The following is a 57,671-nucleotide window of genomic DNA, read 5'->3' as shown; positions in this document are numbered from 1 at the left end:
ACAAAAAGAATAATCAGTGAAAATCACATTTGATTTTTAATGTCATTTATAGTTCATATTCTTTTCATAATTTTTATTTGGACTTCGGTTACTTTATTTATCGTAGCTGCCAAGGAAATGGCCAGTTTTAATATTACAGGTTTTTACTTATGAGTGCCCGCAACAGCAACATTGGGATTTGGAATACTATTTTGAATAGCAGCAATTGCACAATATATATATTTAGCTGTTATTATCAAAGAAAAAAATTCAAAACTTGGACAATCAATATTTGTCTTATTAGTGATTTCATTAGTTTGCAGTTTAATAGTTATTTTCCCAATCTGGCTTCAAGTTAGAGTAAGACTAATAATTAGATCAAATAAATCCATTATTAGCTAATTTAGTGCAATTTTTTGATTTATTTATTTTTTAAAAGCAAATTTGTTTAGTTAATTACCATTAACCCATTTACATTTAAGATTTTTTGTATTTTTTAGCATTTTTAGGTGCTATTTATATCATTAAAAATAACTTTTGACTCATATTTATTACCTAATTTACCAATATTTTTTAATTTATAAAATCAAATAGAAAAAAACTATTTTTTTTATACCCTTTACTAATACTACCCCTATAATGAAAGAGAACTAAACAGGGAAATGCGGTGTGAACCCGCGACTACACCGGCATCAGTGATGCGCATTTGCGACAAGTCTGACTACCTTAATAATGCTGGCTACTGAAATGGTTCAAGAAAGCAAAAACATTGATTTTTGTCAATAAAAAAGCAAAATATAAGCGTTTAGATATTACTGACGCATTTTATTAACCACTTTTTTATATTTTCTTGTGCCGAAAATGTTTTTATTCTGGCATTTGTAGCGCATTCTGGTTCGATAAAAATTGATTGCGAGGAATAAAATGAAGAATGAATATTACCACCGTTCGGTGTCTCCTATTGAATATGCAAAAAATAAGATGAAAGGTAACCTTAGATCGGTAAATTGAAACGTACTAAATGATGAAAAAGATTTAGAAGTTTGAAACAGAGCTACCCAAAACTTTTGACTACCAGAAAAAGTACCAGTTTCTAACGATATTCCATCTTGAAAGTCATTGGCTCCTGAAAAAAGTACTGATCCAAACTGACAACGTTTAATTATCAGAACTTTTACTGGTCTAACCCTTTTAGACACAATTCAAGCAACTTTAGGCGATGTAGCACAAGTTAATTGGGCATTAACTGATCATGAGCAAGTTATATATGCAAATTTTGCATTTATGGTTGGTGTTCATGCAAGAAGTTATGGGACAATATTTTCTACATTTTGTTCTAGTGAAGAAATTGAAGAAGCTCACGAGTGAGTTGTAAATAATGATGCTTTACAAGCAAGAGCTAAAATTTTAATTCCATATTACACATCACAAGACCCTTTGATGTCTAAAATTGCAGCTGCAATGATGCCAGGTTTTTTATTGTATGGTGGATTCTACTTACCGTTTTATTTATCTGCAAGACAAAAATTACCTAACACAAGTGATATCATAAGACTAATTCTTAGAGATAAAGTTATTCACAATTATTACAGCGGGTACAAATATCAAAGAAAAATTGAAAAGCTTCCTAAATCAGAACAAGAAAGATATAAAAAACTTGTTTTTGATTTAATGTATGAAGTTATTGAATTAGAAAAGAAATTTTTAATCGAACTATATGAAGGATTTGATTTAGCTGAAGATGCAATTAAATTTTCATTATATAATGCAGGAAAATTCTTGCAAAACTTAGGTTACGATTCACCATTTACAGCTGAAGAAACAAGAGTAAAACCAGAAGTGTTTGCTCAACTTTCTGCTCGTGCTGATGAAAATCATGACTTCTTTTCTGGAAGTGGTAGTTCCTATGTAATGGGACAAACCGAAGAAACAGAAGATGATGATTGAGAATTTTAATATTAAGGAATAAATATGCATAAAGATATTATCGAAATGAGTGATGTTTTACGTCCAACAGGAGAACCTGAAATAGTTTATTTTTCTTCTAAATCTAATAACACTCATCGATTTATTCAAAAATTGGAAATCGAAAATAAGAGAATTCCGGTTGATGAATCAATGGCCGAACCAGTAATTGACAAAGATTTTGTACTCATTTGTCCAACATACTCTGGCGGAGATGACTCAACAAAAGGCGCAGTTCCTTCACAAGTTATTAAATTTTTAAATGACGAACAAAGACGCAAATATTGCCGAGGAGTTGTAGCAACTGGAAATACAAATTTTGGTTCTTCTTTTGCACTAGCTGGTCCAATTTTAAGTAAAAGATTGAAAGTACCATTACTATATCAACTTGAATTACTTGGGACTCAAGAAGATGTCACAAATTTGAGGCAAATATTATTTTCGTTTTGAAATAAATCAGAATAATAACTTTTCATAAAACCAAACCAAAAAAATAAAACACAAATTAAATTAGGAATTAACATGTCAAAAATTTTAAACGATGAATATATCTATCTGAATGCGCTTACTAAATTAACGCCCTTAAAAGATATCCCAGAATATTCTTATGAACAACAAGCGATAGATAAATATTTCGAATTGGAAATCAACCCTAAAACTAAAGTTTTTAAAGATGAAATGGATAGATTAAAATATCTTGTAGATAATGATTATTATGAAGCTGAATTAATTAAAAAATATAGTGATAAATTTTTAATTGAATTATTCGAAAGAGCAAAATCATATAACCACAAATTTCCAACATTTATGGGAGTATTAAAGTTTTATAATGCATATGCTTTAAAATCATTTGATGGAAAACAATATTTAGAAAACTTTACTCAGCGTGTAATAATGAATGCTTTATTTTTAGCTAATGGTAATGAAGAACAAGCTAGAAAAACACTTGACATTATTATCAGTGGTAAATTTCAGCCAGCAACTCCAACTTTTTTAAATGCTGGTAAAAAACAACGTGGTGAATTTGTTTCTTGTTATTTAATTAGAACTGAAGATAATATGGAAAGCATCATCCGTGGTGTTGGAACTTCATTACAATTATCTAAACGTGGTGGTGGAGTAGCTATATCATTAACTAACTTACGTGAATCTGGTGCTCCAATTAAACAAGTAGCTAATCAATCATCTGGTGTTATTCCAGTTATGAAATTGTTAGAAGATAGTTTTAGTTATGCTAATCAATTAGGACAAAGACAAGGTGCTGGTGCTGTTTATTTAAATATTCATCACCCTGATATTATGACTTTCTTAGATTCTAAAAGAGAAAACGCTGATGAAAAAATTAGAATTAAATCACTATCACTAGGTGTTGTTGTTCCTGATGTAACTTTTGAATTAGCTAAGAAAAATGAAGACATGGCTTTATTTTCTCCGTACGATGTTGAAAAAGTTTATGGTAAACCAATGAGTGATATATCAATTACAGATGAGTATCAAAATTTACTTAAGAATCCAAAAATTAAAAAAACAATGATTTCAGCTCGTAAAGTATTTCAAACAATAGCAGAAGTACAATTTGAATCAGGTTATCCATATTTACTTTTTGATGATACAGTTAATAGACGTAATCCTAATCAAGGAAGAATAGTTATGTCAAATTTATGTACTGAAATTGCTCAAGTAAATACTCCTTCTACATACAATAGTGATTTGTCATATGCACAAAAAGGAAATGATGTTAGTTGTAATCTAGGTTCATTAAATATTGCTGAAACAATGTATGGAGCCGAAAATATTGAAACAACTGTTGAGTATTCAATTAGATCATTAGACACTGTTAGTCACCTAGCTGACATATCAAGTGCTCCTTCTATTGAAGAAGGAAATAATCAAAATCATGCTCTTGGTTTAGGAGCTATGAATTTGCATGGATTTTTAGCAACAAATCAAATTTATTATGCTTCTGAAGAAGCGGTTGATTTTACTAATATGTTTTTTTACACAGTTGCTTATTATGCTTTTAAAGCATCAAATAAATTAGCAATTGAAAGAAAAAAAACTTATGCAAACTTCAAAACTTCTAAATATGCTGATGGCTCATATTTTGAAAAATATACAAAAGCAGATGAAAATTATTGAACTCCTAAAACAGATAAAATAATTCAATTATTTAAAAAATATAAAATGACTATTCCTACTAAAAAGGATTGAATTAATTTGGTAGAAAGTATTAAAAAACATGGTTTAGCAAATGCTCATTTAATGGCAGTTGCACCAACTGGATCAATATCTTATTTATCAAGTTGTACACCTTCGTTACAACCTGTTGTTGATTTAATTGAAACTAGAAAAGAAGGTAAATTAGGTAGAGTTTATGTACCGCCATTTAAATATTCATTAGAAAATCAAGAGTATTATAAAACTGATGCATACGAAATGGGACCTTACCCAATTATTGACATTGTGGCCGCAGCTCAGCAACACGTTGACCAAGCAATCTCATTAACATTTTTTATGAAAGATAGCGCTACAACTAGAGATTTAAATAAAGCCCAAATATATGCATATAAAAAAGATGTTTCATCAATTTATTATGTAAGAATTCGTCAAGAAGTAATTGAAGGATCTGAAAATTACGACGATTTCCAATGTGAAACCTGTGTAATTTAAAATCAAAAAACCACCTTCATTAAAACAAGGTGGTTTTTTGATTTCGTTGTTTAAAAATGCAACTATCCTTTTATATTTTCAATTGTTTCTACCGAAAGATTATTCATTAAAAAAGTTCCACTAACAGCTGCATCAACTCCTGCTTTAAATGCATGTGGTCCAGTTGTGATGTCTATTCCGCCATCGATTTGAATCACTATTGGAATGTATTTTTCCTCATTGGCAAACTTCATATTTATTTCATCAACTAATGATCTAATTTTTTCTACTTTTACTAAAGATGTTGGAATAAATTTTTGTCCGCCTTTTCCAGGTTCAACTGACATAACAAGAACCAATTTAGTCAGCGGAATTAAACCCTTAATTTTTTCAACATCTGTATCAGGTTTTATTGCAATTCCCATTTTTGTTCTGTGACGATATTTTTGTAAAATTTTTAAAATATCATCATGTGAAGAAGCTTCATAATGAATTGTGATGTAATCTGATCAGTTAATTAATTCTTCAATTCACGTTTCAACATCTTGCACCATTAAATGAGCATCTGCAATATGTTTTGCACTATGCTTTCTAAGCTTAATAAATTCATCAATTTCAATAGCTTTATTAGGTACAAAAATTCCATCCATAAAATCATAATGAATTCATTCAATACCCATTGCAACTAATTTATTTATGTAATTTCTTCTATCTAAAACTGGCACATTTAATATTGATGGTGTTACGTATTTTTTAGTTTTATTCATTTTTTATAAAAAAATAGGCAATACCTATTTTTATTTATCTCCCTTATTTTCTTCTAGTTTTTGAAGTTCTTGTTCACATTTTGATATGTCTATATTATTAGTAATTTCAGGATCGTAAATACCTTTAAGTAAATCTAAATAAGTAGTAGTTGAATCATTTAAATAAAATTTAGCAGCTACTGAAATTCAATCTTTATCTTTACCACGCTGTTTTCAAAATTCTTTTTCTACTTCATTAAATTTTAAAACTTCTTCTTTTACTTGATAAAAATCATAGCCTTCAAAATAAACTCTATTTACTTGAGGTCTAGACACAGTTTCGGTTCCTACTTTACCAATTGCTACTGCTAAAACGGGAAATAAATTATTTGGTAATTTGTAATGTTCTCTTAAATATAAAGGTATATTGTAATGTCTTACTCCACTTAAAAAAGCAGTTGCATAACCTAAATCTTCAGCAACTAATACTGCACTTTGTGCCATTAGAAATGCATCACCTCAAGCACTTAATAAATTGTCAAAAGAGTGCAAATTAATTTCACTTTGTGTCATTGTAGCAGCAATTTTTCCGCGATTCATATCAGCAAAACAGACTATTAATAAACCACAATTAGCATATTGTGCTTGTCCAGTATTATTAGTCAGGTTATACATTCTTTTTTTGACTTCCTGATTGGTAATTATTATTGCAGTTGCGTCAAACTTGTTGCCATTAGTTGGGCTTGCATTTAAGGCTTCAACAATTTTATTTAGATCTTCCTTTGGAAGCTCTGTATATTGCATTTGCCTTTGCGAATGACGGTTTTTAATTACATCTAATACTGACATTTTATCTTCCTTACATAAAAGTATTTTATTGTTTTTTAGATGAAATATCTTTATTTATTTTTAAATAGTTTTCATATCTTCATATTGGTATTAATTGTTTTTCAATATCTTGCTTAATACTGCAGTCATTTAGTGATTCATTTTTATGCAAACAAGAACGATATTTACAATTCAAATTTTGGTTTTTATGGAATAAAAAACTCTTTGCTAAATCAAGTTCATTTAAACCTAAATCAATCAAACTAAAACCAGGAGAATCAATAATTTGCCCCCCTAAAAAATCATGCATTGATACAACTCTGGTGGTGTGTTTTCCTCTTCCTAATGCTTTTGAAATTGCTTGAGTTTCTTCATCAGAATCAGTTAAATTATTAAATAAAGTAGTTTTACCTACACCTGTTTGACCCATTAAAACGCTCGTTTTATTTTTAAATATCAATTTAACCGGATTGATTGTGTTCATGTCATTAAATTTAGTTTTGAAAATTGTAAAATTAGCCTCATAAAAGCTAACTTTTTCATCTATCTTTTCAACTAAATCTTGTTTAGTAAAAATAATAATCGGTTCAATATTTTCGTAATTTGCAATTGATAAAAATTTATCTAAAAGTAAAGAACTAAAACTGGGTTCAGATAAAGAAACAACAATTATTAATTGATCTACATTAGCAACTTTAGGTCTTACCAAAATATTTTTTCTGTCTTTAATATTTTCCAAGGAATTGGAAAAAGTAACAAAATCACCAACTACCGGTGTTTGTTCACTAAATCTAAGTTTACCGCTTCCGCGAATTCTAATAAATTCATTTTGGCTTTTTACATCATAAAAGCCTGCAATGATTTTGTAAATTCTACCTTCCACTAGTTAAGAAACACTCCTAAGATTGCTCCAAGACCAATTACTATAACTATAACTAATAATAAAAATGGTCAAAATCATTTACTTTTTAAAAAGTCTGCCAAAAAATGACGCTTTCTTTTTGCCGTCAAGCGACTCAACTCGGGCTCCGCTAGAACTTTCGGATCGAAGATAGTTGTCTAGACTACGTGCAAATTCTTCCATAGATGAAAATCTATCTTTAGGATCTTTTGCCATAGCTTTGACAACAATATTCTGTAAGGATTGTGTTATTTGGTTATTTATTGCTATTAAAGAAGGTATTCTTTTATTTTGATGTTCATTAACAATTTCTAATGCATTAGCACCATTAAATGGTGGTTTACCAGCAAGCATTTCAAATAAAATTACACCTAAAGCATATATATCGCTTTTAACTGTAGGCGGTTCTTTTCTTAATAACTCAGGAGCTAAATAGTGAGCTGAACCGATAATTTTACCTTCGGTAGTTAATCTTTCGGCTTGTGGATCTAAAGCAATCCCAAAATCAATGATTTTGATATCACCTTCTTTGTTAATCATAATATTTGAGCTTTTAATATCACGGTGAATTACGTGAACAGCATGAATAGCTGAAAAACCACGAGCTAATCTACTTGCTAAATTAGCAGCATGTGAAGGAGAAAGTGATCCACCATTCATGCTTATGTAATCTTTTAACATAGTTCCATCAACATATTCCATTACCATATATGGTTTTGGCACGTTGATAAATTTTGCACCTTTAAAAACTGCTACTGCAGGATTACTAATTTTTGAATAAATTTTTACTTCTTGTTCAAATCTTTTTAATCTTTGTGGTTCATTCGATTGAGGAATTAATTCTTTAAGTGCATAGTGTAAACCTGTTTTCATATCTTCGACTAAATACACATTAGCCATTCCACCATGACCAATTTTTTTTATCGCACGAAAGTTACCTCATTGTTGCATTAATAAACCTCCGTAATTAAAATTGTTAAGTTGTCAGTTGATTTACCATCAATTGCATCTTTTATTAAAGTTGTAGCTTTATATTCTAAATCAGTTTTAGCTGCAATAACCGCTTCAAAATGTTGTTTTGTAATATAATCGTGAACACCATCACTTGTCAAAATTAGGTATTTTGCTTTACTATCTTCACTTATTTCAAAAACTTCTAAATTAGTTTTTTTTCTTGGCCCTAAAGCAGATGTTAAAGCTGTAGCTGAATTAATAATACGTGCATCTTTTGGATCCATTTTTTCGTTTCGAATGTAATAATTCATTAAGTTATGATCAATCGAAACTTGATGTAGCAATCCATTGTAAACATACGCTCTAGAATCACCTACATTAAAAACAAATATTTTATTAGCTTTTCTAAAAAATAAAGCAGCTACTACAGTTGTTCCCATATCGATTTTTTCAACAGAATTACCTGCTTCAGTAATCATTGCTTCACGAGAAATTCTTAAGCCTTTTTCAAATCACTCATATAAATTATCGCTAATTTTCAATTGCGAATTATTGAAATGTTTTTTAAATGAATCAATTGTAATTGATGAAGCTAAAGAACCTCCAAAATGACCACCCATTCCATCACATAAAATTGCTAATGCAATATCATCTTTTTCAAAAAATGCTGCTCTGTCTTGGTTTTCATTTCTAAAAACTCCTGTATCTGTTTTAATAATATGTTTCATCATTATTTACCTATTTCTTCTTTTATAATTTTTGCTACTTCTAATGCTGCTTTGTGTGCGTCAAGATTTACAATTCTATTTTTATAATTAAATCTTTCTTGCATTTCAATTTCAGCTTTTTGCATTCTAGTTTCAATTGAATTTTCTGATTCTGTATTTCGTTCGTAAATTCTTTTTCTTAATTCATCCATTGATGGAGGTTCAATGAAAAATTTAATATAGTGATAATCTCATTTTGGATCAGTTAAAATTTTATTGTCAATAAATTTAACACCTTCACAATCGATTTCAAGAAACGGAATTTTACCGGCATCATGAATTCTATGAATTTCTTCTCATAAAGTCCCATAATAGTTATTAAAGTGATTGTCATATTCCATAAACTTTTGTTCTTTTATACCAGATTCAAATTCTTCTTTGGTAATAAAGTAATAGTGAACACCATTTTTTTCGTTATCTCTTTTTTTTCTAGTTGTTGCAGATATTGAAAATTCCAAATTTAGACTTTGATCTTCAAAAAGAATTTCTTCAATTGTCCCTTTGCCCACTCCGCTAGGTCCTACAAATATAACTATTTTTTTGTTTTTCATTGTAAAGAACATTATAAATTAGATTTTCCTTTTATCACAAAATTAATTAATAAGTCAAATATTTTGCGATAAATTGTTCATAAAAAAATTATGAAGTAATTTAAATTACATGTTGAACAAAAAGCATAATTTTTTTACCGTATGATTTATCTTTTACAATAATCATTTTCTCAGGAATTTCAACTGTGGCATCTTTATGAGTTTCAATTAATATTTTTCCAGTTTTATTTAAAAAATTATTTTCTGAAATTAATTTTAAACATTGATTTAATAACATTACATCTTTAAATGGAGGATCTAGATAAATTACATCAACTTGCATACCTTTTTTTGATTTTAAAAAAATTAGTGCATCCATTAAATACGTATCAATATTTTCAGCTTTAACTTTAGCAATATTATTTAATAAAACTTTATATGCAAAATTATCTTTTTCAACAGCAATAGCTTTCATTGCTCCTCGCGAAACAGCTTCAATTGGATTAGAACCTGAACCGGAAAATAAATCTAAAAAAATTTTGCCTTCAATAAAAAATTGAAGACTAGAAAAATTTGCTTCTTTCATTCTATCGGTAGTGGGACGAGTTGTATTTTTATTAGGAAGTTCCAATTTCATTCCACGATATTTGCCAGCAATCACTCTCAACATGATTTAATAATAACATTTAAAATCTAAGATAATAAATTCAAATTAACTACAATAACGTACTAATAAGTTAAAATTTTAGAATTATGGTTGAATTAGTACAATTACCGCGTAAAGTTTTACGCCAAATTTCAAAAGAGGTAACATGACCTCTAAATAAAGTCAATGTTGAATTAGCTGAACAAATGATTGAACATATAGATGATAGTCAAAAACCAGGAAGTAAATATCGTCCAGGTGTAGGAGTTGCTGCAGTCCAATATGGTATTTTAAAAAGAATGTTTTATGTTTTTGTTCCAAATGAAGAAGACCCTGATAATCCAATTTTTAAAGATGTTATGATTAATCCTGAATTACTTTGACAAAGTGACGAAAAAATTGCTCTTCATACAGGTGAAGGTTGCTTAAGTGTTTCTGAATCATGACCTAATCAAGAAGGATATGTTAAAAGAAGTATTAAAATAAAGGTTAGAGCCTATTCATATAATGAAAAACAGTTAATGGAATATGATCTTGAAGGATATGTTGCAATTGTTTTCCAACATGAATTAGATCATTTAAATGGAAAATTGTTCATAGATCATTTGGACAGAAAAAATCCTTGAAAAAAAGAAAAGGATTTAGTTTTAATATAAATTTAATCTCGCTTAATGAGATTTTTTATTTTTTGCAAAAAATAAGAGAATTTAGCAGATATTAATAACTTTAAATTTTTAATTTCAGCCGTTAAATTTTATTTATTTTTTGGATGCTATTGTTATCTTTTTCCCTTAAAATTTACATGATAGCTTCATAAAGCTAATTACTATATATTAATCAAAAAAATAACGGAGAAACTATGTCCAAAACAAAAATTATTGGATTAGGTGGTTTTAAAGAAATTGGTAAATCTACGTTGATTATTGAACACGAAAATTCGATTGTTATAATCGATAGTGGAATCAAATTTGCTGATAGCGCAACCACCGGATTAAACGGAATGATACCTAATTACCAGTATCTAAAAGAAAATGAAAGTAAAATTGAAGCATTACTTATAACACATGGTCACGAAGACCATTTAGGTGGAGTAACTTTTTTAGTAAGACAAGTAAATATTAAAAAAATATTTGCTCCTAAAATTGCAATTGAGTATTTAAAATACAAATTTAAAGACCAAAATGTAAATGTTAAAGTCGAATTTATTGAAATTAAAGCTGAAGATAAATATAAATTAGGAACTTTGACAGTTGATTTTTGAACTGCTCAACACTCAATACCAGATGCATTCGGAATTAGAGTTTCATCACCAGAAGGTAAATTGCTAATGACAGGGGATTATCGATTTGACTATACTCCAATAACTAACATGACTGATTTTGATAAATTAAAACAAATCGGTGATGAAGGTTTGACAGTGCTTTTGTCTGATTCTACAAATGCAATGCGCTCTGGCCATTCACCTAGTGAAAAAGACATTCTTAAAGACATTGAAAAAATAATTGTAGAAGCTAAACGTAAAATTATAGTTACTGGTTTTGCTTCGAATTTAACTAGAATGAAAGAAATTCTTTTGCTTGGTGTTAAACACAATAAGAAGATAGCTATATTTGGTCGTTCAATGGTAAATGGAATTGAAATTGGTAGAAAATTAGGTTATTTAAATGTTGATGATTCAGTGTTCATTAATAAAAAAGAAATGAACCAATATGAAGATAATGAAATCATGGTTTTAACTACCGGAAGTCAAGGTGAAGAACTTGCTGCTTTATCAAGAATGTCTTATGGTAAACATCATCAAATTAAAATCATGCATAATGATGTAATTATATTTTCATCAAGTCCAATTCCTGGAAATAGAATGAAAATTGAATTACTAATTAATAGGCTATATAAGTTAGGTGCAATTATAAAGGAAAACGGTGTAGATGGTTATTTACATACTTCTGGTCACGCTTATATTGATGAACATATTAAAACTTTTAAACTATCTAGACCAAAATATTTCATGCCATACCACGGTGATTATAGAATGGAAGTTTTCCATGGTCAAACGGCGATCGAATGTGGTGTTAAAGAAGAAAACATTATAATTCCTGATGCAGGACAAATCGTTTACATGGAAAAAGGCGAATTAACAATTAGCGATGAAAGAATTGATGTAAGACCAATATACATTGATGGTGGAACTGTTTTAACCGAATCACAAACAATAGTTTCAGAAAGAAACACATTGGGACAAAATGGTTTTGTGACAGCTGTAATTTGTATAAATAAAAAATTAAATCGAATTATCAACAGACCAAAACTAATTTCTAAAGGTTCACTTTTTATTAGAAAATCACAAGAATTTATTGAAACAGCTAATAAATTAGTTCACTCTTCGGTTCTTTATACTATCAAAAATAAATTTGACAAAAAAACTAAAAAACCAACTTGAACAGTCGAAGAATTAGAAAAATTAATAATAGATAGGTTGAGAGTATTTTTCCACAAAGAAAAGCGCAGAAGACCAATTATAATACCTGTTATTTTAATAAAAGAAGATGAAGATGATCCAATTATCGCATTAATTAAAAACGAATTATCTAAAGATTCTAGTTATGAAAATAACCAAACTAATTCAAAAAATGATAAAAAAGATAAAACTAAAAAACCTAATTTATCACAGGCTAAAGAAACAATAAGTAAATTGAGAAAATCGTTAAACTTATTTGATAATGTCGATGACAATGAAGAAGAAGATGATTAATGTAAATAAGAATTATTGCTTATAAAATCTTTAAAAATTTGATAGATATCATTAACAGTTTTTCTAGTTGTTTTATTTAAAAAATCACTATAACTTTTAGTTAAATAATTTAGTGATTTTAGTATCTCAATTGGTGCTTTATTCATGCTGTGATAAATGCATAAAAAACCGCCGCTTGATAAATCAAAATTAGAAATTTGAGTCCTTCTTTTATCGATAACGCAGCTATTAAAATTTTGTTTGTAACCTAATAGTTCTAGTGATAAATAATATAAATATGTTGTTAAATAAATATTATTTTCATAATTAAAATTCCTTAACGCATATTGGTAAAAATTAAAAAATTCTTCACTAGTTGTATCAATTGCTTGCAACAATTTAAGTCAATTCGGAATTCAAAATTGTTGCTCTTGATCAATAAATTTTCAATTGTAAATTAGTGTTGCAGTTTTTAATCTTGACATTTTAGTAGTTAGTCTAGCTTGGAAAAATTCAAAGTTTATTAACGCACCTTCAAATAGATTGTTTCTATTTTTGCTTGTAGTTTTAAATATTCCTGGTGCATAAATTAGAACTATTCTATCTTTAAAAAACACTCGAAGTATTGCATCTTGATCCTGATATTTTATTATTTTCGAAAGGATACCGGTTTCTTGTTTTGCAGACATATTCACATTATAAAATAATCAATTTTTTTTGACTTAAATTGTAAAATTAAGGGACGAAACACAGTCAAAAATTACTAAATATTGACAAAAGGAAATTAAATGGAAAAAATTACCGTTTTAGATGCTCAGACGTATACTAGAATGTACGTTTCAGGAGCAAAAAATTTAGAAAATTTTAAAGATGAAATTAATCGACTTAATGTCTTTCCTGTTCCAGATGGTGATACAGGTTCAAATATGTCTTCATCAGTTAATGACCCTGCACTTTTCATAAGTCAAAATAATTATTCAACCATTTCTGAACTTTCAAATGCAATTGCAAAACAAATGCTTTTGAGTGCTCGAGGAAATTCAGGTGTCATTTTAAGTCAGATATTTAGAGGTCTTTCAGTTGGAATGGAAAACAAAACAACTGTAACAGTTGATGATTTCATTCTAGCTTTAAAATCTGCATCTGAATATGCATACAAAGCAGTATTAGAACCGGTCGAAGGCACAATTTTAACTGTAATTAGAGAAGTAAGTGAAAAACTTCAAACCAAAAAAGGTGCAATCGCTAATTTTCAAGATTTATTCACAAAATTAGTTGTTTATTCAAAAAGCTCTGTTGATAAAACTCCTGAAAAATTAAAAGTTCTTCGTGAAGTTGGAGTTGTTGATTCAGGTGGTAGAGGTCTATACGAGATTTTTTCTGGTATGCAAAAATATCTTCACGGTGAAGAAGTTAGATTAAATATTGACAAAAATGAGTTAACTGGTGAAATAAGTGGTTTTCATACAGATGATAAAAATGTTGAATTTGGTTACTGTACTGAATTTATTTTGAAAATTAAAAAGCCAAATAGTTTTAGAAAAGATAAATTCGTTGATAAATTTTCAAAATTTGCCGAATCACTAGTTGTGATTCAAGATACTGATATTTTAAAAGTTCATGGTCATTCAATGCGTCCTGGTAAATTTCTTGATTTAGTTCATTCAGCTGGAGATTTAATTAAAATTAAAATTGATAACATGACTTTACAATCTAGACAAAGTCAGAATACAGCTGAAATGTCAATTCCAAGTGTTGATAAAACAAAAAGTGCCATTTTAACTTCAAATTTAGGTCCTGGTTTTGCAGCTAAAATGCTAGAATTTGGAGCAGCAGGTGTTATTGGTAATAAAGAAGCACATAATCCAAGCGCTAAACAAATTATCGAAGCAATTAAAAAAATAAATTCAGAAGTTGTATTCGTTTTACCTAATAATTCAAATGTAATTTTAGCTGCAGAGCAAGCTGCCCAAACTATCAAAGACAAAATTGTTAAAGTGATTCCAACAAAAAGTGAAATAGCCGGAATTGTTGCAATACAACATTTTTCTCCACATAATAATTTAGAAGAAAATGTTGAACTAATTGAAGATGGATTAAGTGATCTTGAAACAGCAGCTATTGCAAAATCTGATCGAGAAACTAAAATAAATGGAGTAAGAATAAAACCTGGTGAATATTTAACAATTATTAATGGTAAAATAATAAACACAAAACACAAATCACTTGATGCAGCTAAATATGCTCTTAAAGACATAATTGACAATGACAAGGAAATTGTTTATATTTATTATGGAGCCGGCCGCACCGAAGAAGAAGCTCAAGAAGTAGCTGATTGAATCATATCTAGATATGATGATATCGAAATTGAAATTGTAAATGGAGGACAACCAATTTATGATTATATTTTTGGTGTTAAATAATGTTTAAAATTGCTATAGATGTTATGGGTAATGATTTAGGTATTAAACCTGCTTTAGATGCCTTATTAGATTTTTCAAATAAAAATCCAAATTACTATTTCTACATCGTTGGTGATAAAACTGAAATAGAAAAATATATAAAAACTAATTCAAATTTTGAGATTATAAATAATCCAACAGTTGTTAGTTTGAAATCAAACAGTTTATTAGAAATAAAAAAAATTGATACTTCTATGAAAGAAGGAATTTTTTTACTTAAAGATAAAAAAGTCGATGCATTCATTTCAAGTGGTGATACCGCTTCATTACTAGCATATTCAGTTTTATTCATTAAAAGATTAGAAAATATTTCTAGACCTGCATTTATGCCAATTTTCCCAACAACAACTTTAAATAAAAAATTCTTGGTTTTAGACGTAGGTGCTAATTTAGAAGTTAAACCAGAATATTTAGTTAACTGAGCCAAAATCGGTAAAGTATTTTCAGAAGAAATTTTAAAAATAGAAAACCCTAGAATAAACTTGTTAAATGTTGGAACTGAATCATACAAAGGCTTTGGTTGACATCACGAAGCTGATGAAAGATTGAAAAGTGAATTGCCAGAATTTTACAAAGGATTTTTAGAACCTAAAGAATTAATGGATAATTCTACTGACATTTTAGTTTGTGATGGATATGCTGGAAATATGGTTTTAAAATCATACGAAGGTGCTATAAAATCTTTTGTATCTTTAATTAAAAAAGAAGTCACAAAAGGATTTATTCGAAAATTAGGGGCTTTAATACTAAAGCAAGCTTTTAGAGATGCTAAAGAAGTTTTAGATCATAGAAACGTTGGTGGAGCATTAATAATGGGACTAGAATCTATCGTTGTTAAAGCGCATGGATCAAGTGATAAAAAAGCCTGAATCGGAGCTTTAAATCAGGTAAAAATGGGCTTAGAAAATAATGTAATTGAAAAAATGAAGGTGGCATTGAAATAATGACTCACGAAAAAGAAATTCAAACTATCATAGATCATTTACGAATGTTCGATTTAAATATTAGCGACAAAGACGTTAATTATTTTGTTAATGCTTTAAGACATAAAACTTATGAAAACGAACATAAAATAAAAGGTAATTATGAGATGCTTGAATTTGTTGGTGATAGTCTTTTGCAAGTCATGAGTGCCCGTTTTATTTATGAAAATTTAAAATATACCGAACCTGGAAAAGCTTCGATGATGAGAGTTAAATTGGTAAATACTGAAAATTTAGCTCAAGTTTCAAGAACACTAGGTTTAAATAAAATATTTTTAAAAAGTAATGGAGCCATCGACTTAGAAAATAACGAAAAAATTCAAGCTGATCTTTTCGAAGCTCTTTGTGCAGCTATTTACTATGCGTTTGGAGAAAAAAAATTAATTGATTTTTTAATAAAATATCTTTTTAGCGAAGTAAAAGATCGAAAAATCAGTGAATTAAAAGATCCTAAAAGTCTTTTTCAAGAATACGTTCAAGCATTTTCAAATTCAAAACCTGAATATAGAACAGTTGAAACAAAAGATAAATTGTTCGAAACATCTTTATATTTTGAAGGCAAATTATACGGCCAAGGAATTGCTAAAAATAAAAAAGAATCAAAGATGCATGCTGCTCAAAGTGCATTAGAAAAAATGGGGCAAAATAAATAGTTTTAACTGTCATATTATTGATAAAATTACATCCATTATTTGGTTTATAAAAAGCACTTAAGACTTATAATATGAATAACTTATAAATGTTGACTTTTAAGGGTCATCAATTTTTATATATGGAGAAGATATGAAGAAAAAATATGTCATTATGATTGGTGCAACATCAGCTGTTGCGCTCCCGTTAATCGGGTCATTTGTCGCAGGTGGTGTGATTTTATCGCAAAAAAATGAAGCTACATATACTACAGAAGAAAGATTTAATAATGTTGGAACAATTAGAAGATGAAAAGAACTATCTAATTTAGATGTTGAATTCGTTGCTAACAACGGTATTGAAACTATTTCATCTGTTTCAAATTTAGATAGTTCACTTTCAGTTTCTAATTTCACAATTGTTTCTAATTTAACTGCAAACGAATTAATTTCAAGTGGTTATTCAGTACAAATTACCGGCATTGCTCCTTCTGGAAGAAATGCTGTAGAAGTTACTTTTACAGTTAGCAAATCATTTAAAACTAATGCTCCAGCTATTTCTCAAACTTTTACTTCACTAGTTACTGGTTTTAAAGTTACAAGTCAAAGAGTTATCGAAGCAATATTACAAGACAAGCCAATCCCAAGATGAAACACAATTGATGGTTTAGCACCAAAAACTAAAACAGCTAGTGAATTAACTCCTGAAGATTTTATTAATCCTGTTTCTCAATTTGGAGAAACCTACTCAATAAGCATTGACAAAAGTTCAATTGCACCAACAAACACAGAAGTTACTTTAAATATTACAGTTACAGATGGCGTTCCTAACTCACCTGACAATCCAGTTGTAAGTGGGACATATAATGTTCAGATTTCTGGTATAACAGACCCTGTTAAGTCATGATTAAATGAAAGATTTGCTGAAAGAAATAATATTCCAAGAATTACATATGTAGGTTCAATTGCACAATCAACTATATTACCATCTGAATTTTCTTCCGATTCTCAAGCAACTTTAAGAACAAATTTTGTTTTAAATACTCCAACATCAACTGATACTATTATCAATGAATCAGCTAATATTAATCAAGCAATTTCAATCCAATTTACAATTGACGGAATCGATTCAATCAACAACGATACTGGTGAAGTATCTCTTAGAATTCTAGCAAGTCCTGCTCCAAATTCAGCTACACATTTTGAAAATTTTGAACTAACACAAATAGTAACTGGATTCCAAACATTATCAGCATATGCAAGATTAAATCTTGGATATTTTGTTGATATAATCAACACATCTATTCTTTACAATGCTTCGATAGATTCACACGGAATTATTAGTGATGAATATCTTTCGACAAATAATGGAACTAAAATTGATGATATTTATGCAACAAATAGCGCTGAATCATTTCAAGCTTTTTCACGTACAATAGCTTCAATTATCATATACGACATTGATAAATTTGTTGCAGCTCTTAATTTGTTTGAAACTATTGTAAAAGCAGCTACACCAGAACAGTTACAAGCATTAAAATTTAATAAAGAATCATTTGACTGATTCTTAAATCACAGAAATAGTAAACAACACCAAGAATCAGGGAAAAATTTCAGTTTCACAATTAATCAAGCTACAAAAACTGCTGATACATCAGTTACAATCGAGTTAGAAATTGTTGATTTACTAAATCACACAGCAACAACAAAATTATCAATTCCAATGAATAAATTTTTAACTCAAAATGATTATTTAATATACGATGCATATAATAATGCTTCTAGAGGAACTGATAGATCACAGTTAGATATTTCTTATCAACCAGGTACATTTGGTAACGCTAGTGCTGTTTTACCATCTGTAATCGTGCAAGGTGTAATGTCAGAAGCAAATGCCACCGCTCAATTAGAAAAACTTAAATCTACATTAACAATTACTAAACCAGAAGGTGCTACTGTTGATTTTGAAATTGTTCAAAGACCTCCTGTTAAAAATGCAAATGGTGTAGAAACAACATTCCCATTAATTACTTCTAATGATGCTTCTGGAAGTGTAAGTTTTTATGTTAAATTAACATTAACTGGAACAACAACTACAAGTACAGATGAAAATTTTGTATATTTAAGAGTTACACAAGATGGTTTCTTATCAAGTACAAACTTAGCAAATAGAAACATTACAGATGCAATAAATAAAAAAGTTAGACCTTCATTTGTTTCATTAGATACAACACAAAATAGACTAATTGTTGATGTTGCACCATCAGATTTAACTGTTGAAAATTTCACTTTTTTACAATCTGATTTAACTGCAAATCAAATTGCTAATAGTGTAAATTTAAGAGTTTCTAAAGTTATTGTAAATACAAATTCAAGTGCAAGCGGAGTGGTTACATTAGAAATTACTGCTTCTTCAGAAGGTGGAACATCTCAAACTTATACAGTTGATTTTGGTGGCTTCAAATCAGATAAAACCGAAAACCAAGCAACATTATTACAAGCAAGCAGTACAGTTCAAACTGCTATTGTTAATGAAAACAGTAGAGAATTATTGCCTTCTGCTTTACAAACAAATTCATTCACACTTATTAATCCAATTTCGGATAAAGATATCACTTTCCAAGTAACTAGAATTACAGCTCACAATGACGTTTTAGGTACTGCTACAATTTCTGTTTTAGCAACTTTAGGAACTGGAGATTCACAAGCAACCACTACATTTAGTCAGTCTTTAACTGGATTATTTACAATTAAAAGATTCCTTGACAAACAATTTACTGAAGAAAAAGTTAAATTAAAAACTTTAGAAACTGGCATTTGATTACCAAGTGAATTGGCACAATTAAAATCAGGAGATAGTGTTACAGATAATGGTGGAGTATTTAAAAATAAACCTACAAACTTCCTAAATGCAGTAAGCCCAACATTGATTTCGCTTGATTCAAATTTAAGAGTTAAGTACGATTTAATTGCTACATCAGCAGGTAATACAATTGCAGGTTCAAATGCAGGTGTTCAAAATTTAGGTGAAGCAATTCCTCAGACAAATGGAATTAATGATGCCGAAGGTGTTTTAAGAATTAGAGTAGCCATTTCTACAACTACTACAACAGCTATTAATGGTGCAGAAACAACTGTTTACAGTTCTCCTCAAATTATCGAAATTACAACTGAAGATGGATTAATTTCAAACAAAACATTGTTAGAAAATTACTTAAATAGTTCCTTAAATTCTACTTCAATTGTATATTTACCAAGTACAGAAACTAATGTAAATAGCTCAAAATCTTTTAACGAAATTCCTTCAGATATTATTCAGGCTAATGAATTAGTATTTAATCCTTCCGTTGTTGATGTTCCAACTATGATCGAAGAACAAAAATTAAAAATTCAATTATCAGTTAGTGGAATTACTAATTCAAATTCTGCAGCCGGAATGTTAACGGCTACTGTGCGAGCCGGAGCAGGAGCTGCTTTTGCAACTAGAACTATAGACTTAAGTGGATTTATGACAGATGCAACGGCAGTTCAAATGGCATCAGATAAAAAACTTGTACCTGTGTTTAAAAAAGCAAATAATGTAAATGCAACAAAAGAAAGTACAAAAGTTTCTGAGCTATCAGCAAATGACTTTAATTTTGCAGGGGTAAGTGGAATAATAACAAATTCTTCTGATTCAAATGGTAATCCAATTTATCAAGATGAAAATGGAGTAATTTATAGAATCAATTCAATCACAAATGATGAAAGTTCTAGAAATCAAGGAATTACGGTTGTAACAGTGACTGTAACGAAAAAAACTTCAGCTGCTAATTACACAACTTCAATTACAGGATTCGCGAAAGGGTAGTTATTATGTCAAATTTTGGAAATTATATCCCTAACATGGCCATCTTTGGCTTTGGTGATTGCAAGACAAACGAACTTTACGATTTAAAGTTCGAATATAAATCACAAATTACTTTTGCTCGTTTCGGTAAAGAAGCAAGAGATATTAGTGCAAAAATCGGTAAACATGAACACTTTTTTGACTGAAGCAAAAAAGCAAGATTCTCAAATCAAATTTCAAAAGATGCCGAAAAACCTGAAAAAGTTTTTTTAGCAAATGAACAAAGACTAAAACAAGTTTTAGCTCCACTAGATTTGATTATTATTCCAATTAATACTAGAAACACAGACTCAGTTATTTATGCAGCTAAATTCATAGAATACATAAAAAGTATTGGTGAAGATATATTAGTTATTACACTAGTTGTTAATTCAATATTTAATAGTGCAAAATTACGTGGTCATTTAACTAATTTAAGAAATTCAATAACTAAAACTAAAAACATATTAGTTGATACACATGAAATTGATTTAATAAATGCTTATAAAAACTCATCATTTCCTAAAAGAGATAAATATGTTTTATTAGGTCTAACAAACATTGTAAATCAATTAATTGGTGCATTTTCTGATGTGGTTAATAACCCTCGTTTATACACTAGAATTAAAGCTCAAAGTTATTTAAGAAAATCTAATAAACCAGATACATGACTAGTTTCAATTGGTACATCAAATGTTGCTGAAGAAAGATTTGAAAAAGCTTTATTTCAAGCAATTAACAACCCAATTTTCCATGGTGGTGTTTCTTCAAGTAATAAATTTTTAATGATAATAACTGGAACATTTTTAGACGAAAAAAATATTCGTAAAACTAAGCAAATTCTTCAAAATGTTGTTGGTTTAGAAAATGAACCTCAAGTAATTTTAGCTAGAGTAGTTCAAGATTATGAATTTGAAAATGTTGTAACAGTAACAATCTTTGCGCGCGATGTAGTTGAATTAGAAAAAGTTGTTAAAGATAGCAACACTCAACCAATTAATATCAATAATAGTCTTGTTCATGAAATTACATTGTCAACAAAAAAACCAAGTGATTTTAGACACTTAGTTGATGAGCGTTCAATTCAAGGTCGCTTGTTAGAGTTGCTTAAAAAGATGGACATTAAAGACGAAAAAACCCAAGAAATTGCTTTAGGCAGAAATACAGATAACATTAAATTCGATTCTATCGATAACTAAAACAAGAATTCGAAAAGGGTAATTAAAAAACAAAGCGTTATGATTTCGCTTTGTTTTTTTTCTCGTTTTTGTATGCATCACGATATTTTTGATATGAATATTTTAATAACTGAATTCTATTTTTATTTTTGTGTTTTTCAACAATGTGCTGCGAAATAGCATCTACATCTAATTTACATTCTTGACAATAACCATCAGAATCACCAATGTGAATCATAACTCCTATTGTTTGAAGTAGACTGTATGGTTTAGCTTTATATTTAACTAATAATCAATACATTATTGGTAAGAAAATAGCTCCTGATAATCAATTACCTAATGTAGCTGGTAAAACGTTATTATAAACTGCTCTACCAATTCATGCTTGCCCAATTAATTCTGTAATTTCTGCATTATATGAAATACCTATTGCAAAAATAATTATGTTAGCAACTACGTGATGGAATCCTGTTAGAGCAAATAATGTAATTGGAAAATAAATAACAAATATTTTTCCAATTGATTGTGTTGTAGCTAATGAAGCTCACACGGTACCAGCTACTAGGATATTTGAAACAAAAGCACTAGCAATTATTGCGTATCAATCATCGAATGTTTTCTTTGCAATTAACCATGAAATAACTCGAAGTTCATCACCGTGAAAAGCATTTGCTATTCTAAGAACGTAAGCAATAAAAAAAGCTCCAATTGTATTTGCTAAAAGCACAAAAAATCATTTTCTAAATAACGATCTAAAAGAAGCCTTCTTACTTAGTACACCTAGCATACTTAGATTATCACTTGTAAAAAGGGAACCACCAAGAAAGACAATAAATAATAATCCAACCGGGAAAATTGCACTAGCTAAAACAAGACCTCCTGGATTAAAAGCTAAGCTTGTACCAACACTTTCGGCATTATTTATAAATGCTGCTGCAATTTTTACGTAACCTACATAAGCTATTCCAACGTATATCGAACCAAGAAAACCCATAATAAATATCTTTCATCATGGCATTTTTCCTTTGCTTAATCCATACTCAACGGCATTGTCAAAGTTTGTTTTATAATTTCTCATTTGTTCCTTTCGAGTTAAAAGCGTTTGATATTATAATATAGAAATTAAACTATATGTAAAGGTTAATATGGATGAAATTTTAAAAAAAGAAAAACTAGTAGAATATTTTAGCGAGCGACTTAAAAAAATCAAACGCAAGCTAAAAATTAGTATTTTATTAGCGTTGCTATTTAACTTTATAAGTATTTTTTTTAGCCTTTTGATTGTTGCTTTAGCAATTTCTGTTTTGTCTATTATTTTAATAAAAGAACAAAATTTAACAAGTGCCCAAATAACTGTTATCAATAATTCTACATTTGTAAAAGGATTGGGAATTGATGTTAATACCGCAATATTATTAGCAAAAATTACCAGCATATTTTTAATTATGATTTTCTTTTTAAATTTATTTTTACAGTTTTATCAATTAAATGGCAAGCACCGAAAATATAGAAAAGTTAAAAGATCATTAAACTATTATTTAATTCACTTTAGTGAAGATGAATCATATAGTGTTGAGAGATTTATGAGTGATACAAATGCCGTAATTGAGAATTTCAAAAATCAAAAATTAGTGACTCAAAAAGAGTTTATTTTAAAATGATTTAAAGGTGACTTCTAATGTATTTTAATTTTTTTATGGTTGCTTATAAAAGGGCATTATTAAATTCAAAAATTTATAGAGTTCTTTTTTTCTTATTAAATTTAATTTCATTTTCTTTAATTCTTTATAGTGCTGTAATTTCCGTTTTGCATTTAGCAGTTGTTACAAGTTTAGCTAAATCAGCTGAAAGAGTTGCAGAGCAAGGAATACCGCTAAGTCAAGCAGATATTGATTATAATAATTCACTAATTTATTTACGAAATCTTTTTACAGTAGGAGGAGCTGGGGAAAGTTCATTTCCAATATATACAACAATGATTTCTGCTTCAAGTTCAATTGTCGTAAGTTTAATTTCGTTTTTCTATATTGATACTAAATATAAAAACGAAAAGCAAAGAAAGAAATTGCTTGAGTTTGAAAAAATTAAGTACGAAATAGGAGCTGGTAAATATAGTGATGAAGATAAAAAGGATATGAGGCTTTACGAAGTAAGCGCAAACATTGTAAGTTACATAGACCCAGATGTTATTCGAGGTGATTATGAGAATTAATAGAAAAGAAAAAAGAGATCTTGAAAATGGCATTAAAATTTCTTCTACATTAAAAAATGATGCTAAAAGACTCGAAGCATATAAAAAAGTAAAGCTTGAATCAATTTTGTATGAACGCAAAGAAAAGAAAAGTGAAAAAATATTTTTAACTTTAAGATTCAGCATAATTATTATAAATTTTTCTTTACTAATTCTTTCACTGCTTCAAATTAGATACAACATCTTCCCTGTTGATACGATTGTATTTTATATTTCTATTAGTATTATTTTAGCTGTTAATACTTTTTTAACATCTGTATCAGCTATAGCTGGTTTTAAAAATAGAGTTGAAGCGTATCGTTCTGAAATTCCTTTATTAGAATTAACATTAGAAAAAGCAAAAGGTGTTGAAACAGCACAAGATATTTTAGATATTCATACTTCATTAACTAGTGAAAATGAAGTCAAAAAGTAGATTTCAAAAATTAAACTGCTTAATCAATCTATGCTAAAATTATTTGGAGCCGGTATAGCTCAGGGGCAGAGCACATCCATGGTAAGGATGGGGTCGTTGGTTCAATTCCAGTTACCGGCACCATATGTTAATACATCAAAAAAATGGGACACGAATCCCATTTTTATTTTAACGAAATTTCAATATTAAATTCACCTAGTGAATCGCCATTTACTGTTAGTAAATCATATTCAAATGCAAAATTATTCTCACCAATATTGTAATTTTTTAAATTAGTAATTACAGGAAATTTACCTTGTGGAGTTTGATAAATATTTTCAAGCATACTATCTTTTTCTAACTCTAATGTTGAAGGTCCCGAAATAATAATAATTTTTTCTGGATAAAATTCAAACCGATTCAAAACTTTTTTTTCTGGTTCAATGAACTCTACCACCTGACTACCTTCATATTCTGAAAGTTGCAAAACAGGAGCAACAAATTCAATTTTAAAATCATTATTATTTTGTCTAAATTTACTTCTAAAATTTACTTTCATTAATTTAATCAATCAATTTCTTAATTATTTCGAAAATGTTTTTTTCTTGCATTAAATAAATCGAACTAGCTAATTCAGGACCGTGTTCTTTTCCTGTCATTGCAATTCTAATTGGCATAAAAAGATTTTTACCTTTTTCCCCAGTAATTTCTTTTGTTTTTTCAATAACATTCATAATATTTTTTACACTAAATTCTGACTTAGAAATCAATTTTGAAAACGTTTTTATCACATTAATATTTGAATCACTTAAATTACTTTCATTAACAATAGGGTGTAAATAATCATCAATTGAATTTTGCATTTGTTTGACTGTAATCATTGAAGGATAATAAATATTTTCAAATGTGTTGATTCATTGCTCGTCAAAATCATGAAAGTTTAACAATTTTCTAATTTTTTCCGGATCTTCTTTTGATCAGTATTGTTTAGAAAATCATTTCATTTTTTCAATATCAAATTTAGAAGGACTTTTACTTAATCTATTTGGATCAAAATTTTCTATTAATTCAGAATGATTTAGCATTTCTCTTGCTGAAGCATCGGTTCAACCTAATAATGCTAAAAAATTAAAAACAGCGCTTGGGTGGTAACCAATTTTTTTATAATCTTCAATGAACTGTTCTAAAGATGTATCACGTTTAGAAAGTTTTTTACCTTCCATATTTGTAATGATTGTTAAATGACCAAATTCAGGGATTTCCCATCCAAAAGCATCATAAACCATAATCTGCTTTGGCGTATTTGTAATATGTTCTTCCCCTCTTAAAATATGACTTGTTAGCATGTCATGATCATCTACAACTACTGCAAAATTATAAGTTGCAATTCCATTACTTTTTAATATAACTCAATCACCAATATCTTCAGAGTTAATTTTTATTTCTCCTCTTACAATGTCTTGTCAATAATAATCAATATTTTCAGGACAAATTATTCTAATGGCATATTCATTTTTAGAATCACGTTTTAAAATTTCCTCTTCACTTAGTTTTAATCAATGTCTATCATATCTAAAAGAAGCAATTCCCTTTTTGTCAGATTCTTCTTTTTGTAATTGTAGTTCTTCGCTTGTATCATAAGCTTTGTATGCTAAACCTTTATCAATTAAATCAAATGCTAATTTTTTATATCTGTCAAATTTTTCGCTTTGCCGATAAGGTCCATATTTACCTGGATTGATTGGACTTTCATCAGGTAAAATTCCTAATCAGGCTAAATTTTCTAACTGAGAAGCTTCACCATTTGCAACATTTCTTTCTATGTCAGTATCTTCGATTCTGATTATAAAATCTCCCTTAAGATGTTTAGCAAATAAATAACTAAATAAAGCAGTTCGAGCACCGCCTATATGCAAGTATCCTGTAGGACTAGGTGCATATCGTGTTCTAATATTTTTCATGGTAAAATTTTAGCATATCATATATATTTTAATAACCGAAAGAGTAGCAGTAAATGGAAAAGTCAATGTACAAATCGCTAGAAAATATTCTAGCAAAATATAGAGAATTAATTAACTTTAGTGAAAGTTCAGAAATAGTTAATGATATAAAAAAATATCGAAAAGTTATGAGAGATATTAATTCGGTAAAAGATGTAGCAGATAAATTTATTGAATACAAAGATTATGAGAAAAAATTGCTTGAAGCAAAAGATGTGCTTGCAAGCGTCAATGACCAAGAATTATTAGATTTAGCAAAAATGGAAATTAATGAAATTGACCCAATTTTGGAAAAAATGACTGAAGAGTTAACAATTCTTTTGTTACCTAAAGATGAAAATGATGAACTTAATGTTATTGTAGAAATTAGAGGGGCAGCTGGTGGTGATGAAGCCAATATATTTGCTGGGGATCTATTTGACATGTATCGAAAATGAGCTTCTTTAAATGACATGAAAATTACAATAATTGAAAGAATGCAAGCTCTAAATGGCGGATTTACACTTTTAATTTTTTCAGTATCTGGTGAAAGAGCATATTCAAAATTAAAATTTGAATCAGGAGTTCACCGTGTTCAAAGAATCCCTGTAACTGAAACACAAGGCAGAGTGCATACTTCAACAGCTACAGTCACAGTTATGCCTGAAGTTGATGATGATGTTGAAATTGAAATTAATAATGCTGATTTAAGAATCGATACATTTAGATCAAGTGGAAATGGTGGACAGTCAGTTAATACTACAGATAGTGCTGTTAGAATTACGCATATTCCTACAGGTGTTGTAACATCATCTCAAGAAGGAAAAAGTCAAATTGCAAATAAAGATTTAGCAATGAGAATGCTTCGTTCAAAACTTTATGATATGGAAATTCAGAAAAAACTTGAAGCCGAAGGTGCTTATCGAAAATTAGCTGGTTCTGGTGCAAGAAGTGAAAAAATCAGAACATATAACTATCCTCAAGATCGAGTTACTGATCACAGAATCAATTTTAGTTCATCATTAAAATCAATTACAAGTGGAAAACTTCAAGTGATAATTGATAGTTTATTAGCAGAAGAACAAGCTGAAAAAATAAAGGCAGCAGGTATCTAGTGAAAAACAAACTTATTTTGGAAAAACAAAAATATGGTTTAGCACCAACATTAACAAATAAAGAAATTGAGCTTTTGGATATGAATTTTCCAATTCAAAAAATAATTGGTTATATAGAAATGCAAAATGTTACTATTGATGTTTCCAAAAAAGTTTTAATTCCCAGATATGAAACTGAAGAATTAATAATTAAAGTTAAAGAACATATTAAAGACAATATGGATATTCTTGATATTGGAACTGGTTCAGGTTTTATTGCGATATCGCTTGCAAAAGCAAACAAATCATTAAAAATTGATGCAATAGACATTGACCCTCAAGCTATTGAACAATGCAAAATAAATTCTATTAAAAATGAAATAGTTAATGTCAATTGTTTTGAAAGTAATTTATTTAGTAATATCAATAAAAAATATGACATTATCGTTTCTAATCCACCATATTTAAAATTAGATGATATTGTTTACCCAAATTTAATTTTACACGAACCAATTCATGCTTTAATTGATCAAAATGGTTACTTTAAAATTTATCAAGAAATAATTACAAAGTCCAAATTGTATCTTAAAAAAAATGGTTTCTTATTTTTTGAAATTAACCCAAATGATTCTAAAAAATTTATTAAAAATAATTTTAAAATTATCAAAGATATTAACAATAAAGACAGAATAGCTTTTATTCAAAAGGAGGATTTAACTGTTTAAATTTATAGATGTTTCTTACCGTCATTTAGATGGTAGGTCAACAATTTTCAAAAGTTTGAATTTTGTAATAAAACCTGGTGAACAACTTGGTATTTTTTCTCTTGAAAGAAACGGGAAAAGTTCATTTTTAAAAATATTTTTAAAGCTAATGCACCCAATTTCAGGTGATCTTTTTATTAACGATAAAAGTTTATATAGTATGAACAAAAATGAGATTAGAAACTATTTAAATAACATTTATTATTTAACAAGTACGCCTATTGCGATGCCGAATAAATCAGTTTTTGAAAACATATATCAGTTAATGCCAAGAGAAAAAAATTGAAAGCAATTTTTTGGATTTGTAAATGAAAATGAATTCAAAAAAGTCAATAAAATTATTGATGAATTAGGTCTTTCAGAATATGCTTTCAAAAAAGAACAATCATTAAATGGCACACAAAAAATGTATGTGGAATTAGCCAAAATTTTTGCTTCAAAAGACCCTATTGTTATTGCAGATGATCCTACTTCATTAATGGACTCTATCTATAGTGACAATTATCTTAATTTTTTAACTAGACATTGTCGAGAAACTAAAAAAACTTTAATTTTAGTATCACATGATGAATACCTTGTTAAAAGGCATTTTAAAAAAGTATTAACTATAGAAAACCAGAGAATTAGAGAAGTATCTAGAAAGTATTAAATTAAATGAAAAGCAAACTAAATGCAAGAGAAAAATTTAATCGTAAAAGATTGATTTTTTTAATAATAATTTTAATTTTTATTGCATTAGTTATTGTTTCATTTTTTGTAAATAAATCATATACAAACACCCAAGGTTGAATCAATTTTTTCAACAATGTAAGTCATATGTTTTCATTTAGAAATAATTCACCAGTAAATGAAAATTTGCTTTTTGAAACTATTTCGTTATTTTTTATTAATATTTTTTTCGTTTCAAGTGGTACTTTAATTGGCGCTTTTTTTGCTTATTTTTTTATCTTTTTTTCTTCAGACCGAATACAAAGCAATAGAATAAAAATACCATTTAAGTTCTTCATATATATATCTTATTGTTTACCATTTTTCATTTTTGCTTTTTTATTTATTGGTCATTTAAATATTTATTTAGGAACTATTTTTACTGTAGCTTGAATTTCTTTTATTTTAATTCACCGGTCACTAAATTCATTTATAGAAAAAGCTGATTTAGGTTATTACTATCAAATGGTAATTTCAGGTAGATCAAAATTTTATTCATATTCAAAATGATTACATGTACACATAGATGATTTTTATAGAATAATTCTTTTACGTCTTGAATCTAATTCTAGATACACTTCTTTTATACCGTTTTTTGGTGCACCACATGCAGCCTCATTATTAGGTAATTTTGTTAGTCATGGAGATTCATCTGATTTTAATTATTTAGGTATCCCATTATTAACACTAATAATTCTTTACATAATTTTTGAAATTTTGATTTTTAAAGCTGTTTCATTTTTTAAATATGAAGAAGAAAAAAATCACAATTTCCACAATATTCGTAAAGCAATGAGAACTTCAAATATTTTCAATTTTTTCTTTTTGACTTTTTGAACACTGATTGCATTAGCTGCATTAATCGTTGGTTTTTATTCTACAACGCAAAACGAATGAATTAATTACGGATCAAGTGTAAGAATAGTATTTGAAAGTAATTTTTCTAATTTTAGTGCTACCTACTTTTTTACAAGTTCTGGGATAACATTTCTACAAATTGTTTTTGCTTTTGCATTAGCAATTTTTGCTGGATTTTTATGTGGAATATTATTGAGTCCAGTAACTACACCAAATGTGGTTAACAAAATTGCATTTTTACTTGTTTTTCTATTTAGAACTATGCCAACAATTGTTTTATTTTTCTTGTTTAGACCTATTTTTGATAATGCAATAACTACAGCAATATTTTCTGTTGCAATTTCACAAAGTATTTCATTAGCTATGACAATTAAAAGTAGGATTGGTGAATGATCAAGAGATATTAACAAGAAAATTTCTTTATCAATACGAAAAATTGGTTGATTTAGAACGCAAACGAAATTTACAATTCCCTTGCTAAGTTTAATTGGAAAAGAAAGTAGCGGGATGATGGTTTACGACATGTTACAACATTTGCTTATATTTGGTGCTTTTAGTGCAAATCCAATTGGAATTAATTTTTCATTAGCAAATTCAGAAATAAGCACAGTATATGTCCCGATTTTAAAAAGTACAATACCAAATCTAATACCATTTATTTTTCTGGCCGTATTATCAGTTAATTACCAAAATTTTGTATTAGAACATTTTGCAAGTTTTAGGGTTAAATCAGATTTTAGATTTGCAGCCAATGTAGCAGCAAGTCGTGCTCGTTTGTTTTAAAAAATAACTTAACTAAATTGAGATGACATAGCAACTAGATGAATAAATTTTTAAGAAATTTATCAATATTTTTTTAAAATAATTGTAGAAAAATTAATTTATATTAAAATACTAATAAAAAAAATTAAAAATTAATTTTAAAGGTAAAATTTTAGTAATAATGAAATTACAATTTGTATTTTAAAATTAAATAATTTATAATCTAATAAAGAAATAAGCAAAAGGAAATATATGAATAAACCAAATAAAAAAAATAATCAAAATCAATATCAAAATTACCAACAAGTAAATGTGAATCAACCAAATTTTAACCAACGTCCTCAACAATTCCAAGGACCACAACACACTCAACAATTTGGATATAACCAAGGATACAATCCTAACAACATGCAACAGTTTAACTATGGACGTCCAAATCCAAATATGAATCCTCAGTTTCAAAATGAATTTGAAGAACAACCTGCTTTAAGTGCAACACAAATGCACATGCTTACAACTCCATTTAGTTATCCAGATAACTACGTTGTTTCAGTTCCTCAAAATAATGAAGCACAAAGAAATCAAGTTGCTGATAGTTACATAATTCATGACTATGCAAATCAACCAATGCCTTTAAATCCATTACCAAACCAACAATATATGGGTGAATATGCTCCAGTTACTCAGTACACACAAGTGTTTCACAGTCCAAAAGATGCCTTAAACCAAGTTCAAGCAAATCAAATTAACATGACAGCAATGCATGACAGAATGAATGTACAAAGCAACTCAATGTATTCAAATGATCCTCAATTTGATGTGGCTCCAAATCCATTTCATCAACCACAATTTAACACAGAACAATTTCAACAACCAGTTTTTAACAGACAACAATCACAAATGAGTTCATTACAACAAAAAATGAACGAATTAGACAGACTGTTAAGACAAAACATGATTAGCCCTGAAACATATCAAAAAAGAAAACAAAGCTTAATTGATAAAGAATTAAACAATTTCTAATTTAATAATTGAAATGCGAAAGCATTTTTTTTATTAACTAAAAAGAATAAATTCCAAAGATTTAGCACTCTAATTCATTTTGTGCTAAAATTAATTGATATGGCAAAAAAAAGAGATTATTATGAAATATTAGGCATTAGCAAAAATGCTACAGCAAAGGAAATTAAGACTGCCTTTCGAAATTTGGCTAAGAAGTATCACCCTGATATTAATAAAAGTCATGATGCTGAAGAAAAAATGAAAGAAGTTAATGAAGCTTATGAAGTCTTAAGTGACGATAATAAAAGAAGAACTTATGACCAATTTGGACACTCAGGCATGGAAGGTATGGATCAACATGCTGGTTATGGTGGTTTCGGTAGCTTTAAAGACATTTTTTCAGGATTTGATGGTTTCAATATGGGTGACATATTTGGGGATATTTTTTCAGGCGGTAATTCTGGATATAGTTCTCGAAGAAGCACAACGCCAATGAAGGGTAATGTTAAATCAAAAGTTATAAGTATTGATTTTCTTGAATCTGTTGTTGGTACAACGTTAAATTTAACTGTTGATCAATATCATAATTGTGATTTATGTAATGGTAAAGGTTACGAACACGAAGAAGATATTGAACAATGTAAAACTTGTTCAGGTTTAGGATATCAAAATGTAACAACTAGAACATTTTTAGGAAGCATCCGACAGCAAAAAATATGTTCTACATGTAATGGTGATGGTGTTACCATTAAGAAAAAATGTGAAAAATGTAAAGGCTCACAAACTACAAAAACTACTTCAGATATTAAAGTTGGAATTCCAGCAGGTGTTGAAAACGGCCAAGAATTACTTGTAGCTGGATATGGAGGTCCTGGTAGAAATGGAGGTCCTTCGGGAGATTTAGTAATTATAATAAAAGTAAATCCTCACAAATATTATGTGCGCCAAGGTCAAAACATTTATCTTGATTTTCCAGTTTCAATTGCCGATATAATCCAAGAAAATAACGTACAGGTTCCAACTCCTTACGGAATTAAAAATATAAAAATGAAATCAACATACAAAAACGATCAAATGTTAACTATTAAAGATGCTGGAGTTGATTTAAAAACTGAAAAAGGTAACTTATACATTACCTTAAAATTAGTTATTCCAAACTACAATAAAAAAGAATTAAAAGACGTGCGCAAAGTTATTTCTTCAAAAGAAGACACAATTAATTCTGACTTCATAAAAAATTTTTAAACAATGGTTATTCATTGTTTTTTTGCTTATTTTTTGTGTGATAATATTTAAATTAAAGGAGTGAGGTTGCAAACAAGAAAAGTTAAATTTGAAAATTTTCGAAAAGAACTTTTAAGTTCTGAAAATTTGCGTTTAAGTCTAATAAATTCAGACCAGGATCTTAAAAGATTTTTCAATTCATGTAGAGAATTGATCCCTGATTTTGACTTAAAACTTTTTAGTAAAGAAACAATAAATGCAACACACTCAGATATAAGTCATTCGTTTGAACCGCCATATTTAGATTTAACGGAAATTAGGAAAATCGACAATCAAATTTCTAGATTATATTTGCACGATATAGTTCTTGATTATGGTGAAGTATTTGGAGAAGATTTTTATAAGTCACATTTCTTTAACAAAATTTTAGACCCGAATGATTTGGATTTAACAACTAGGGCAAAAATCGTAAAAATTAAACTTGAAAAGGAATCTAATGAAGAAAGTAAACATAGCAATCGACGGACCGAGCGGAGCTGGAAAAAGTTCTTTAGCAAAAGCTTTAGCAAAAAAACTTAATTATACATTTATAAATACTGGCTCATTTTATAGAGCTCTTGCTTATGTAATGAATAAAAAAGCAATTACAGTAGAAGAGTTAATTAAAGATATTGAAGAAATCAAATTTGATTATTTATCAGATGATGAATTTTTTGTTAATGGGGAATTAATTTCAGGTATTTTACAAAGTGATTCAATTAGTCAATTAGCTTCAAATATAAGTCAGTATCCTGAAATTAGAAAATATATTAATAAATATATTATTAATTTAGTTAAAACAAAAAAAGGCTTTATTCTAGAAGGAAGAGACACTACTTACAGACTCGCTCCTAATGCTGAAATTAGAATTTATTTAGATGCCCCTATCAAAGATAGAGCCATGAGAAGACATTTACAGTATTTAGAAGCTGGTATTGAAAGTGATTTAGCACAAGTTTTAGAAGATGTAGAAAAAAGAGATTTTAGAGATATCAATCGAAAAACTGACCCATTACAAATTGTTGAAGGTGTAACTGTTTTTAGAAATTCTGGAGTTAATTTTGATGAGAGCGTAAATCAAATAATTGAAATGGTAAAAAATGTCAAATCATAAAGTAAATAATAATTTAGTTGCTATAGTCGGAAGACCAAATGTTGGTAAATCAACATTATTTAATAGATTAGTTAGTAAAAGACAATCAATAGTTCATGATCAACCAGGTGTAACTCGTGATAGATTATATGAAACCATTGAATGAAGCGGAAAACAATTAAGAATAATTGACACTGGTGGTATTGAAGTAGGTCCGGAAAAATTTGCAGAGCAAATAAAAATTCAAGCAGAAATTGCAATAAAAGAAGCTGATCAAATTATATTTCTTGTTGACGGTCGAGAACAATTAACTAAAGGTGACTTTTTAATTGCTCAAATACTTAGAGAAAGCAATAAATTAGTATATGTTGTTAGCAACAAACTAGATGATAATAGAACTGAAGAGTACGGCGTTTATCAACTTGGATTTGAAAACTATTTTAATATTTCGGCAGTACACGGACAAGGAATAGGTGAACTTCTTGATAGTATTATTGAAAATATCAATTTTGATAATACTAATTTAGATGATAATTTTAAGCTTTCAATTATTGGAAAACCAAATAGTGGTAAAAGTTCATTACTAAATACATTATTAAATCAAGAAAGAGCAATTGTTTCAGATGTAGCAGGAACTACAAGAGATTCGATTAAAGAAACAATCACAATTGATGATAAGCCTTATTTTATTGTTGATACAGCAGGTATAAATAAGAAAAGAAGATTAGTTGAATCAGTTGATCATTATGCTTTAATGAGGGCGATGAGCTCACTAGAAGAAAGTGATATGTCTCTTGTTGTAATTGATGCTACAAATGAAATATCACATTTTGATGCAAGATTAATTGGCTACGCACAGGAATTAAATAAACCGACAATAATTATTATAAATAAATGAGACTTAGTAGAAAAAGAAACTAACACGATGTCTGATTATGTTAAAAATTTTAAAGTTAAATTCCCATTTACTAGTTGAATGCCTATCGTGTTTTTAAGCGCTCTTAAAAAACAAAGAATTCATAAATTAACCGAGATGATTACTAAAGTTAGAAATAACATGGAACAAAAGATTTCTTCTCAAACTCTTAACGAAGTAATAATCGATATGCAGATCATGCAACCGGCTCCAAGTTTTAATGGCGGGATATTACAAATCAGTCACGCAATTAAAACAAAAAACTCAATTCCAACTTTCATTTTTTTTGTGAATAATGTAAAATTCTTACATTTTTCATACAAACGTTATATTGAAAATGAGTTAAGACAATATTTTGATTTTACCGGAACACCGATAAATCTGATATTTAAAAGGAGAACATAGTGAAAAATATTGCAATAATCGGTTTCAAAGAAAAAGGAATGAGTATAGCCAAAGCTTTAAGCTTAAATCACAACTCAGTACAAATTAAAGCTTATTCATCAACAGAAAAAACTACAGTAAATTATAAGAATCATAAATTTAATCCATTTTTTAATGAATCATTAGAAATTGAAAATTTAGAAGTTAGTTCAAATATTGAAAAAACCTTGAAAGATGCAGATTTAATTTTATTTACTGTTGATAATTCAAAGTTGGAAGATTATTTTCCGATAATTTTTAAATACATAAAAAAAGAAGTGACATTACTATTTTTTGAAAAAGGAAATTTCCCTGGAACATATCGAAACGTACAAAACCATCTTTTAGAAATTACAAAAGATAATCCATTAATTAAAGATGTAATGCTAATTAGCGGATCATATAATTTAAAATCTTTATATCAAAATAATTTACAAGTGGTAACACTTAGTGCTTCAAATAAAAAAGAGGCTTTAAAAGTTAGAGAATTGTTTAAGCGAACAAATTTTAGAATTTATATTTCACTAGATGTAATTGGTATCGAAATTTATTCTAATTTAGCAGAAATGGCACAACTAATTGCCGGAATGTCGCAAGGAATGGAATTTAGTAGAGTCACAACTGCTGCAATTATCGGAAGAACTATTTGTGAAGCGGGTAAAATAACCAAAGTATTAGGCGGTCAATATGATTCATTGATTTCTTCTGCCATTTTCCCTTCCGTATTACTACATACATTTGACGAGACAAAAATTAATTTTCAAATTGGGTTAGATGTTATTAGAAAAGGAAAAAGAGCATTAGGAATTACAAAACATAAGTCACCTTTTGATGCATTATTGTTTTTTGTAGAGCAAGCTAAAATATATAATATAAAATTACCTATGTTAAATACAATTTATGGATTGTTACAAAAGGAAATTTCACCTAAATCAGCATTAGATGAGTTTATTAAAACAGATGTTCCTTTTGAGGCAATTCATGATTTTATGGAGGAAAAATAATGACAAAAAAAGAATTGATTGAAAGAATAGTTGATCACAGTGGAGCTGATAAAGCAACAGTGTTAACGATTCTTAATTCAATTTCACATGTAATTACACAAGGATTGATTCAAGAGGAAAAAATTACATTTGGTGAATTAGGTATTTTCAAGACAGCAATTAAAAAATCAAGAGTTGCAAAAAATCCAAGAACTGGTGAACTTGTTGAAGTAGCACAAAAAAGATCAGTTAAATTCACACCAACTAAAAAACTAAAAGAAATAATCGATTTTTAATTAATAAATTTAATAAAATCAATTATCCCTGGAAATTCTAAAGTTAATACTCTAGAATTTTTTTTAAGCCACTCAGTCGAATATGATTTCAAATTAGCAGCATATAAAGCACTACTTTTCAGAAGATAATATTCATCAAGTGAATCAGAATAAATAATGTAATATGCTAACCCACCGTGTTTTGCTATCATTTCAAGATGTTTTGCTTGATGCTTTTTTATGTTGGAAGTTTTTAAAGTATTACCATTAAAACTTTTAGCTTCAATCGAGACATATCTACCCTTGTATAATCCGTAAAAATCAGTTGTACTTCTAAGGTAATGCACTTCGCTATCTTTTCCGATTTTTATTGGGGTCATTTTCTTTTCAAATCAAGCAATTTCATTAATTACATAATGAACTATAGTCTTGTTTATAATATATTCTAAATACATCCCTTTATTCTTCATACATATAAATGCAAAATATTGTCCTTATTTGAAAAAACGCAGTTTATTTTTTGGTTTAAAAAGATACTACATTTCTAAAATTTTTATTAGAAATTAATTTTTAAAAAATAAAAAGTGGAAAATTTCCACTACATTTTACAAATTTTCCTTAGTTCGCTTTTGTGGATGTAATAATTTACCTACAAAAGGAAGTGATTAATGGACAAAAATGATTTTAAAATAAAAATAAAGGAGTCAAGAATAGTTAAATATTATTACGAAAATTATCAACAACAAATTGAAGCTATGGCGCGTAGATGTCTACATGTAAACTATACTTCAACATTAACTGTAGATGATTTAGTAGTATATGCAATTTCAAATACCCCTAGTTTGCTAAGAAAATATGAATCAGATAGAGGGATAAGTCTGATAAATTATTTATATGCACAGTGACGAGTTGAAATGTTGAATTATGTACATGAATACAATAATTCAATCAACAAATTTAATTCAAGTTTTTATTCATATGATGAATGAAATGATATAGATATTGATAGATTTGCTGAAATGGAAAACTTAGACGAAATTTTAAAAAGATTAATAAATGAAAAAAGGTTGTGCCAGCTCAGCGCAAAAATGATTAAAATGGTCGTTGAGGAAAATTTGAACGCAGCAGAAATAAAAATGAAATTATTTCTAAGCGAAAAAAGATTTAGATTTTGCAAAATGGAAATTGCAAATAATTTAGGCGAATTTAATTTTTAAGTTATCATAATGATATGAAAGCAAAAATAGCCTTGGCATGTCAAGAATGTAAAAGAAAAAATTATAAAACAAACAAAAGTAAGCCCGAAAGGCTTGAAATAAATAAATTTTGTAGTAATTGTAGAGCAAAAACAATGCACAAAGAAGAAAAATAGCTCGGCTATTTTTTTAATACTTTAAACTAAATCGATTATTAATTAAATTATCTTTAAATTTGATTTATATTTTATAATCTTAGAATAAAAAACCAATCATAAACAACATAGCTAGAAGGTATTTGTGAAAAGACGCTCAAAAAGAATGAAAGTAAGGAAAAGTCGGAAAAGAAACTGACTTTTAAGACAAAGTATTTTGTTTGTTAAAGAACTCAAAAGAGTTAGGTGACCGACTTTAAGAGTTAGTTGAGTAGCTTTTGGTAAAATTATTATCTTCACAATTATATTTTCGTTATTTGTTTTTGCATTAGCCACTGGCGCAACGGCTGCATTAAACGCAATAGGAGTAGGAGTATCCAATGGATAAAGAATTATCTGGCAATATTAAAAAAGATCATAAGTACACATGATATATGATTTCAACAAGTCCGAATAAAGAAGAACAAGTTATAGAAGCTTTAAAGAAAAAAATTGAAACAGAAAGAGTAGAAGAGTACTTTTCTGAATTTAAAATTTTTTATGAAAAGAAAATAACTAAAAAAGAACTTGAAAAAAAACGAAACGGACAAGAATACAAAGTTAAATTAATCAATTTGTATAAAGGTTACATTTTTATAAAAATGCAAATGACTGATGAAACTTGATATATTACTCGTAATACTGAATATGTTACCGGACTTATTGGTTCACACGGTTCTGGAGTTAAGCCAACACCTATTTCAAAAAGAAGTTTTCAAAAAATGAAAGATACAGAAATTGAAATGGATAAATCCTTTGAAGATGAAATTAATTCAACACCTTTCAAAGTTGGTGACCAAATTAGAATCGTTAAAGGTGAATTAGCAAGCGATGATGAAAATCAAATTTACAAAGTTACTTCAGTAAGCGAAATACGTAAATCAGTAACAATTGATTATGAGCTTTTAGGCAAAAAAAATTCACTTGAAATTGACTGGACAGATATCGAAAAGTACTAACCTAGGTTGGTATATTTTTTATTATTAAGGGGAAATTATGAATTCAAAATATGATCATATTTTAGTTGAAAAAGGTAAAAATGAAAAATGAGTTAGTAATGGTTATTTTTCAACACACGATAAATCTAAAAAACCATTTTCAATTCTTTTACCACCTCCAAATATAACTGGAAAATTACACATTGGACACGCATTAAATACTTATTTACAAGACACTGTAATACGTTATAAAAAATTACAGAACTTTGATGTTTTTTGAATTAGTGGGACAGATCACGCTGGTATTGCTACACAAGTTAAAGTTGAACAAAAATTAGCTTTAGAAAATGAAACTAAGCATGATTTAGGACGAGAAAAATTTATTGATCTTACTATGAAATGGAAAGATGAATATCAAAACATCATTCATGAACAATGAGCAAAATTAGGATTAGCACTTGATTATAAAAACGAAAGATTTACATTAGATGATAAAGCAAATTTAGCAGTTAATAAAGTTTTCATAGATTTATACAATAAAGGAATAATATACCGTGATTATAGAGGTGTTAACTGAGATCCGAAACAAAAAACTACATTGTCAAATATGGAAGTTTACAATAAAGATGTTGAACAGAAAATGTATTACATTAAATATTATTTTGAAGATCAAAAAAAATCTGGAATCGATTTTATTATAAGTGCAACAACAAGAACAGAAACATTATTTAGTAATGTTGCCTTAACTGTTCATCCAGATGATGACAGATACAAACATCTAATTAATTTAAATGTTATTAATCCAATTGATAAAAGAGTTATACCAATTTTAGCAGATAAATATATTGACCCTAATTTTGGAACTGGTGTTATGAAAGTTTCTGCTCATGCAATAAATGATATTGAAATAATTAAACAAAATAATTTAGAAGTCATTGAGTCAATTGATGAATCTGGAATTATGAATGAAGCCGCTTTAAATTGAAAAGGAAAAGACAGATTTACAGCAAGGAAAGAAATTGGTGAATTTTTAAAAAATACTAACCAATTAGAAAAAGAAGAAACTACAATTTCGGCAATAGGTCATTCAGAAAGAACCGGAACACCAATAGAAATTCTTGCAAAAAAACAATGATTCGTTGATGTTAAAAGAATGTCAAATTTAGTACTTGATCATTTAAAAACTGATGACAAATTAATTTCATATCCAGCAAGATTTGAAAAAGATTTAGTTCGTTGAATGGAAGAGTCTTATGATTGAGAAATTAGTAGACAACTATGATGAGGACATAGAATACCGGCTTGATACAATGGTGATGAAATAAAGGTTCAAGTTGAAAGTCCTGGTAAAAATTGAATTCAAGATGAAGATGTTTTAGATACATGATTTTCATCTGGAATTGCTCCTTATTCATTCCTTGGTTGACCAAGTGATTTAGAAAATCTAGAAAGATATTTACCAACAGACTTATTAGTAACAGGTTATGACATTTTATTTTTTTGAGTTGCAAGAATGTATTTTTTGACTTTGGAATTCCAAAATAAAAAACCATTCAAAGCAGTTCTATATCACGGTTTAGTGCGTGATGAACAAAGACGAAAAATGTCAAAATCACTAGGTAATGGAATTGACCCAATGCAAATAATTGATTCATATGGTAGTGATGCATTAAGATGATTTTTAACAACTAATACAACAGCTGGTATGGATATAACTTATAGTGAAGAAAAAATTAGGGCAGGATGAAATTTTTGTAACAAGATTTGAAATATTGCAAGGTATTTAAAACTTCAAAATGATGATGAATCTGATTCTGAATCAAAATATGATTTATGAATTGAGTCGAAATTATCTCAATTAGAAAACAATATATCAAACTATATAGATAAATACGAATTTACTCTTATTGGAAAAGATATTTACTCATTTGTCATGGATGATTTTTCTTCTGCTTATTTAGAATTTTTGAAAGTTAGACCAAGCAAGAAATTTAGTTTAAAAATTTTTAAAAATCTTTTAGTTGTGCTTCATCCTTTTTTACCTTTTTTAACAGATCATATTTACAAGGAATTATTTAATGAAGAATTATTAGAATCTAGATTAAATAAATTAAGCGTTAAAAAAATTGTCCCAGAAGTAGATGATCTAATCGAAATAATTGCAAGGTTAAGAGAGAAAAAGCAAAGTTTAAATTTTAGTTCAAGTGATCAATTTATTTATTGAATGGATACTAATTCTTTTGATGAAACTGATTATGAAGCAATTGATAAATTGGTTAAAGCTAAAAAAGAATATAACAATGGAGAAATAGTTGTTAGCGGAAAATATGAAATCAATATATTGATTCCAGAAAATGTTAAAGATGAAATTATTAAAAACAAAAAAATTGAAATTGATAGAATAAAATCTGAAATTTCTAGAGCAGAAAATATTTTAAAAAATGAGCAATTTCTAGCTAAAGCACCAGCTAAAAAAATACAAGATGAAAAAGAAAAACTTTCAATTTACAAAGAACAATTAAAGGCGTTATTGAATGATTAAATTGACAAGCAAAATAATGGCTGTCGAATTAAAAGAAAACCTAAAATCAGAAATTGAAAAATTAAAAAGCAAACCAAAATTAGCAATAGTCTTAGTTGGACAAAATCCTTCTTCATTAGTTTATGTTAATGCCAAATTGAAAATGGCAGAAGAAATTGGAGTGAGCGGTCATTTAATTAATTTTGATGAATTCGTTACACAAGATGAAATTATTAAGTCAATATCAAAATTAAATGAAAGTATGGATGGAATAATTATTCAATTACCATTACCAAATCATTTAGATAGGGTTAAAATTTTAAATTCGGTCGATCAATTTAAAGACACTGACGGGTTAGGCGATAAAAATCAAAATAGTATTATTTTAAATCAAAATGAATACTTCATTAAGCCAGCCACCGCTCAAGCAATTTTACTATTCATGGACTATCATAAAATTGATTACAAAAATTTATCAGTTGGTATAGTTGGTAAATCCAGATTGATTGGAAAACCACTTTTTCACATACTTTCAAAAATTAATGAAAAAGTTACGGTTTTTGATAAAAGTACAACAATTAATGGGACCGAAAAGTGCGATATTTTAATTGTAGCTACAGGAGTCATAAATTTAATAAAGCAGCAAAATATTAAAAAAGGTGCCATTTTAATTGACGCTGGATTTACAAAAATTGATAACAAAACTTTTGGAGATGTTGATTTGGATTCTGTAAAAGATAAAGCTTCAGCCATAGCACCGCCATTAGGTAGTATTGGACCAATTACTGTTTTATCTTTATTTTCGAATCTAATTGAGTCAATTAAAAATAAAAAAAATAATTATAAATAATGTGGTATATTTAATAAGCAATTAAATTGCAGAAAGTAGAATCACTTCTCGCCTGATGGTCTAAACTGTGGGCATAGCTACAATTTAATAATTATTTTTTAATTATTTTTTAGTTATATAGGGGAGTGGATTAGTCCACTTTTTTTATTAAACCAGGAGTTAGAAAAAATCAAAATCTATGAATCAACCAAATAAAAAATCAAAAAAAGCTATCAATAACGACGACACATTTATCAACGACGCAATACCTTTTAAAAAAATGTATGTTATAGATGAAAATGGAGAAAATTTAGGAATAATGCCTAAAAATGAAGCACTAGATTTAGCAAATTCAAAACGTAAAGATCTGTTTTTAATTCGTGTCGACCCAAGACCTATTGCTAGAATTTTAGATTATGGTAAATATAAGTATCAATCAAAGAAAAAAGAAAAAGAACTTAAAGAAAAGCAAACAACAATTAAAAATCGTCAAATAAGATTGACTCCATTAATTGGTGAAAATGACCTAAAAAATAAAGCTAAAAAGACTCGTGAATTTTTACTTGAAGGAGATAGAGTTAAAATCTCTTTAAAATTTAGAGGAAGAGAATTAGCTCACCAAGAAATTGGTCACGAAACTTTAAAACGCTTTTTTGCATTAATTGAAGATGTTGCCAAAATTGACAAAGATCGAACGTTAAATGCTGGTAAATTCCTAGATATGATTATTCATCCTGACAAGAAAAAAATTGCTAAATACCAAAAAGAAGAGCAGATAAACAAAGGAGACCATGATGCCAAAAATGAAGACTAAAAGCTCACTTAAAAAGAGAGTTAAAATTACAGGTACCGGTAAAGTAAAAAGAGGTGCCGCTTATCGATCTCACTTAGCGCAAAATAAAACAACAAAACAAAAAAGACAATCACGTAAAGGTGGACTAATGCACCCAAGTGATTACAAAAGACTGAAAGATCTAATATAGGAGGAATTCATGAGAGTTAAAACAGGACCTGTCACACGACAAAGAAGAAAAAAATGACTAAAGCTTGCAAAAGGATACTGAGGTCACAAATCAGTTGGATTTAAAGTTGCAAAACAAGCTGTTGTTAAGTCATGAACCTATGCTTTTAGAGATAGAAAACAAGTTAAAAGAGATTTTAGAAAATTATGAATCGCTAGAATTAATGCTGCTACAAGAATGCATGGAATTTCATATTCAAAATTTGTAAATGGACTTAAAAAAGCTAATATTAAAATTAATAGAAAAATGCTTTCAGAACTTGCTATTCGTGAAGAAAAAACATTCCTATTATTAATTGAAATAGCGAAGAAAAATTCTTAATTTTTTAACCGCATATTAGCGGTTTTTTAATTTAATTTAGCGATTCTAAAAAAATTAGATTATTTTTTGTTTGCTATAATATACGAAATATTTCGAAAATGTTATTTATTAAGGATGATGTATGGATAAAAAGGTTAAAAAAGTTTTAATTGGACTTGGAATGGCAGCTGGTTCTACTGCTGTAATTGCTGGTTTTGGTATTGGTGTTGTTTTATCTACAAACAATGTTGATGTACAGCAAACTGAGGTACAAAAACGTGAATCAGTAGAAGTTTTAATTAAATCTAGTGGAGCTGAATTAACTCCAACTTTAACTGCTGCATTACAAAGTCAATTAGAAGCTGGAACTATTACTGCTACAAGTGTAACTCCTTCAAGAATAGTAATTTCAAATGAAAATAATGATTTAAATTATACGGTTACTGAACTTAAAATTTCTGAAGATTTTTTATCATTAAATGCAGTTATTCAAATTAGCGCTGCAAACTATCCTGACATTGCTCCGGTTACTTATGAAAAAAAAGTTGATACAAAAGGTATTGATTTTTCAACTCCAGATAAATTACTAACTTTAAACAGTAGAGCTGCTTATTTAGAAGAAATTATCAAAGCTTCTAGAAATAGAATAACTAATAATTTTTTATCTTTTCCAAATTATCAAAATGCAGTTTTAACAGATTCAACAATTAAAAGTTTTTATTCTCAATTACCAACAATTGTTTCTACACTTAAAAATTCAACAGGAGCCTTAATTTATTTACCGCAAATTAATCCTTTAAATATTGAAGCCATTAAGACTAATAGTGCTTTTGAAGGTATAAATATGAGTTTTGAGTTTATGGGATATAGTGCTGCTGATAATACAACAGGTAATATTTCAATGTCATTTAGAGCAACTACACCACAACTAGCAGGTAGTGCTCCTTTTAATAGAGAATTCACTTTAGAATTTACAACATATAACGACAATATGTTCATAGCAGAACAAATTATTAATAAGCATTTTGAAGGAACAAGTGCTACCTTATTAACTGATGGATCACAAAGATTGCAATTCCCAAAAATTACTACACCAAATAGAAAAATACTACCAAGTTTTGTTAGAAATAGCAATGTGGAATTAGTTGCTTCATCACCAGATTCAACTGTTACAGTCGATATAGCAACTAATATTAGCATTAGTGAAAATGATTTATTTGATAGCAATAATTTAGCTGCTGCTGTTAGAAATCCAGATGGTTCATTATTAAGTTCTGCACAAAGAGCTGCATTAGTAAGTTCTCAATTAAGATATGAAGTAGGTTATGTAGGTCAAAATCTTTTAGATAGATTTAACGGTACAATACCTCCAATTTCAGTTAACTCAACTCCTGCTCAAAATGAAGCATTTGATGCAAGAGTTTGAACATTTGTTTATGAAGATCCATCAATTGAAAATAATTTAAAATCTGTAATTGGAACACTTGACCCATTTAATACAATTTTAACTAAAAAAGAATACTTTTTAAATCAATCTCAATCTACAGCTGATACAGGTTATGTATTAACTCAAATAGTTGTGTCTTTAAATGGTTTTAAGAAAACTTATTTTAGATACATTAGACGTTTAGCTAATGATAAAACTATTGATGAATTATTTAACGGTACCGGAGCAATTAAACCTGCTATTACTGTTTTACCTAATAGACAATCTGAATTAGGTAAATTGCTGCCAACTTCATTTATTAATACTTCTACAAATAATTTTGATACTGAAACATTGCTTGCAAATTTTAGATTGCCTAACCAAAATGCAGCTCTATCAATTACACAAACTTGACCAAATCTACGTTATAAAATAGTACCTGATCAACCTACTTCTGCAAACGATATATCAGGAACAATGACTGCAACTGTAAACGTTTATGCTACAGAAGCAGATTTAGAAAATGATGAAAATGTTGTTACAACATATCGAACAACATTAACAGGTTTTGCTGATCAAAGAACAGAAAATCAAATTAACTTAAATAGACTTATTACTGAATTTAGACAAATGCGCCCAACAATTTTAGGTACTGATAAGCAACCAGTTGATATTTCAAAAATCAAAGCACAACAAGTTACTAAAGATAACGTTGTATTACAGCAAGTTGTTGAAGAAATTGACGGTAAAATGGTTACAAAATACGGCGGAACAATTACGCTAATCGACGTTCTTACACCTTCAGCTGCTAATATTACTAGAGGAATTGTAACTTTAAGAGTTAGATTCAGTGTTGGTACAAGCCCTAATGTAGTTAGTCAAACTTCTGATTTACAAATTTCAGGATTTTTAACAGATGAAAAAGAAATTGCAATCGCTGTTGAAGAAGCTAAGGCTTTACTTGCTGATGTTAATGCACTTACTTACGTTCCTGAAAACCGCAGTTCAAATCAAGTAGCTGGAAACACCGAAGCTCAAAATAAAGCTTTAACATTACCTGGTAATTTAACTGCTGCAAACTTTTCAATTAATCCAATAACGCTTGAAGGCATTACAAAAATTAGTGATAAATTATCAGTTTCAATTCCAAGTGTTGATCGTCAAAATGACATTAACGGATCATTAAATGTAAATATTAATATTAGTTATAATTCAGTAATTAGAACTACATTCCCAATTGCAGTTAATGGTTTTAGAACTAGAGGACAATTAAATATTGATTCAGCTACAATTATTTGAAAAAGAAATAATCCAACTGTAAAAGCATCAACTTTTCCATCTTCTGAAACAATTCATACATTACTTAATGCTATAACTGTTGGTTCAGTAAATCAAAGTGATTTATCAATTTATTCATTAGTTACTTCAGATATTAAATCTGATGATAAGTTAGGAACACTTGAATTTACTTACAAATTACGTGATGATAACCAATCTATTGAACAAGCAAATTCTTCAACTGTTAAAATCACTGGATTTTTAACTGATGCTCAAGCTGAAGTTAATGAAGCAAAAGTAGTATTTAAAGTTGGTGTGCCTCAAACAAGCGATGCAAAAAGACCCGAAAATATTACTAATGCTGAAATTTCTTCTTGAATTCAATCAGTAACAATAAATGATACTGTTAAAACTGCTGGTGCAGGAACTGATGCAAATACTTATAGTTTCTTAGTTGATTCAGTAACTAATAGAACAAATTCAAATGAAAATGGAACCATTACATTTAACTATAGAATAAAATCAAATAATTTAACTTCAGTTATGTTAGATGGAACAATTACCGGATTAGTAACTAATGATCAAAGTACAATTAATTCATCTGCAACACCTGTAGTTACATTGAAAGACACTTCTAAAACCAAAAAACCTGATGCAGTACAAGCAGATGATTTTATTATCACAGCCGGAACTAACCAAGGTACAAACAGTAGAATTTTATATCAATTAATGTTCCCTGGTGTTGAAGGTTATAATGAAGAAACTCAAAAACCAGTAGCAAATGCAAATAATGAAAATGCTGTTGATTTATGAATTAAATTAAGCTTAGCTTCAAATCCAAATGCTTTTAGACTTGCTAAAATAACTGTTGGTGGCTTCACTGCTCAATCTATTGTTGATCAAAATTTAGTAACTGCAAGAACCAATGCAATTAATGAATTTAATACAAGAATTAATTCTGCAGACTCCTCATTTAATTGATGGAATACAGAAGGTAATCAACCAACTTTAGAAAGCTTTGAAAAATTACCAGATGAGCAAAAATTAGCAATGCTAAACTTTACTAAAGAATCAGATGTAAAATATGCATTTACAACAACATATAATAAAGAAACAAATCCGCAAACAGCTACATTAACATTTACAGTAACACGTAATGCAGCTAAACCTGAACAAGCAACTGTTCTGATTAATAAGTTCTTTAGTAGTTAAAAACAGGAAACCACGCGATGTGGTTTTTCTTATGTAGAAAGGAAAATATGGCAAAAATAGTTGTCGGACTATCAGGTGGTGTTGATTCAGCTGTTAGTGCTTATTTATTAAAAAAACAAGGTCATGAAGTAATTGGCCTTTTTATGCGTAATTGAGATTCATTAGCTAACAATGATATTAAAGGAAATGACACAATTAACGATGATATTTGTCCGCAAGAATCAGATTATCTAGACGCAAAACAAGTAGCAAAGGAAATTGGAATCCCGATTCATAGAGTTGATTTTATTGATGAATACTGAGAATATGTATTTGAAAATTTCATTTCAGAATATAAAAAAGGAAGAACTCCTAATCCAGATATTTTATGTAATAAATACATCAAATTTGATAAGTTTTTAAATTACGCTTTAAAAACATTTGATGCTGATTTTGTTGCAATGGGTCACTATGCTAAAGTTGAAAATTCTCATTTATTTAAAGCGGATGATGAATCAAAAGATCAATCGTATTTTCTTGCTCAATTAAGCCCTAAGCAACTTGAAAAAATAATAATGCCTTTAGCTGAATATACTAAAAAAGAAGTTCGAAAAATTGCTCTAGAACAAAATTTAATTGTTGCAAATAAAAAAGATTCAACTGGAATTTGTTTTATTGGAGAAAGAAATTTTAGTCAATTTTTACAAAATTATATTCCTGCACAACCCGGAAATATTGTGTCAGCTGTAGATAATAAAGTTGTAGGTCAGCACCAAGGAGCTATGTATTTTACAATTGGACAAAGAAAAGGATTGAATTTAGGTGGAATGAAAGAACCTCATTTTGTTAGCGGTTTTGACATAGAAAATAAAATTGTTTATGTAGCACCTGTTAGTCATAAACAATTATTAATTTCATATCGTTTACATGCAAGTAATTTTAATCAAATAATAGATGAATTAAATTTTGATTTTAGTAACATAACTGCCAAATTCCGCTATAGACAAAGTGATATTCCTGTCGAAATAAAAATATTAGAAAACAATGAAATTGAAGTTTACTATCCACAAGGAGCTGAAGCAGTCACTCCAGGACAACAAGTTGTTTTATACAAAGGAAATAGATGTATTGGTGGAGCAATAATTGAAGAAGTTTTTGCAGAAAGAAGAGATGATGAAAAAATTAACTTCCAAAGAAATTAGACAAAAATGAATTGATTTTTTTGTTTCAAAAAATCATTTTTATTTAGAAAGCAAATCTCTAGTTCCAATTAATGATCCATCTTTGTTATGAATTAATTCAGGTGTTGCTACTTTAAAACCATACTTTACAGGTGAAAAAAAACCACCAGCTTTAAGATTAGTTAATTCACAAAAAGCAATAAGAACAAATGATATTGAAAATGTTGGTGTAACAGCAAGACATCATACATTTTTTGAAATGCTTGGTAATTTTTCAATCGGTGATTATTTTAAAAAAGAAGCTCAAAAGTGAGCTTTAGAATTTCTAATTGATGTATTAAAAATGGACCCTGAAAAACTTTTTTATACAGTCTATAAAGAAGATGAAGAAGCTTATCAAAATTGAATAGATTTAGGAATCCCAAAATCAAAAATAATTAAAGGCGGACGAGATACTAATTTCTGAGATGTTGGTTTAGGTCCTTGCGGTCCTAATAGTGAAATTTTTTATGATCGTGGTCAAAAATATGATTCAAGAGGAATTGAAATTTTAGAACAGGATCTTGAAAATGATCGATACATTGAAATTTGAAATCTTGTTTTTTCAACTTTTAATAACGATGGTAAAAATAATTATAGTGAACTAAAATCCAAAAATATCGATACTGGTGCAGGATTAGAAAGAATCACATCAATATTGCAAGATGCTCCAACAAATTATGACACTGATTTATTTTTACCAATAATTGCTGAAATTGAAAAGCTTTCAGGTAAAAAATATGATATTGAAAATTACTTTGTAAATGAACCTAAACAAACTGAAATAAATACTGCTTTTAAAGTTATTGCCGATCATATGCGTTCAGCCGTTAATGCTATAGCTGATGGTGTTAAACCTTCTAATATAGGTCGTGGTTACATAATTAGAAGATTAATTAGACGTTCTTATAGAATGGCTTATAAATTAGGAATTAAAGAACAAACATTTTTATATAAACTAACACCAATTATCAAAAATGCCTTAATTTTTGATTTTGATTCAGAAAAAGTTAGCCAAATAATTCAAAAAGAAGAACGCATTTTTTCTAAGACAATAGATTCAGGTCTTAAACTTTTAGAAAAGGAAATGTCACGCCAAAATTCCAAAAAATTTGATTCAAAAATTGCATGAAGATTATTTGAAACATATGGATATCCGGTTGAATTAACAAAAGAAATTCTATTTGAAAAAGGGATAAATCTTAATTTAAAAGAAATTGATAAATATAGAGATGAGCATGCAAATAAATCAAGAAGCAACAATTCTCAAGCAATGAAGTCTGTTATCAATTCACTTGCTTTAATAACAAAAAAAATAGGTTCATTTGTTGGTTATGATCTTTTAGAAAATGAAAGTAATATTTTATTTCTTGCAAACACTAATGCTGAAATTAATAAAAGTAATTCAAAAGATATTTCATACTTAATATTAAACGAAACACCATTTTATGCTACTGGTGGTGGACAAAAACATGATCAAGGTTATATGTTGCAAGGCGATAACAAAATTGCTGTTTTAGAAATTTTCAAAGATAAACACGGTAATCATATTCATAAAGTTCAAGGAAGTATCGATATTTCTAAACCTGTTAAAAGTTTTATAGATAAAAACAATAGAACAAATTTAGAAAGAAACCATTCTGGTACACATTTGCTTTTCAAATCATTGCGTGAACAATTTGGAATGGAAATTAAACAGCTTGGTTCAAACAATAATGAAAATAGATTAACTTTTGACATGCCTGCAAATTCAAAACCAACACTAAAAGAAATATTTGAAATTGAGCAAAGAGTAAAATCATATATCAATGCAAAAGTTGATCGTGTTTATTCAAATACAGATGTTGAAAATGCTAAAAAAATGGGTGTAATTATAACCATAGAAGAAACAGAATATATGGACCCAAGTAATGTAAGAGTGGTTAGTTTTCCAGGAATTACAAGCGATTTATGTGGTGGAACACACATTAAAAATACTGAATTTATTGAAGATTTTAAAATAACAAGTGTTGAAAATAAAGGTACTGGAATTTATAGAATAAGCGCAGTAACAACTCATAAACAAGTTAATAAATTTATTAAATCCGAAATTGAAAAATTAGATATTGAGCAAAAATCTATTGTTGATAAAATTGTAAGTTTAGATAGTAATTTTGATATCAATAAGGTAGAGTATGTAAAATCGATTGATGAAATTAATTCTAAAAGAAATTTAATTGATGAGTTGAGGCTAATATTAAAAAACCTTATTAAATCTTCAGCAAATAAAGTTAGCAATAATTTAGAATTACAAAAACTAAGTATAGATGATATGGATATTTTTTGAAATTCGAATGTTGATAGTTCTATTCTAAGTTCTCAAGCAGCAGCTTTACGTTCAGAAAAACCTAATTCATTTATTTTACTTTTATCAAAAATTAGTGGTGATAAATATAAAATTGTAATCACAAGTGAAAATAATGATTCTAAAAAATTATGAGCTTATTTTCAAAATGAATACAACCTAAAAGGTGGCGGTAATTCAAAAATGATGCAAGGTGTTTGTGATTTTATAAAGGAATTAAAATAGATGAGAATTGTTGGTTTAGATTTAGGTTCAAGATCATGTGGAATTGCTATTAGTGATCCATTCAAAATGTTTGCTAATCCTTTGGAAAATTACTTTTTTAAGGAATATGATTTTAATTCACTTATTAAACATATTGCAACGTTATTTGATGAATTTAAAATCGAATCATTTGTTTTGGGATATCCACTTAGACAAACAGGAACTAAAAGTCAAACCACTGAAATGATTGAAGATTTTAAACTATTACTTGAATCACAATTTAATTTGCCAGTTTACTTAGTAGATGAAAGGTTAAGTACCAAAAAAGCCAAAGAAATTTTAAAACAAGGTAAAATTTCAAGTACGAAAGCAAAAAATCATAAAGATGTTTTAGCAGCGGTAATAATTCTAAATGAATATCTAAATAATTTTTAGGAGCAATCATGAATATAGAAAAAGAAATAGAAGATAGATCAATGGTTTTTGAAGATTCAACTGAAGGAATTGGATTATTAATAATTCCAGAAGAAGATGAAGAACTAATTTTCGTTTATATTGGCGATGATATTTTAGTGGCTACAATAATTGAAGAAGACGAATCTATTCAAATAATCGGACTGCTTAGTGAATACACATATTATTTAGATTTATTTATGCAAGCGATGACAGAAGATTCAGAAGTTAGAGATCTTGTTTTTGGATTATTCAATTATTATGAAAAAGAATTTCCTTATATGAAAGAATACGAATTAAGATTAAAAAGCGGTAACAATTAATGGAACTTTGAAAAATAATTTTACTAGTCTCAGCTGTTGTTGTGACAATTGGTGGATTAGGATTTTATATTTGAGTTCGTTTCTGGATTAAAAAGTATCGTAAAAAAATGAATGATGGTAATAGTATTTTAGATTCAAAAATTAATCGACCAAATGGTGGTGATGTTGATATGAATTTAAAAGAATCGCTTGGTTCAAAATTTGATATTTTTGATTTAGAAACAATACTGAATTTTTTATATCGCAATTCATTTAGAAAAATTAAAGTAATAGGTGATGACAGTATTTTTATAACTTTATCGATTTGAAAACAATTGCAATTTATTAAAATAACTAATCCTGAATTTGATAATGAATTAATTGAAAAAGTCAAAAATGATTTTCCCGATTATAGAGAATTTATAAATGAAGAAAATTCAAATGATTATGATGCATTAATTATCAATAAATCAAAATTTGATTATAATAAAACTTATGACACATTTATTAAAGATGTAAAAGAAAAAGGCACATTAATAATTGTGGAAAATAGTAATAATTTAATTAAAGAAGATTTTGAAAGCCTACAAAAACATTTAAATTATTTAAAGGAACATCACGAAACAATTAAAGTAAAAAACAAGATTACTTTTATAACTAAAAATTTTAATTAAGGAGAGATCATGTCAAAAATTCACGACATTAACGCAATACATTTAACAAAAGAAACTTTTGATGAATATAAAAAAGAAATGGACCATTTAATAAAAGTTGAACGTCCAAAAGCGATTGAAGAAATCAAAGAAGCAAGAGCACAAGGTGATCTTTCTGAAAATGCTGAATATGATGCAGCTAGAGAACAACAAGGTGTTATTGAAGATAGAATCTCTGAATTAGAAAAAATAATTTCTAATGCTGTAATTATCAAGAAAAATACTTCTAAAACAGTTGGTATCGGTTCAATGGTGCAATTTAAAAATTTAACTACTAATGAAATTTTTAATATTAAGATTGTTGGAAAATTAGATGCAGATCCATTTAACAATTTAATTTCTTTTGAAAGCTCATTAGCTAAAAGTTTAATGGGAGCAACTAAAGGTGAAACAGTTGAAGTTGATGCACCTGTAAAATACAACGCAGAAATTTTAGAGGTTTAAAGTGATAATTGGTATTTCTGGCATGATTAGCGCAGGAAAATCTTCTCTAGTTAGAGAACTAAAAAAAGGTTATCCTAAATCACTTTTTTTAGATGAATTTTCCGAAGGTGATGAAATATTTAATACATTTTTGAAATGACTTTATGAAAAAAAAGAACATTTAACAATGTCATTTCAAAGTTACATAATAGAATCACATTCAGCTAAGTTTCATGAAATATTAGATGATTTTAATCAAAAAAAATTAAATAAATTTGAAGATCATATTTTTTTAGATCGTTTTGCAATTGAGCATTATATATTTGCCTATTTAAACCTTTTACCTAAAGGAACAAAATATATAGAAGCTTATGATTCTTTGTTTAGTAAGATGATTTTTGAAAAGGAAATTCCTGATTTTGCAATTTTCTTAGATATTGATTTTGAAAATTTTACAAAAAGAATTCTTAAAAGAGGTAGACAAGTCGAAGTAGATAATTTTGAATTAAATAAGAAATATTTCAAAGATTTACATGACATTTATAAGCCTAAATTTATCGAAATGGCAACTAAATATAAAATTCCTTTTACAATTGTAAATACAGTTGGAAAAACTGAAAAGCAAGTTTATAATGAAGTTGTTAATTTAGTTGAAATAATTACTAAAGCCGAGAAAATAAAATATAGTCACAAAAATTAATTGACGCAATATGATAGACATCGCTTCTATCATATTTTTTATTTTTAAGTTAAAAATTGTAAAAATTAAGAGAAAATGTGGAAATTTTTTTCAATATTAAAAATCATAAATATAAAGATTTAGATTTACATAGATAATTATCTCATAACAAAATCCTATAAAGAGGAAGAAAGGAAGTTATGAGAAAATATGATGTATTAATCATAGGTGGCGGAATCATAGGCGCCAGTATCGCTTATGAATTAGCAAAATATGAATTAACAACATTATTAGTTGAAAAAAATCCTGTCTTTGCAAAAGAAACAAGTAAAGGTAATTCTGGTGCAATACATGGCGGTTTTGATCCAGAACCTGGCAAACTTGAAGCTAAGTTAAATGTTCTTGGTAACGAAATGTGAAGAAACATTGTTTTTAAAGATTTAACATTTCCAAGAGCACAATTAGATTCACTAATAATAGCTTTTAGTGATGAAGAAATGAAACATGTTCATATGCTTTATCAAAGAGGTTTAACAAATAAAGTACCTGCTGAATTTATGAAAGTTCTTTCAAAAGAAGAAGTCTTAAAAAAAGAACCGAATTTAAATCCTGATCTTAAAGGTGCATTATTGTGTACTTCATCATGAGCAATTAATACTGTTAAAGCAACTGAAGCATTTATTGGTGCTTCAAAACAAAATGGGACACAAACACAACTAAATTCTAAAGTGACTGCTATAAAAGAAGTTAAAGATGGCTTTGAAGTTGAAATTAATTTAAATGAAAAAATATTTGCAAAACGAATAATAAATGCAGCTGGACATTATGCAGACATAATTGCACAAATGGCTGGTTATCCTGATTTTAAATTAACAACTCGAAGAGGCGAATATAGAGTACTTGATTCATCGCAATCAGGAATTGTAAATTCAATTTGTTTTATGGTGCCAACGATTCACGGTAAAGGTGTTATTGTAACACCTACTTTAGATGGAAACATTTTAGTAGGACCAACTGCAGAAGATGGAGTGGCAAAAGAAGATACATTATTAGTTACAAGAAAAATGTATGACTACATTGGAAAAATTGGAAAAAAAATAGTTCCTTCATTAGATTTAGAAAGAACATCAATGGTTTTTTCAGGTTCGCGTCCAATTGATATTGAAACTAATGATTTTATTATTAAAGCTGCTAAATCAAACAAAAACTTTATCAATGCAGCCGGGATGCAATCGCCAGCGATTGCTTCTGCACCTGCAATTGCTTTAGAAATTGTCAAATTACTTCAAGATAGTAATTTAGATTTAAAAAAACGCTCAAATTTTAATGCAAAGTTTGAAGTTATTTAAAAAGGAAAATATGAAAGATAAATATATTATTACTCTAGATTCAGGTACAACAAGTTGCCGGACTCTAGTTGTTGATCAAAAAGGTGAAATCAAAGCTGTAGCTCAGCATGAATTTACTCAATATTTCCCACGTTCAGGTTGAGTTGAACATGATGCATTAGAAATTTGAAATATTCAACTTTCAACAATGCAAGAAGCTAAAAATGCTGCAGATATCAAATCAGATAATGTTGCTGCTTTAGGAATAACTAACCAACGTGAAACAATTGTTTTATGAGATAAAGAAACTGGAAATCCTGTACATAATGCAATTGTATGACAAGACAGAAGAACTAGTGAATATTGTGATGAATTAATTGCAGCCGGTCATTCAGAAATGATTAGAAGTAAAACAGGGCTTATTATTAATCCGTATTTTAGTGGAACTAAATTACGTTGAATTTTAAAAAATAGTGAAAAAGCTCAGAAAAAACTTAAAGAAGGAAAATTATTAGCAGGAACAATTGATTCATGATTAATTTATAAATTAACTGGTGGAAAAGTTCATGCTACTGACGTTTCTAATGCTTCTAGAACAATGCTATTTAATATTCACACATTAGAGTGAGATAAAGAAATTTTAGATCTTTTAGAAATACCTATGGAGATTTTACCTAAAGTTTATTCATCAAGTGATTCGAAAAATTACGGAACTGTTTTACCTTCTTTATGAAGTAATAGAGCTAAAGGAGTTGTTCCAATTACAGGTGTAGCTGGTGATCAACAATCTGCTTTATTTGGACAGTTAGGTACTGAAATTGGTATGGTTAAAAATACTTATGGTACAGGTTGTTTTACTCTAGTAAATACTGGAACTAAGGCAGTTGAAAGTAAAAATAAATTACTTACAACAATTGCTTGAAAATTAGGAAATGAAAAAACAGTTTATGCTCTAGAAGGATCAGTTTTTGTTGCAGGAGCAGCAATTCAATGATTGCGTGATGCCTTGCGATTAATGTATAGATCGGAAGAATCTGATTTTTTTGCAAATCTAGTTAATGATGATCAAAGAGTCTACATTGTACCTTCATTTACAGGATTAGGTGCGCCGTATTGAGATTCATATTCAAGAGGAGCAATATTTGGTCTTGAAAGAGGAACTAAAAGAGAACACATTATCAAAGCTACACTTGAATCCATTGCATATCAATCAAATGATTTAATTGCAGCTATGGCTAAAGACTTAGGACACCCTATTTCAACAATTAAAGTTGATGGTGGAGCATCTAAATCTAATTACTTAATGCAATTCCAAAGTTCAATTAGTAAATTGGCAGTAGTTAGACCAGTTAATACCGAAACAACCGCAATGGGTGCTTCATATCTAGCTGGTTTAGCTGTAGGTTATTGAAAATCATTAGATGAAATTAAAAAAATAGTAAAAGTTGATAAAGAATTTAAACCACAAATAAATGATAAAGAAATTAAAACTTTAATCAAAGGTTGAAATGAAGCAGTTAAAAGAACACTTAACTGAACAAAGGATATAGAATAATGGATTGATCAATTTTAGGTGCTGAATTTTTAGGTACATTTATACTAATAATTTTTGGTGTAGGAGTTAATGCTTCTGTTAGTTATTCAAAAATGTTTGCTAACCAACCTGGTAAGTGAATTGTTGTTGCAATTGGTTGAGGACTTGGAGTATTTCTAGGAGTAATTGCAGCTAATGCAGTTGGTTCTACAAATCATATTAACCCAATTGTTACAATTTATGCAACTGTCGCAGGACTTTTACCTGCAGTGCAGTTTGTCCCAGTTATTTTAATGCAATTACTTGGTGCTTTTAGTGCAGCTTTATTGTTAGATTTTATTAACTGAAATCACATTAAAGAAACTGATTTAGAAACAGTAAGAGGAAGTCACTGTACAGGACCAGCTTATTCTAACTTTAAAGAAAAAGGTTTAATTCAAAACTTCAGTTACGAACTAGTTGGTTCATTAGCATTATTAGGAATGATTTTTGCTTTAGGTAAAAGTGGTAATTCATGATCAAATATTTTAGGGCCAATTCCAGTTACTTTAATAGTTACAGCTATTGGTATTTCACTAGGATCATCAACAGGTTATGCAATTAATCCTGCTCGCGATTTAGGTCCAAGATTAGCATTCTTAGTTACTGAAGCATTTGTTGCAATTAAAACTAAAAAAGTTAAAATTGGTGCTAATTGAGGCTACGCATGAGTACCTGTTTTAGCTCCAACAATTGCAGCTGTTATTATTGGTTTAGTAGCAAGATTTGCTTAATATTTATTTATAAAAATTTTAAACACAAGTGTGAATGCATTTGTGTTTTTTGCATAATTTAATTGTGACTTTTTATCCATATGAGAAACATGTGAAAATAGTTTATTAACTACATAAATCAATTTGTTCTTAATCACAAATTTTAGGGAGCAAGTAAAAATTAACGGATTTAAAATTTTATTTTTTTTAGAAACTTAAAATTAAGTCTCATTTTTACCTTAG

General features: G+C 28.3%; 57 protein-coding genes and 1 tRNA gene (1 of these 58 running past the window's edge). 46 read left to right on the top strand and 12 right to left on the bottom strand.

Features of this window, described 5'->3' with window-relative positions; translation table 4 throughout:
• From CG473_RS04180 to nrdE, 4 genes are all read left to right on the top strand, one after another.
• Nucleotides 1-381: the 3' portion of a hypothetical protein gene (locus CG473_RS04180; RefSeq protein WP_133509992.1), read on the top strand. Its footprint begins 36 nt before the window's first position; 381 of the gene's 417 nt are visible here — the last part of the coding sequence; its start codon lies beyond the left edge, outside the window; it ends in the stop codon at nucleotides 379-381.
• A 522-nt stretch (nucleotides 382-903) separates the two neighbouring features.
• A complete protein-coding gene (gene nrdF / locus CG473_RS03160; protein ID WP_094254867.1) occupies nucleotides 904-1,935 on the top strand; it encodes a class 1b ribonucleoside-diphosphate reductase subunit beta in 1,032 nt (343 codons plus the stop codon).
• Between the two features lie 15 nt (nucleotides 1,936-1,950).
• Nucleotides 1,951-2,409 carry a class Ib ribonucleoside-diphosphate reductase assembly flavoprotein NrdI gene (nrdI, locus tag CG473_RS03155; RefSeq protein WP_094254866.1) on the top strand — a complete coding sequence of 153 codons (459 nt, stop codon included), beginning with the start codon at nucleotides 1,951-1,953 and terminating at the stop codon, nucleotides 2,407-2,409.
• Nucleotides 2,410-2,466: 57 nt separating this feature from the next.
• Nucleotides 2,467-4,614: a class 1b ribonucleoside-diphosphate reductase subunit alpha gene (gene nrdE / locus CG473_RS03150; protein WP_094254865.1), complete on the top strand. Its 2,148-nt coding sequence runs from the start codon at nucleotides 2,467-2,469 to the stop codon at nucleotides 4,612-4,614.
• Between the two features lie 62 nt (nucleotides 4,615-4,676).
• Here the strand turns inward: nrdE and CG473_RS03145 are convergent, their stop codons facing one another.
• The 7 genes from CG473_RS03145 to rsmD all read right to left on the bottom strand — a co-directional run bounded on the left by CG473_RS03145 (nucleotide 4,677) and on the right by rsmD (nucleotide 9,989).
• Complete coding sequence (locus CG473_RS03145; RefSeq protein WP_094254864.1) at nucleotides 4,677-5,360, bottom strand: ribulose-phosphate 3-epimerase; 684 nt, start codon at nucleotides 5,358-5,360, stop codon at nucleotides 4,677-4,679.
• Between the two features lie 30 nt (nucleotides 5,361-5,390).
• The gene (locus CG473_RS03140) at nucleotides 5,391-6,188 is read right to left on the bottom strand and encodes a nitroreductase family protein (protein WP_094254863.1); all 798 of its coding nucleotides are present in this window, start codon (nucleotides 6,186-6,188) and stop codon (nucleotides 5,391-5,393) included.
• A 25-nt stretch (nucleotides 6,189-6,213) separates the two neighbouring features.
• On the bottom strand, nucleotides 6,214-7,050 hold the full coding sequence (gene rsgA / locus CG473_RS03135; protein WP_094254862.1) for a ribosome small subunit-dependent GTPase A: 837 nt from the start codon (nucleotides 7,048-7,050) through the stop codon (nucleotides 6,214-6,216).
• Nucleotides 7,051-7,128: 78 nt separating this feature from the next.
• Nucleotides 7,129-8,019: a serine/threonine protein kinase gene (locus CG473_RS03130; protein ID WP_094254861.1), complete on the bottom strand. Its 891-nt coding sequence runs from the start codon at nucleotides 8,017-8,019 to the stop codon at nucleotides 7,129-7,131.
• On the bottom strand, nucleotides 8,019-8,753 hold the full coding sequence (locus CG473_RS03125) for a PP2C family protein-serine/threonine phosphatase (RefSeq protein ID WP_243720103.1): 735 nt from the start codon (nucleotides 8,751-8,753) through the stop codon (nucleotides 8,019-8,021). The genes CG473_RS03130 and CG473_RS03125 overlap by 1 nt, the downstream gene beginning before the upstream one ends.
• A complete protein-coding gene (gmk, locus tag CG473_RS03120; protein WP_243720102.1) occupies nucleotides 8,753-9,340 on the bottom strand; it encodes a guanylate kinase in 588 nt (195 codons plus the stop codon). The genes CG473_RS03125 and gmk overlap by 1 nt, the downstream gene beginning before the upstream one ends.
• A gap of 100 nt (nucleotides 9,341-9,440) precedes the next feature.
• Complete coding sequence (gene rsmD, locus CG473_RS03115) at nucleotides 9,441-9,989, bottom strand: 16S rRNA (guanine(966)-N(2))-methyltransferase RsmD (protein WP_094254859.1); 549 nt, start codon at nucleotides 9,987-9,989, stop codon at nucleotides 9,441-9,443.
• Nucleotides 9,990-10,072: 83 nt separating this feature from the next.
• Here rsmD and def point away from each other — a divergent pair, with 83 nt between their 5' ends.
• Complete coding sequence (gene def, locus CG473_RS03110) at nucleotides 10,073-10,621, top strand: peptide deformylase (protein ID WP_094254858.1); 549 nt, start codon at nucleotides 10,073-10,075, stop codon at nucleotides 10,619-10,621.
• Between the two features lie 203 nt (nucleotides 10,622-10,824).
• The gene (locus tag CG473_RS03105) at nucleotides 10,825-12,717 is read left to right on the top strand and encodes a ribonuclease J (RefSeq protein WP_094254857.1); all 1,893 of its coding nucleotides are present in this window, start codon (nucleotides 10,825-10,827) and stop codon (nucleotides 12,715-12,717) included.
• Here CG473_RS03105 and CG473_RS03100 read toward each other — a convergent pair.
• A complete protein-coding gene (locus CG473_RS03100; protein WP_094254856.1) occupies nucleotides 12,714-13,385 on the bottom strand; it encodes a recombination protein O N-terminal domain-containing protein in 672 nt (223 codons plus the stop codon). The two genes, CG473_RS03105 and CG473_RS03100, sit on opposite strands and share 4 nt — an antisense overlap.
• A gap of 99 nt (nucleotides 13,386-13,484) precedes the next feature.
• Here CG473_RS03100 and CG473_RS03095 point away from each other — a divergent pair, with 99 nt between their 5' ends.
• The 5 genes from CG473_RS03095 (at nucleotide 13,485) to p42 (ending at nucleotide 21,837) form a co-directional block, all read left to right on the top strand.
• Nucleotides 13,485-15,119: a DAK2 domain-containing protein gene (locus CG473_RS03095; protein ID WP_094254855.1), complete on the top strand. Its 1,635-nt coding sequence runs from the start codon at nucleotides 13,485-13,487 to the stop codon at nucleotides 15,117-15,119.
• The gene (gene plsX, locus CG473_RS03090; protein WP_094254854.1) at nucleotides 15,119-16,102 is read left to right on the top strand and encodes a phosphate acyltransferase PlsX; all 984 of its coding nucleotides are present in this window, start codon (nucleotides 15,119-15,121) and stop codon (nucleotides 16,100-16,102) included. The genes CG473_RS03095 and plsX overlap by 1 nt, the downstream gene beginning before the upstream one ends.
• Nucleotides 16,102-16,794 carry a ribonuclease III gene (rnc, locus tag CG473_RS03085; RefSeq protein WP_094254853.1) on the top strand — a complete coding sequence of 231 codons (693 nt, stop codon included), beginning with the start codon at nucleotides 16,102-16,104 and terminating at the stop codon, nucleotides 16,792-16,794. The genes plsX and rnc overlap by 1 nt, the downstream gene beginning before the upstream one ends.
• Nucleotides 16,795-16,924: 130 nt before the next feature.
• A complete protein-coding gene (locus CG473_RS03080) occupies nucleotides 16,925-20,620 on the top strand; it encodes a lipoprotein 17-related variable surface protein (RefSeq protein WP_094254852.1) in 3,696 nt (1,231 codons plus the stop codon).
• A gap of 5 nt (nucleotides 20,621-20,625) precedes the next feature.
• Entirely contained in the window at nucleotides 20,626-21,837 is a 1,212-nt protein-coding gene (gene p42, locus CG473_RS03075; RefSeq protein WP_094254851.1) for a gliding machinery protein P42, read from the top strand.
• 37 nt (nucleotides 21,838-21,874) lie between these two features.
• On the opposite strand, the gene CG473_RS03070 is transcribed toward p42, so the two are convergent.
• Nucleotides 21,875-22,894, bottom strand: coding sequence for a formate/nitrite transporter family protein (locus CG473_RS03070; protein ID WP_094254850.1), 1,020 nt, complete (start codon nucleotides 22,892-22,894; stop codon nucleotides 21,875-21,877).
• A gap of 67 nt (nucleotides 22,895-22,961) precedes the next feature.
• Here CG473_RS03070 and CG473_RS03065 point away from each other — a divergent pair, with 67 nt between their 5' ends.
• The 4 genes from CG473_RS03065 (at nucleotide 22,962) to CG473_RS03050 (ending at nucleotide 24,605) form a co-directional block, all read left to right on the top strand.
• Nucleotides 22,962-23,495, top strand: coding sequence for a hypothetical protein (locus tag CG473_RS03065; protein WP_094254849.1), 534 nt, complete (start codon nucleotides 22,962-22,964; stop codon nucleotides 23,493-23,495).
• A complete protein-coding gene (locus CG473_RS03060) occupies nucleotides 23,495-24,028 on the top strand; it encodes a DUF4231 domain-containing protein (RefSeq protein WP_094254848.1) in 534 nt (177 codons plus the stop codon). The genes CG473_RS03065 and CG473_RS03060 overlap by 1 nt, the downstream gene beginning before the upstream one ends.
• Nucleotides 24,018-24,482: a DUF4231 domain-containing protein gene (locus CG473_RS03055; protein WP_094254847.1), complete on the top strand. Its 465-nt coding sequence runs from the start codon at nucleotides 24,018-24,020 to the stop codon at nucleotides 24,480-24,482. Before CG473_RS03060 ends, CG473_RS03055 begins: the two co-directional genes overlap by 11 nt.
• Nucleotides 24,483-24,530: 48 nt before the next feature.
• Nucleotides 24,531-24,605 (top strand) — tRNA-Thr (locus CG473_RS03050).
• Nucleotides 24,606-24,645: 40 nt separating this feature from the next.
• On the opposite strand, the gene CG473_RS03045 is transcribed toward CG473_RS03050, so the two are convergent.
• Together CG473_RS03045 and gltX are read right to left on the bottom strand one after the other, a co-directional pair.
• Nucleotides 24,646-25,032: a DUF1934 family protein gene (locus tag CG473_RS03045; protein ID WP_094254846.1), complete on the bottom strand. Its 387-nt coding sequence runs from the start codon at nucleotides 25,030-25,032 to the stop codon at nucleotides 24,646-24,648.
• Entirely contained in the window at nucleotides 25,025-26,422 is a 1,398-nt protein-coding gene (gene gltX / locus CG473_RS03040) for a glutamate--tRNA ligase (protein ID WP_094254845.1), read from the bottom strand. Before gltX ends, CG473_RS03045 begins: the two co-directional genes overlap by 8 nt.
• A gap of 53 nt (nucleotides 26,423-26,475) precedes the next feature.
• On the opposite strand from gltX, the gene prfA reads away from it, so the two are divergent.
• From prfA to CG473_RS02985, 11 genes are all read left to right on the top strand, one after another.
• On the top strand, nucleotides 26,476-27,555 hold the full coding sequence (gene prfA, locus CG473_RS03035; protein WP_094254844.1) for a peptide chain release factor 1: 1,080 nt from the start codon (nucleotides 26,476-26,478) through the stop codon (nucleotides 27,553-27,555).
• Entirely contained in the window at nucleotides 27,555-28,259 is a 705-nt protein-coding gene (locus CG473_RS03030; RefSeq protein WP_243720101.1) for a peptide chain release factor N(5)-glutamine methyltransferase, read from the top strand. Before prfA ends, CG473_RS03030 begins: the two co-directional genes overlap by 1 nt.
• Nucleotides 28,260-28,314: 55 nt before the next feature.
• Nucleotides 28,315-28,947, top strand: a complete 633-nt coding sequence (locus CG473_RS03025) for an ATP-binding cassette domain-containing protein (protein WP_166623200.1) — start codon at nucleotides 28,315-28,317, stop codon at nucleotides 28,945-28,947.
• A gap of 5 nt (nucleotides 28,948-28,952) precedes the next feature.
• The gene (locus CG473_RS03020) at nucleotides 28,953-30,647 is read left to right on the top strand and encodes a hypothetical protein (protein WP_094254842.1); all 1,695 of its coding nucleotides are present in this window, start codon (nucleotides 28,953-28,955) and stop codon (nucleotides 30,645-30,647) included.
• Between the two features lie 231 nt (nucleotides 30,648-30,878).
• Entirely contained in the window at nucleotides 30,879-31,649 is a 771-nt protein-coding gene (locus CG473_RS03015; protein ID WP_094254841.1) for an MMOB4860 family gliding motility internal complex protein, read from the top strand.
• 99 nt (nucleotides 31,650-31,748) lie between these two features.
• Nucleotides 31,749-32,873, top strand: coding sequence for a DnaJ C-terminal domain-containing protein (locus CG473_RS03010; protein WP_133509989.1), 1,125 nt, complete (start codon nucleotides 31,749-31,751; stop codon nucleotides 32,871-32,873).
• A 66-nt stretch (nucleotides 32,874-32,939) separates the two neighbouring features.
• The gene (locus tag CG473_RS03005) at nucleotides 32,940-33,431 is read left to right on the top strand and encodes a hypothetical protein (protein ID WP_094254839.1); all 492 of its coding nucleotides are present in this window, start codon (nucleotides 32,940-32,942) and stop codon (nucleotides 33,429-33,431) included.
• A complete protein-coding gene (gene cmk, locus CG473_RS03000) occupies nucleotides 33,349-34,005 on the top strand; it encodes a (d)CMP kinase (protein ID WP_094254838.1) in 657 nt (218 codons plus the stop codon). The genes CG473_RS03005 and cmk overlap by 83 nt, the downstream gene beginning before the upstream one ends.
• Complete coding sequence (gene der / locus CG473_RS02995) at nucleotides 33,992-35,305, top strand: ribosome biogenesis GTPase Der (RefSeq protein WP_094254837.1); 1,314 nt, start codon at nucleotides 33,992-33,994, stop codon at nucleotides 35,303-35,305. Before cmk ends, der begins: the two co-directional genes overlap by 14 nt.
• Nucleotides 35,305-36,327 (top strand): hypothetical protein, encoded by a 1,023-nt coding sequence (locus CG473_RS02990; RefSeq protein ID WP_094254836.1) that lies wholly within the window; start codon nucleotides 35,305-35,307, stop codon nucleotides 36,325-36,327. Before der ends, CG473_RS02990 begins: the two co-directional genes overlap by 1 nt.
• Nucleotides 36,327-36,602, top strand: coding sequence for an HU family DNA-binding protein (locus tag CG473_RS02985; RefSeq protein ID WP_094254835.1), 276 nt, complete (start codon nucleotides 36,327-36,329; stop codon nucleotides 36,600-36,602). Before CG473_RS02990 ends, CG473_RS02985 begins: the two co-directional genes overlap by 1 nt.
• Here CG473_RS02985 and CG473_RS02980 read toward each other — a convergent pair.
• Nucleotides 36,599-37,051, bottom strand: a complete 453-nt coding sequence (locus CG473_RS02980) for a Holliday junction resolvase RecU (protein ID WP_094254834.1) — start codon at nucleotides 37,049-37,051, stop codon at nucleotides 36,599-36,601. The genes CG473_RS02985 and CG473_RS02980 overlap by 4 nt on opposite strands.
• Nucleotides 37,052-37,249: 198 nt before the next feature.
• Here CG473_RS02980 and CG473_RS02975 point away from each other — a divergent pair, with 198 nt between their 5' ends.
• From CG473_RS02975 to CG473_RS02880, 20 genes are all read left to right on the top strand, one after another.
• A complete protein-coding gene (locus CG473_RS02975) occupies nucleotides 37,250-37,798 on the top strand; it encodes a hypothetical protein (protein ID WP_094254833.1) in 549 nt (182 codons plus the stop codon).
• A 14-nt stretch (nucleotides 37,799-37,812) separates the two neighbouring features.
• Nucleotides 37,813-37,953 carry a 50S ribosomal protein L33 gene (rpmG, locus tag CG473_RS02970; RefSeq protein ID WP_094254832.1) on the top strand — a complete coding sequence of 47 codons (141 nt, stop codon included), beginning with the start codon at nucleotides 37,813-37,815 and terminating at the stop codon, nucleotides 37,951-37,953.
• A gap of 124 nt (nucleotides 37,954-38,077) precedes the next feature.
• Complete coding sequence (gene secE / locus CG473_RS02965) at nucleotides 38,078-38,320, top strand: preprotein translocase subunit SecE (protein WP_133509988.1); 243 nt, start codon at nucleotides 38,078-38,080, stop codon at nucleotides 38,318-38,320.
• The gene (gene nusG, locus CG473_RS02960) at nucleotides 38,313-38,930 is read left to right on the top strand and encodes a transcription termination/antitermination protein NusG (RefSeq protein ID WP_243720100.1); all 618 of its coding nucleotides are present in this window, start codon (nucleotides 38,313-38,315) and stop codon (nucleotides 38,928-38,930) included. The genes secE and nusG overlap by 8 nt, the downstream gene beginning before the upstream one ends.
• Nucleotides 38,931-38,967: 37 nt before the next feature.
• Nucleotides 38,968-41,451 (top strand): valine--tRNA ligase, encoded by a 2,484-nt coding sequence (locus tag CG473_RS02955; RefSeq protein WP_094254830.1) that lies wholly within the window; start codon nucleotides 38,968-38,970, stop codon nucleotides 41,449-41,451.
• Nucleotides 41,444-42,280: a bifunctional 5,10-methylenetetrahydrofolate dehydrogenase/5,10-methenyltetrahydrofolate cyclohydrolase gene (locus tag CG473_RS02950; protein WP_094254829.1), complete on the top strand. Its 837-nt coding sequence runs from the start codon at nucleotides 41,444-41,446 to the stop codon at nucleotides 42,278-42,280. The genes CG473_RS02955 and CG473_RS02950 overlap by 8 nt, the downstream gene beginning before the upstream one ends.
• A gap of 178 nt (nucleotides 42,281-42,458) precedes the next feature.
• A complete protein-coding gene (gene infC / locus CG473_RS02945; RefSeq protein ID WP_094254828.1) occupies nucleotides 42,459-43,073 on the top strand; it encodes a translation initiation factor IF-3 in 615 nt (204 codons plus the stop codon).
• Nucleotides 43,063-43,242 (top strand): 50S ribosomal protein L35, encoded by a 180-nt coding sequence (rpmI, locus tag CG473_RS02940; RefSeq protein WP_424991518.1) that lies wholly within the window; start codon nucleotides 43,063-43,065, stop codon nucleotides 43,240-43,242. The genes infC and rpmI overlap by 11 nt, the downstream gene beginning before the upstream one ends.
• Nucleotides 43,243-43,251: 9 nt before the next feature.
• Complete coding sequence (rplT, locus tag CG473_RS02935) at nucleotides 43,252-43,602, top strand: 50S ribosomal protein L20 (protein ID WP_094254826.1); 351 nt, start codon at nucleotides 43,252-43,254, stop codon at nucleotides 43,600-43,602.
• 121 nt (nucleotides 43,603-43,723) lie between these two features.
• Nucleotides 43,724-47,497, top strand: coding sequence for a lipoprotein 17-related variable surface protein (locus tag CG473_RS02930; RefSeq protein ID WP_094254825.1), 3,774 nt, complete (start codon nucleotides 43,724-43,726; stop codon nucleotides 47,495-47,497).
• Nucleotides 47,498-47,544: 47 nt separating this feature from the next.
• Complete coding sequence (gene mnmA / locus CG473_RS02925; RefSeq protein WP_094254824.1) at nucleotides 47,545-48,678, top strand: tRNA 2-thiouridine(34) synthase MnmA; 1,134 nt, start codon at nucleotides 47,545-47,547, stop codon at nucleotides 48,676-48,678.
• Nucleotides 48,647-51,265, top strand: coding sequence for an alanine--tRNA ligase (gene alaS, locus CG473_RS02920; protein WP_243720099.1), 2,619 nt, complete (start codon nucleotides 48,647-48,649; stop codon nucleotides 51,263-51,265). The genes mnmA and alaS overlap by 32 nt, the downstream gene beginning before the upstream one ends.
• Nucleotides 51,266-51,679, top strand: a complete 414-nt coding sequence (ruvX, locus tag CG473_RS02915) for a Holliday junction resolvase RuvX (RefSeq protein ID WP_094254823.1) — start codon at nucleotides 51,266-51,268, stop codon at nucleotides 51,677-51,679.
• An 8-nt stretch (nucleotides 51,680-51,687) separates the two neighbouring features.
• Nucleotides 51,688-52,020 (top strand): hypothetical protein, encoded by a 333-nt coding sequence (locus CG473_RS02910; RefSeq protein WP_094254822.1) that lies wholly within the window; start codon nucleotides 51,688-51,690, stop codon nucleotides 52,018-52,020.
• Nucleotides 52,020-52,673, top strand: coding sequence for a BC85_0335 family putative methyltransferase (locus tag CG473_RS02905; RefSeq protein ID WP_094254821.1), 654 nt, complete (start codon nucleotides 52,020-52,022; stop codon nucleotides 52,671-52,673). Before CG473_RS02910 ends, CG473_RS02905 begins: the two co-directional genes overlap by 1 nt.
• Nucleotides 52,674-52,682: 9 nt before the next feature.
• A complete protein-coding gene (gene greA / locus CG473_RS02900) occupies nucleotides 52,683-53,156 on the top strand; it encodes a transcription elongation factor GreA (RefSeq protein ID WP_094254820.1) in 474 nt (157 codons plus the stop codon).
• A 1-nt stretch (nucleotide 53,157) separates the two neighbouring features.
• A complete protein-coding gene (locus tag CG473_RS02895) occupies nucleotides 53,158-53,835 on the top strand; it encodes a deoxynucleoside kinase (RefSeq protein ID WP_094254819.1) in 678 nt (225 codons plus the stop codon).
• A 179-nt stretch (nucleotides 53,836-54,014) separates the two neighbouring features.
• Nucleotides 54,015-55,163: a type 2 glycerol-3-phosphate oxidase gene (glpO, locus tag CG473_RS02890; RefSeq protein WP_094254818.1), complete on the top strand. Its 1,149-nt coding sequence runs from the start codon at nucleotides 54,015-54,017 to the stop codon at nucleotides 55,161-55,163.
• Between the two features lie 10 nt (nucleotides 55,164-55,173).
• A complete protein-coding gene (glpK, locus tag CG473_RS02885; RefSeq protein ID WP_094254817.1) occupies nucleotides 55,174-56,697 on the top strand; it encodes a glycerol kinase GlpK in 1,524 nt (507 codons plus the stop codon).
• The gene (locus tag CG473_RS02880; protein ID WP_094254816.1) at nucleotides 56,697-57,449 is read left to right on the top strand and encodes an MIP/aquaporin family protein; all 753 of its coding nucleotides are present in this window, start codon (nucleotides 56,697-56,699) and stop codon (nucleotides 57,447-57,449) included. Before glpK ends, CG473_RS02880 begins: the two co-directional genes overlap by 1 nt.
• Nucleotides 57,450-57,671: the final 222 nt, after the last annotated feature.

The organism is Mycoplasma testudineum, from assembly GCF_002245785.1.
GTDB classification, from domain to species: domain Bacteria; phylum Bacillota_I; class Bacilli_A; order Mycoplasmatales; family Metamycoplasmataceae; genus Mycoplasmopsis_B; species Mycoplasmopsis_B testudinea.
This window is presented reverse-complemented; position numbering and strand designations above follow the sequence as displayed.